Origin of the sequence: Halomonas korlensis, assembly GCF_900116705.1 — a bacterium.
Taxonomy (GTDB): Bacteria; Pseudomonadota; Gammaproteobacteria; order Pseudomonadales; family Halomonadaceae; genus Halomonas; species Halomonas korlensis.
Window position 1 is genome coordinate 227,502 of record NZ_FPBP01000001.1, and the last position, 56,641, is coordinate 284,142.

The 56,641-nt window shown below is 61.3% G+C and carries 55 protein-coding genes and 2 tRNA genes (2 of these 57 only partly in view); 19 read left to right on the forward strand and 38 right to left on the reverse strand.

Translation table 11 applies throughout. From position 1 onward, the window contains the following. Both rraA and BM341_RS01080 read left to right on the forward strand, forming a co-directional pair. On the forward strand, positions 1-153 hold the 3' portion of the coding sequence (gene rraA / locus BM341_RS01075) for a ribonuclease E activity regulator RraA (protein WP_089792050.1). The gene continues 336 nt to the left of window position 1, outside the view; the window shows 153 of its 489 coding nt (coding positions 337-489); the start codon falls outside the window, past its left edge; its stop codon occupies positions 151-153. Positions 154-258: 105 nt separating this feature from the next. Further along, on the forward strand, positions 259-2,133 hold the full coding sequence (locus BM341_RS01080) for a glycerophosphodiester phosphodiesterase family protein (RefSeq protein ID WP_089792052.1): 1,875 nt from the start codon (positions 259-261) through the stop codon (positions 2,131-2,133). Here BM341_RS01080 and ggt read toward each other — a convergent pair. Both ggt and ppsA read right to left on the reverse strand, forming a co-directional pair. Next, on the reverse strand, positions 2,130-3,959 hold the full coding sequence (gene ggt, locus BM341_RS01085; protein WP_089792054.1) for a gamma-glutamyltransferase: 1,830 nt from the start codon (positions 3,957-3,959) through the stop codon (positions 2,130-2,132). The two genes, BM341_RS01080 and ggt, sit on opposite strands and share 4 nt — an antisense overlap. Positions 3,960-4,155: 196 nt before the next feature. Further along, positions 4,156-6,540 (reverse strand): phosphoenolpyruvate synthase, encoded by a 2,385-nt coding sequence (ppsA, locus tag BM341_RS01090; RefSeq protein WP_089792056.1) that lies wholly within the window; start codon positions 6,538-6,540, stop codon positions 4,156-4,158. Positions 6,541-6,783: 243 nt separating this feature from the next. Between ppsA and ppsR the strand changes: the two genes are divergently transcribed. Continuing rightward, positions 6,784-7,617, forward strand: a complete 834-nt coding sequence (gene ppsR / locus BM341_RS01095) for a posphoenolpyruvate synthetase regulatory kinase/phosphorylase PpsR (protein WP_089792058.1) — start codon at positions 6,784-6,786, stop codon at positions 7,615-7,617. A gap of 15 nt (positions 7,618-7,632) precedes the next feature. Here ppsR and BM341_RS01100 read toward each other — a convergent pair whose 3' ends face one another. The 5 genes from BM341_RS01100 to BM341_RS01120 all read right to left on the reverse strand — a co-directional run bounded on the left by BM341_RS01100 (position 7,633) and on the right by BM341_RS01120 (position 13,466). Further along, a complete protein-coding gene (locus tag BM341_RS01100) occupies positions 7,633-8,838 on the reverse strand; it encodes a CaiB/BaiF CoA transferase family protein (RefSeq protein WP_089792060.1) in 1,206 nt (401 codons plus the stop codon). Between the two features lie 27 nt (positions 8,839-8,865). Next, complete coding sequence (locus tag BM341_RS01105) at positions 8,866-10,047, reverse strand: acyl-CoA dehydrogenase (protein ID WP_089792061.1); 1,182 nt, start codon at positions 10,045-10,047, stop codon at positions 8,866-8,868. 84 nt (positions 10,048-10,131) lie between these two features. Next, the gene (gene mmsB / locus BM341_RS01110; RefSeq protein ID WP_089792063.1) at positions 10,132-11,037 is read right to left on the reverse strand and encodes a 3-hydroxyisobutyrate dehydrogenase; all 906 of its coding nucleotides are present in this window, start codon (positions 11,035-11,037) and stop codon (positions 10,132-10,134) included. A gap of 86 nt (positions 11,038-11,123) precedes the next feature. Continuing rightward, the gene (locus tag BM341_RS01115) at positions 11,124-12,278 is read right to left on the reverse strand and encodes an enoyl-CoA hydratase/isomerase family protein (protein WP_089792064.1); all 1,155 of its coding nucleotides are present in this window, start codon (positions 12,276-12,278) and stop codon (positions 11,124-11,126) included. Between the two features lie 21 nt (positions 12,279-12,299). Then, positions 12,300-13,466: an acyl-CoA dehydrogenase family protein gene (locus BM341_RS01120; RefSeq protein ID WP_089792066.1), complete on the reverse strand. Its 1,167-nt coding sequence runs from the start codon at positions 13,464-13,466 to the stop codon at positions 12,300-12,302. Positions 13,467-13,603: 137 nt separating this feature from the next. Between BM341_RS01120 and BM341_RS01125 the strand changes: the two genes are divergently transcribed. Then, positions 13,604-14,047: a MerR family transcriptional regulator gene (locus tag BM341_RS01125; protein ID WP_089792068.1), complete on the forward strand. Its 444-nt coding sequence runs from the start codon at positions 13,604-13,606 to the stop codon at positions 14,045-14,047. A 51-nt stretch (positions 14,048-14,098) separates the two neighbouring features. After that, complete coding sequence (locus BM341_RS01130) at positions 14,099-15,790, forward strand: AMP-binding protein (RefSeq protein ID WP_089792070.1); 1,692 nt, start codon at positions 14,099-14,101, stop codon at positions 15,788-15,790. 83 nt (positions 15,791-15,873) lie between these two features. Here BM341_RS01130 and BM341_RS01135 read toward each other — a convergent pair whose 3' ends face one another. The 4 genes from BM341_RS01135 to BM341_RS01150 all read right to left on the reverse strand — a co-directional run bounded on the left by BM341_RS01135 (position 15,874) and on the right by BM341_RS01150 (position 18,851). Next, positions 15,874-16,452, reverse strand: a complete 579-nt coding sequence (locus BM341_RS01135) for a hypoxanthine-guanine phosphoribosyltransferase (RefSeq protein ID WP_089792072.1) — start codon at positions 16,450-16,452, stop codon at positions 15,874-15,876. A gap of 116 nt (positions 16,453-16,568) precedes the next feature. Then, positions 16,569-17,582: a beta-N-acetylhexosaminidase gene (gene nagZ, locus BM341_RS01140; protein ID WP_089792074.1), complete on the reverse strand. Its 1,014-nt coding sequence runs from the start codon at positions 17,580-17,582 to the stop codon at positions 16,569-16,571. 82 nt (positions 17,583-17,664) lie between these two features. Then, on the reverse strand, positions 17,665-18,186 hold the full coding sequence (locus BM341_RS01145; protein ID WP_089792076.1) for a L,D-transpeptidase: 522 nt from the start codon (positions 18,184-18,186) through the stop codon (positions 17,665-17,667). Continuing rightward, a complete protein-coding gene (locus tag BM341_RS01150; protein ID WP_089792078.1) occupies positions 18,186-18,851 on the reverse strand; it encodes a TetR/AcrR family transcriptional regulator in 666 nt (221 codons plus the stop codon). Before BM341_RS01150 ends, BM341_RS01145 begins: the two co-directional genes overlap by 1 nt. 205 nt (positions 18,852-19,056) lie before the next feature. On the opposite strand from BM341_RS01150, the gene lexA reads away from it, so the two are divergent. Beyond that, positions 19,057-19,704 (forward strand): transcriptional repressor LexA, encoded by a 648-nt coding sequence (gene lexA, locus BM341_RS01155; RefSeq protein WP_089792080.1) that lies wholly within the window; start codon positions 19,057-19,059, stop codon positions 19,702-19,704. Positions 19,705-19,728: 24 nt separating this feature from the next. Then, positions 19,729-20,778, forward strand: a complete 1,050-nt coding sequence (gene dinB / locus BM341_RS01160; protein WP_089792670.1) for a DNA polymerase IV — start codon at positions 19,729-19,731, stop codon at positions 20,776-20,778. A 95-nt stretch (positions 20,779-20,873) separates the two neighbouring features. On the opposite strand, the gene BM341_RS01165 is transcribed toward dinB, so the two are convergent. After that, complete coding sequence (locus tag BM341_RS01165; RefSeq protein WP_089792081.1) at positions 20,874-21,545, reverse strand: energy-coupling factor ABC transporter permease; 672 nt, start codon at positions 21,543-21,545, stop codon at positions 20,874-20,876. A 12-nt stretch (positions 21,546-21,557) separates the two neighbouring features. After that, positions 21,558-22,412, reverse strand: coding sequence for a formyltetrahydrofolate deformylase (purU, locus tag BM341_RS01170; RefSeq protein WP_089792083.1), 855 nt, complete (start codon positions 22,410-22,412; stop codon positions 21,558-21,560). 242 nt (positions 22,413-22,654) lie between these two features. Here purU and BM341_RS01175 point away from each other — a divergent pair, with 242 nt between their 5' ends. Further along, the gene (locus BM341_RS01175; RefSeq protein ID WP_089792085.1) at positions 22,655-24,256 is read left to right on the forward strand and encodes a ribonuclease J; all 1,602 of its coding nucleotides are present in this window, start codon (positions 22,655-22,657) and stop codon (positions 24,254-24,256) included. Positions 24,257-24,342: 86 nt separating this feature from the next. Here the strand turns inward: BM341_RS01175 and BM341_RS01180 are convergent, their stop codons facing one another. From BM341_RS01180 to mobA, 7 genes are all read right to left on the reverse strand, one after another. Next, positions 24,343-24,633, reverse strand: coding sequence for an H-NS family histone-like protein (locus BM341_RS01180; RefSeq protein WP_089792087.1), 291 nt, complete (start codon positions 24,631-24,633; stop codon positions 24,343-24,345). Positions 24,634-24,834: 201 nt separating this feature from the next. After that, positions 24,835-25,833 carry a GTP 3',8-cyclase MoaA gene (moaA, locus tag BM341_RS01185; RefSeq protein ID WP_089792089.1) on the reverse strand — a complete coding sequence of 333 codons (999 nt, stop codon included), beginning with the start codon at positions 25,831-25,833 and terminating at the stop codon, positions 24,835-24,837. Between the two features lie 2 nt (positions 25,834-25,835). Continuing rightward, positions 25,836-26,285 (reverse strand): molybdopterin synthase catalytic subunit MoaE, encoded by a 450-nt coding sequence (gene moaE / locus BM341_RS01190; RefSeq protein WP_089792091.1) that lies wholly within the window; start codon positions 26,283-26,285, stop codon positions 25,836-25,838. Positions 26,286-26,287: 2 nt separating this feature from the next. After that, a complete protein-coding gene (moaC, locus tag BM341_RS01195) occupies positions 26,288-27,091 on the reverse strand; it encodes a cyclic pyranopterin monophosphate synthase MoaC (protein WP_089792093.1) in 804 nt (267 codons plus the stop codon). A 22-nt stretch (positions 27,092-27,113) separates the two neighbouring features. Continuing rightward, positions 27,114-28,367, reverse strand: coding sequence for a molybdopterin molybdotransferase MoeA (gene moeA, locus BM341_RS01200; protein WP_089792094.1), 1,254 nt, complete (start codon positions 28,365-28,367; stop codon positions 27,114-27,116). Continuing rightward, on the reverse strand, positions 28,364-28,957 hold the full coding sequence (mobB, locus tag BM341_RS01205; RefSeq protein ID WP_089792096.1) for a molybdopterin-guanine dinucleotide biosynthesis protein B: 594 nt from the start codon (positions 28,955-28,957) through the stop codon (positions 28,364-28,366). The genes moeA and mobB overlap by 4 nt, the downstream gene beginning before the upstream one ends. Then, positions 28,954-29,559, reverse strand: a complete 606-nt coding sequence (gene mobA, locus BM341_RS01210) for a molybdenum cofactor guanylyltransferase MobA (protein ID WP_089792097.1) — start codon at positions 29,557-29,559, stop codon at positions 28,954-28,956. Before mobA ends, mobB begins: the two co-directional genes overlap by 4 nt. Positions 29,560-29,816: 257 nt before the next feature. On the opposite strand from mobA, the gene BM341_RS01215 reads away from it, so the two are divergent. Then, positions 29,817-30,410 carry a cupin domain-containing protein gene (locus BM341_RS01215; RefSeq protein WP_089792099.1) on the forward strand — a complete coding sequence of 198 codons (594 nt, stop codon included), beginning with the start codon at positions 29,817-29,819 and terminating at the stop codon, positions 30,408-30,410. 6 nt (positions 30,411-30,416) lie between these two features. Here BM341_RS01215 and BM341_RS01220 read toward each other — a convergent pair whose 3' ends face one another. From BM341_RS01220 to BM341_RS01245, 6 genes are all read right to left on the reverse strand, one after another. Further along, positions 30,417-31,661, reverse strand: coding sequence for a uracil-xanthine permease family protein (locus tag BM341_RS01220; protein WP_089792101.1), 1,245 nt, complete (start codon positions 31,659-31,661; stop codon positions 30,417-30,419). 128 nt (positions 31,662-31,789) lie between these two features. Next, positions 31,790-32,419, reverse strand: coding sequence for a uracil phosphoribosyltransferase (gene upp / locus BM341_RS01225; protein ID WP_089792104.1), 630 nt, complete (start codon positions 32,417-32,419; stop codon positions 31,790-31,792). Positions 32,420-32,525: 106 nt separating this feature from the next. After that, positions 32,526-33,224, reverse strand: coding sequence for a uracil-DNA glycosylase (ung, locus tag BM341_RS01230; RefSeq protein ID WP_175507761.1), 699 nt, complete (start codon positions 33,222-33,224; stop codon positions 32,526-32,528). A 61-nt stretch (positions 33,225-33,285) separates the two neighbouring features. Then, positions 33,286-33,831: an adenine phosphoribosyltransferase gene (locus BM341_RS01235; protein WP_089792106.1), complete on the reverse strand. Its 546-nt coding sequence runs from the start codon at positions 33,829-33,831 to the stop codon at positions 33,286-33,288. A 39-nt stretch (positions 33,832-33,870) separates the two neighbouring features. Next, positions 33,871-35,175 carry an NCS2 family permease gene (locus BM341_RS01240; protein WP_089792108.1) on the reverse strand — a complete coding sequence of 435 codons (1,305 nt, stop codon included), beginning with the start codon at positions 35,173-35,175 and terminating at the stop codon, positions 33,871-33,873. A gap of 103 nt (positions 35,176-35,278) precedes the next feature. Further along, a complete protein-coding gene (locus BM341_RS01245) occupies positions 35,279-35,914 on the reverse strand; it encodes a riboflavin synthase subunit alpha (protein WP_089792111.1) in 636 nt (211 codons plus the stop codon). Positions 35,915-36,177: 263 nt separating this feature from the next. On the opposite strand from BM341_RS01245, the gene BM341_RS01250 reads away from it, so the two are divergent. The 4 genes from BM341_RS01250 to BM341_RS01265 all read left to right on the forward strand — a co-directional run bounded on the left by BM341_RS01250 (position 36,178) and on the right by BM341_RS01265 (position 39,308). Continuing rightward, positions 36,178-37,221 (forward strand): methionine ABC transporter ATP-binding protein, encoded by a 1,044-nt coding sequence (locus BM341_RS01250; protein ID WP_089792113.1) that lies wholly within the window; start codon positions 36,178-36,180, stop codon positions 37,219-37,221. Further along, positions 37,202-37,855, forward strand: a complete 654-nt coding sequence (locus tag BM341_RS01255) for a methionine ABC transporter permease (RefSeq protein ID WP_089792115.1) — start codon at positions 37,202-37,204, stop codon at positions 37,853-37,855. Before BM341_RS01250 ends, BM341_RS01255 begins: the two co-directional genes overlap by 20 nt. A 98-nt stretch (positions 37,856-37,953) precedes the next feature. Next, on the forward strand, positions 37,954-38,748 hold the full coding sequence (locus tag BM341_RS01260; RefSeq protein WP_089792117.1) for a MetQ/NlpA family ABC transporter substrate-binding protein: 795 nt from the start codon (positions 37,954-37,956) through the stop codon (positions 38,746-38,748). Between the two features lie 86 nt (positions 38,749-38,834). Next, the gene (locus BM341_RS01265; RefSeq protein ID WP_089792119.1) at positions 38,835-39,308 is read left to right on the forward strand and encodes a GAF domain-containing protein; all 474 of its coding nucleotides are present in this window, start codon (positions 38,835-38,837) and stop codon (positions 39,306-39,308) included. A 41-nt stretch (positions 39,309-39,349) separates the two neighbouring features. Here BM341_RS01265 and BM341_RS01270 read toward each other — a convergent pair. The 3 genes from BM341_RS01270 to glpK all read right to left on the reverse strand — a co-directional run bounded on the left by BM341_RS01270 (position 39,350) and on the right by glpK (position 41,168). Continuing rightward, positions 39,350-39,426 (reverse strand) — tRNA-Val (locus BM341_RS01270). 23 nt (positions 39,427-39,449) lie between these two features. Then, positions 39,450-39,526 (reverse strand) — tRNA-Val (locus BM341_RS01275). 151 nt (positions 39,527-39,677) lie between these two features. Continuing rightward, on the reverse strand, positions 39,678-41,168 hold the full coding sequence (gene glpK, locus BM341_RS01280) for a glycerol kinase GlpK (RefSeq protein ID WP_089792121.1): 1,491 nt from the start codon (positions 41,166-41,168) through the stop codon (positions 39,678-39,680). 152 nt (positions 41,169-41,320) lie between these two features. On the opposite strand from glpK, the gene BM341_RS01285 reads away from it, so the two are divergent. Both BM341_RS01285 and BM341_RS01290 read left to right on the forward strand, forming a co-directional pair. Continuing rightward, the gene (locus BM341_RS01285; protein ID WP_089792123.1) at positions 41,321-42,079 is read left to right on the forward strand and encodes a DeoR/GlpR family transcriptional regulator; all 759 of its coding nucleotides are present in this window, start codon (positions 41,321-41,323) and stop codon (positions 42,077-42,079) included. A gap of 282 nt (positions 42,080-42,361) precedes the next feature. Next, positions 42,362-43,426 (forward strand): endonuclease/exonuclease/phosphatase family protein, encoded by a 1,065-nt coding sequence (locus tag BM341_RS01290; protein ID WP_089792125.1) that lies wholly within the window; start codon positions 42,362-42,364, stop codon positions 43,424-43,426. Between the two features lie 54 nt (positions 43,427-43,480). Here the strand turns inward: BM341_RS01290 and BM341_RS01295 are convergent, their stop codons facing one another. Then, a complete protein-coding gene (locus tag BM341_RS01295) occupies positions 43,481-44,860 on the reverse strand; it encodes a class II fumarate hydratase (RefSeq protein ID WP_089792127.1) in 1,380 nt (459 codons plus the stop codon). 211 nt (positions 44,861-45,071) lie between these two features. Between BM341_RS01295 and BM341_RS01300 the strand changes: the two genes are divergently transcribed. Beyond that, complete coding sequence (locus tag BM341_RS01300) at positions 45,072-45,629, forward strand: carboxypeptidase-like regulatory domain-containing protein (RefSeq protein WP_089792129.1); 558 nt, start codon at positions 45,072-45,074, stop codon at positions 45,627-45,629. Between the two features lie 21 nt (positions 45,630-45,650). Here BM341_RS01300 and hda read toward each other — a convergent pair whose 3' ends face one another. Further along, entirely contained in the window at positions 45,651-46,352 is a 702-nt protein-coding gene (hda, locus tag BM341_RS01305; protein ID WP_089792131.1) for a DnaA regulatory inactivator Hda, read from the reverse strand. Then, positions 46,349-47,428, reverse strand: coding sequence for an AI-2E family transporter (locus tag BM341_RS01310; protein ID WP_089792133.1), 1,080 nt, complete (start codon positions 47,426-47,428; stop codon positions 46,349-46,351). Before BM341_RS01310 ends, hda begins: the two co-directional genes overlap by 4 nt. Before the next feature lie 145 nt (positions 47,429-47,573). Between BM341_RS01310 and purM the strand changes: the two genes are divergently transcribed. Further along, positions 47,574-48,647, forward strand: coding sequence for a phosphoribosylformylglycinamidine cyclo-ligase (gene purM, locus BM341_RS01315; protein ID WP_089792135.1), 1,074 nt, complete (start codon positions 47,574-47,576; stop codon positions 48,645-48,647). Next, positions 48,644-49,384 (forward strand): phosphoribosylglycinamide formyltransferase, encoded by a 741-nt coding sequence (purN, locus tag BM341_RS01320; protein ID WP_089792137.1) that lies wholly within the window; start codon positions 48,644-48,646, stop codon positions 49,382-49,384. The genes purM and purN overlap by 4 nt, the downstream gene beginning before the upstream one ends. Positions 49,385-49,450: 66 nt before the next feature. Here purN and BM341_RS01325 read toward each other — a convergent pair whose 3' ends face one another. The 5 genes from BM341_RS01325 to BM341_RS01345 all read right to left on the reverse strand — a co-directional run bounded on the left by BM341_RS01325 (position 49,451) and on the right by BM341_RS01345 (position 55,335). Further along, complete coding sequence (locus BM341_RS01325) at positions 49,451-51,286, reverse strand: autotransporter domain-containing protein (protein ID WP_175507762.1); 1,836 nt, start codon at positions 51,284-51,286, stop codon at positions 49,451-49,453. 207 nt (positions 51,287-51,493) lie between these two features. Next, a complete protein-coding gene (gene dcd / locus BM341_RS01330; protein WP_089792141.1) occupies positions 51,494-52,060 on the reverse strand; it encodes a dCTP deaminase in 567 nt (188 codons plus the stop codon). 95 nt (positions 52,061-52,155) lie between these two features. Next, on the reverse strand, positions 52,156-52,983 hold the full coding sequence (apbC, locus tag BM341_RS01335) for an iron-sulfur cluster carrier protein ApbC (RefSeq protein WP_089792675.1): 828 nt from the start codon (positions 52,981-52,983) through the stop codon (positions 52,156-52,158). A 136-nt stretch (positions 52,984-53,119) separates the two neighbouring features. Then, complete coding sequence (locus tag BM341_RS01340) at positions 53,120-54,301, reverse strand: coiled-coil domain-containing protein (protein ID WP_139232950.1); 1,182 nt, start codon at positions 54,299-54,301, stop codon at positions 53,120-53,122. Positions 54,302-54,657: 356 nt separating this feature from the next. Beyond that, a complete protein-coding gene (locus BM341_RS01345; protein ID WP_217646153.1) occupies positions 54,658-55,335 on the reverse strand; it encodes a spermidine synthase in 678 nt (225 codons plus the stop codon). Between the two features lie 154 nt (positions 55,336-55,489). On the opposite strand from BM341_RS01345, the gene BM341_RS01350 reads away from it, so the two are divergent. Continuing rightward, complete coding sequence (locus BM341_RS01350; RefSeq protein WP_245784113.1) at positions 55,490-56,545, forward strand: serine hydrolase domain-containing protein; 1,056 nt, start codon at positions 55,490-55,492, stop codon at positions 56,543-56,545. Between the two features lie 6 nt (positions 56,546-56,551). Here the strand turns inward: BM341_RS01350 and BM341_RS19615 are convergent, their stop codons facing one another. Beyond that, on the reverse strand, positions 56,552-56,641 hold the 3' portion of the coding sequence (locus BM341_RS19615; protein ID WP_281246473.1) for a hypothetical protein. Its footprint extends 42 nt past the window's final position; the window shows 90 of its 132 coding nt (coding positions 43-132); the start codon falls outside the window, past its right edge; its stop codon occupies positions 56,552-56,554.

Sequence of the window (56,641 nt, forward strand, 5' to 3'; positions counted from 1 at the left end):
GCCGCTCATCCTCGCAGGAGCGAGAAGCGCGGTGAGGGGCAGCGAGATATCGCCGTGACCTTCGCCGGCGTAACGATAACTCCCGGACAATGGCTCTATGCCGACAACAACGGCATCCTGATCGCCGAGGCGCCCCTGACATCGGTGCAGTGAAGTGTCCATTGGCCTCGATCACGCCCGGCCAAGCGCAATCTTGTGCCAAACCACCGGCGTTGCCTACGGGGCCACGTCTATCATGAGAATATCTCCTTTACGCCCATGCTGGTTCTTTCGCAGCTAGGCGGCGATGTGCTGCGCAGCCTGCGCGAGCACTTGCGGCCGCTGATCGCCTATCACCTATTCTTTACCCTGCTCGCCTCGAGCCTGCTGCTGCCCGCTGTCGCATGGTCGCTGACGCGTCTGCTTGGCCAGTTTGGGCAACCGATCCTCACCAACACCGAACTACTCGACATTCTCCTGAGCCCGGGAGGTGTCCTGTGGCTGCTGGCCGCCATTGGCACCACCTTCCTGGTACTGTACCTGCAGCAGGCCGGCATGATTCTGGTGGCTGTGCGTCCGCGAGACAACCATTACCGCCTGGCCTTCGAAGCGCTCTGGGCCACCTTGAGGCGGTTGCCGTCGCTATCCGGCCTGGTCGTGTTGCAGGTAGGCAGCCATCTGCTGTTGTTCATACCCACCGTTATCCTCCTGGTATGGCTTTATGGCGTCTTTCTAGGTGGCCTGGACCCCTATTACGTACAACGGGTACGGCCACCGGCGTTCTGGCAGTTTGTGGCCATCGGCCTGCCAGTGATAGGGCTGTGGATCGGCCTGGCCGCGAGGCTGTATTTTCGTTGGCTGCTCGCCCTACCAATGATGATGCTGGAGAATCTCTCGCCCCGTGCAGCGCTGAAACGCAGCCATTTTCTTACCCAGGGCCGCAGGCGCCCTATCGCCCTGGCGGTCATCGCCCTGCTGGTCGTGATCATTGCCCTGCCGGTACTGGCGACCGCGCTCTTCGGCAGAGCGTTCACCCCGATGCTGTGGTGGCTGCCGGAGCACAATGCTGTCCTGATCCCGGCCATGCTCGGCTACCTTACTGCCTATGTCCTGCTGACGCTGGCCATCACCTTCCTCGGTATCGCCGCCAACGCGCTGCTTGCCGCTTGTCTCTATCTACGGCTGGAACATCAGGTACTGCGTCCGGCGGCCCCTCCGGCGGATGCCCACCCGGGCCGCCTGGCTTGGGCAGTGGAAGTCAGCGTCATCCTGTTCGCACTCTTCCAGGCCTGGCTGATCGTCAATAGCTTCGAGCTGCGTGATGAGGTCTCCATCATCGCCCACCGCGGCAGCTCCATGGCCGCGCCCGAAAACACCTTGTCGGCCCTGGAGCTGGCCCTGGATGAAAGGGCCGACCGAGTCGAGATCGATGTGCGGCTTACTCGCGACAATCAGGTCGTGCTCTATCATGACCGCAGCATGAGCCGGCTGACCGGCGACCCCAGGCAGCTAGGCGAATTGTCACGAACGGAACTGGCCGAATTCGATGTCGGCAGCTGGTTCGGTGACGCCTATGTCGGCGAACCTATCCCGGGACTGGATGATGCGCTGGAAAGGGTTCGCGGCCGGGGGCAACTGATGATCGACCTCAAGCCCGACCCGGGGCGCGAACTGGCCCTGGTCGATGCGGTGATGGACACCTTGTACCGCGAGGCCCGGATAAGGGCTGCCTGTCGAGAAGCCGGCGGCACCGTCGCCACCTGCGGAAACACCGACGTCATCGGCGAAACCCGTCTGGCCACGATGTCGCCTTCGCTCGTGAGAGAAATCAAGGCCCGAGACCCCAACGTCGCCACCACCCTGCTCGCCCAGCTGATCCTGCCCGGCACGCTGGAGCGACGAGGCTTCGATGCTCTCGGGCTGCGCCACAATCGCATCACCGATAACGAGATTCGCCTTGCCCGACGCCTCGGCTATGAGATCCATGCCTGGACGGTCAATGACCGGGCCCGCATGTCCCAGCTGATCGACCTAGGCGTCGATGCCATTATCACCGACCGACCCGCAGCGCTTGCCGAGTTGCTGGCGATCCGCCGTGAGATGAGCGACGGTGCGCTGCTGTTGGTCAAGTTGCGCAATTGGCTCAGGGGCTAATCGCCAAGGACGACCCCTTCCCGACGCGGGTCAGCACCGCCGAAGATGCTCCCGCCCTCGGTGACCTGCAAGGCCTGCAGGCCGCTGACCAACTCGCGTTCGCTGGCTTCGTGACCCAGACTCTTCAGCGCCTCGAGCGTCGCGGCAGGATAGCCTCCCGCCTCCAGAAAGACCGGCCCGCCCAGGGTGATGGCATGGGGCAGGTTGAGGGCCTCCTGGGCATCGAGCCCCCAATCGAGCATTGCGACGAGCGTCTTGGCGGTGTAATGAATAATCGCCGCACCGCCTGGAGAGCCCAGGCTCGCGACCAGTTCGCCACTGTCCGCATCGAACACCAAGGTCGGGCTCATGCTCGAGCGCGGACGCTTGCCGGGCTCCACGCGGTTGGCGATGGGGTTGCCCGCCTCGTCTTCGGGCTGGAAGGAGAAATCGGTGAGCTCGTTGTTGAGCAGGTAGCCGCCAGGCTCTCCCGTCCCACCATCGGCCATGGTCCGCGAGCCGAACGCCTGCTCGATGGACGTGGTCATGGCGATGGCGTTGCCCTCCTCGTCAATAATGCTGATATGGCTGGTGCCGGCTTCGGGCTGCTCGGGCTGAACGGCCCAGCTGGTTTCCATGGGGCCAGGATTGCCCGGTTTGGCAGCGTCGCTGCCCATACTCTGTTCACCGATCTGCTCGGCGCGCTTGGCCAGATAGTCGGGATGGAGCATGTTGCTCCAGTCGCCGCCGGGTGCGTCGACAAATTCCGGGTCGGCGATATACTTGTCGCGATCGGCAAACGCCAGTCGTGAGGCCTCAAGGAATCGATGCAACCACTCGACGCTAGGGAGATCATCGTTCAACGGTGACTCCAGCGCTGGCAATGCCTCGAGCATGCCCAGTATCTGCATGATGGTCAGATGCCCCGAGGATGGCGGCGGAAACCCACAGACGCGATAGGCCTGCCACTCGGTACAGAGCGGGTCGCGCTCCTGGGCGGCATGGCTGGCCAGGTCTTCCAGCGACATGGCGCCGGGCCGATCATGGTTCTGCACGCGAAACACCAGGTCTTCGGCAATCGACCCGGTATGCAAGGCACTGCTGCCTTCCTTGGCAATCTCGCGAAGGATCGCGGCGAGCGCCGGGTTCTTTAACGTATGTCCCTCGGCCAGCGGTTCTCCCGCCTCGTCGTAGTAAAAATCGCCGCCGATCGAATCATCACGCAGGTGTTCCACCTCGGCCAGGCTGGTATGGAGTCGCTCGCTGACCTCAAAGCCGTCCTCCGCCAGGGTAATCGCCGGCTCGAACAGCACTTCCCAGGGCAGCTGCCCATGGTCGCGGTGGGCCAGTTCCAGCATGCGCAGCGTGCCCGGGACCCCGATCGAGCGCCCGCTGGCGACGGCGGCCATGAAGTCCAGCGGCTCGCCCTCCTCATCGAGGAAAAGCTCACCGTCGACCCCGCTTGGCGCAGTCTCTCGGCCATCGTAGGCCCGGACGTCCTCGCCATCGAAATGCATGAGGAAGGCGCCGCCGCCGATGCCACTGGATTGCGGCTCTACCAGGGTCAACACCATCTGCACGGCAACAGCGGCATCGATGGCGGACCCGCCAGCCTTGATCACCTGGTACCCGGCATCGGTGGCCAGCGGATTGGCCGCGGCCACTGCGAAGTCCTCGTTTTCCCAACCCGGCTTCTCGGTGACGGTGGAACTCGACTCCGGGGCGATGGCCGGCGCCTCATAATCGAGTTCCACCTCGGCGTGAGTGGTCGACGGCAACCCGACCATCAGCATCACGGCGACCGGGCTCACCAGCCGCCGGCAAAAAGGGAGTATGGGCATGGGCATACAGCGTCTCCTGATCAACATCGACCCTTGTCGGGTTCCCTAAATAACAATCACAGCATAGGCCAGACTCGACACAAAAAGGCGATCAAACCAGCAAGATGTCAAAAACCATACCAACGTTACGGCCAGAGACGAAAAAGCCCGGCCAGTCAATAAAGGCTGCCGGGCGTCGAGCGGTTGTGTCGGGTGGCTGACTTCAGCCGATGGTTTCACCTGCCAGCATGAACCACGTCTCGAGCACCGCGTCAGGGTTCAGCGAGACCGAATCGATGCCCTGCTCCATCAACCACTTGGCGAGCTCAGGATGGTCCGACGGCCCCTGGCCGCAGATGCCCACGTACTTGCCCTTGGCCTTGCAGGCCTGGATTGCCATCGAGAGCAGCTTCTTGACGGCGGGATTACGCTCGTCGAACAGGTGAGCGACGATGCCGGAGTCGCGGTCGAGGCCCAGCGTAAGCTGCGTCAAGTCGTTGGAACCGATGGAAAAACCATCGAAGTACTCGAGGAACTCGTCAGCCAGCAAGGCGTTGGCCGGCAGCTCGCACATCATGATCACCTTGAGGCCCTGGGGGTCAGAAGAGCCGCCACGGGCCAGGCCGTTGTCGGCGAGCAGATCGACCACTTCCCGGGCCTCATCGGTGGTCCGCACGAAGGGCACCATGATCTGGATATTGTCCAGGCCCATTTCCTCACGCACATACTTGAGCGCTCGGCATTCGAGCTCGAAACAGGGACGGAAAGACTCCGAGATGTAGCGTGAGGCGCCGCGGAAACCGAGCATCGGGTTTTCCTCGCCGGGCTCGTAGAGCTTGCCGCCGATCAGGTTCTCGTACTCGTTGGACTTAAAGTCCGATAGCCGCACGATAACCGGTTGGGGATGGAAGGAAGCGGCCAGGGTGGAAATACCCTCCACCAGCTTATCGACGTAGAAGCTCACCGGGTCGGCGTAACCGGCGGTGCGCAGGTCAATCGTCTGTTGGAGATCCGCGGGCAGCGTGTCGTATTCGAGCAGCGCCTTGGGATGCACGCCAATCATGCGATTGATGATGAATTCCAGACGCGCCAGGCCGACACCGGCATTGGGCAGCCCCGCAAAGCCGAAGGCACGATCCGGGTTACCCACGTTCATCATGATCTTGAAGGGGATCTCGGGCATCGCATCCACGCTGGTGACTCGGCGGTCGAATTCCAGAAGCCCGTCGTAGACATGGCCCATATCGCCTTCGGCACAAGATACTGTGACATCGCGGCCATCCGCGAGCATCTGCGTGGCATCGCCACAACCGACCACCGCCGGAATCCCCAGCTCGCGGGCGATGATCGCGGCATGGCAGGTGCGGCCACCGCGGTTGGTGACGATCGCCGAGGCACGCTTCATGATCGGCTCCCAGTCCGGGTCGGTCATGTCGGTGACCAGCACGTCGCCCGCCTTGACCTTGTCCATGTCGTCGGGAGAAAACACGATCTTGACCGCGCCGCGGCCGATACGCTGGCCGATGGCGCGGCCGGTGACCAGGGTCCTGCCCTTTTCCTTGAGCTGGAAGCGCTCGAGTTTGCCGCCCTCTTGCTGGGAAACCACCGTCTCGGGGCGTGCCTGTACGATGTAGAGTTCGCCATCGTCTCCATCCAGCGCCCACTCAATATCCATCGGGCGACCGTAATGCTGTTCGATGGTCACCGCCTGGCGGGCCAGCGCCATGATCTGCTCGTCGTTGAGACAGAAGCGACCGCGATCGGCCAGCGGTACATCGACGGTTGCCACCGACTTGCCGGCGCTGGTGTCGTCGGTGTAGATCATCTTGATCAACTTGGAGCCGAGATTGCGGCGCAACACCGCCGGGCGCCCCGCCGCCAGCGTCGGCTTGTGCACGTAGAACTCGTCGGGATTAACCGCGCCCTGCACTACCGTTTCGCCGAGGCCCCAAGAGGCGGTCACGAAGACCGCATCGCGGTAACCAGATTCAGTATCCAGGGTGAACATCACCCCGCTGGCCCCGGTTTCGGAGCGCACCATCTTCTGAACGCCCGCCGAAAGCGCCACATTCTCGTGGGCATAGCCGCGATGTACCCGATAGGAAATCGCCCGATCATTGAACAACGAGGCAAACACCTCGTGCACCGCCCGCTTGATGTTGTCGAAACCCTCGATGTTGAGAAAGGTTTCCTGCTGGCCGGCAAAGGATGCATCGGGCAGGTCCTCGGCGGTGGCCGAGCTGCGCACTGCTGCCTTCATGTCGGGGTGTTGTGACGTCAGGGTTTCATAGGCCGAGCGCAGGTAGCGCTCGAAGGTCGGCGGCAAAGGAGTGTCGATGATCCACTGGCGGATCTGTGTCCCGGCCTTGGCCAGGGCGTTGGTATCGTCGACATCGAGCGTCGCGAGCGTCTGATTGATGCGCTCGTTGAGTCCTTCATGGGAGAGGAATTCGCGGTAGGCGTGGGCCGTGGTGGCAAAACCGCCGGGCACCGTGACACCCGCACCGGCGAGATTGGAAATCATCTCGCCGAGAGAGGCATTCTTGCCTCCTACCCGGTCAACATCGTTCATGCCCAACTGATCGAACCACAGAATGTAATTGTCCACGAAACCCCCAGGAAACCAACGACAGGATGCAGCCTGCGCGGCGGCAATCAGCCGAGCGGCAAGCGGTGCGATTGACGGCGACTCTAACAGCGGCTGTCTATATTCGCCATTAGTCTAACCGCGAAGTCACTGGAGGTTTTTTACAACACGGCGACCTTGGCGCCGATTCCTGTAGTCGGCGCCTTGTCTCGCCCCCCCGTGAGGCTCGACAATGACACCACTTTCCCAGCCCGAGCGAGCCTCATGACCCGCACCGCCTTCTTCATCTCCGACGGTACCGGCATCACCGCCGAGAGTCTTGGCCGCAGCCTGTTAGCGCAATTCGAGAACGTCGATATCCGCATGGTCACCAAGCCCTATGTCGACTCGGTAGACAAGGCCAGACAGCTGGCGGAAGTGATCGAGGCCACGGCGGTGCGCGACGGTGCAACCCCGATCATCATCGACACCATCGTCGACGAGCAGATTCGCGACGTGATTCGAGACGCCGCCGGCTTCAAGATCGATATCTTTTCGACCTTCCTGAAGCCCCTCGAAGAGGAGCTGGCCACCCACTCCTCGTATAGCGTAGGACGTACGCATGCGATCGGCAGCGATGACGTCTACATGGATCGTATCCACTCGGTGCATTTCGCCCTGGACAACGACGATGGCGCGCGCACGCATCAGTACGACAAGGCAGACGTGATCCTCATCGGGGTGTCCCGCTGCGGCAAGACGCCCACCTCGCTGTACCTGGCGTTGCAGTTCGGGATTCGTGCCGCCAATTACCCGCTGACCGAGGACGACCTCGACGAGGATGGCATTCTGAAGCTACCCAAGGCCCTCGCCCCGCACCGTCATAAGCTCTTCGGCCTGACCATCGACCCGCGGCGCCTGGCGGCCATTCGCCACGAGCGACGCCCCAACAGCCGCTACAGCTCCATGGACCAGTGCCTGCAGGAAATCAGCCAGGCCGAGGGGCTCTATCGCCAGTTGCATATCCCCTTCATCGATACCACGCGATTCTCGGTGGAGGAAATCTCCACGCGCATGATCGCCGAGCGGGGGTTGATGCGACGCTTTTCGCCGCGCTGAGCGAAGGGCCAGCATTTATCTGACCACGCCTTCCCGCTTCAACCGGGCGATGTCCTCCGGGGTCAGGCCCATTTCGGCAAGAATCGCCGCACTGTCCTGACCGAGCCCAGGGGGAGCCAAGTCGCTGGTGGCCGTTTCGCCGTCGAACCGCAGCGGATTGGCCACTTGGGGGATGTCCAGATCCCCGCGCTTGAGCGTGCAGTGCAGGCCGCGATGACGCACCTGAGGATCGTCGAAGACTTCCGCCAAGGTGTTGATCGGCCCCGCCGGGATGCCACGAGCCTCGAGCTCGGCCAGCCAGTCGTCGCGCTTGCGGGTCGCCATGATCCGCTCGATCAACGATACCAGCACCTCGCGGTTGCCGACCCGGGCGGCATTGCTGGCATAGGCCGGATCGACTGCCCAGTCGGGATGGCCGAGCAGCGAGGCCAGCCGAGAGAACTGCGCGTCATTGCCGACGGTGAGCACCAGATAGCCATCCGCACAGGCGAAGGCCTGGTAGGGCACGATATTGGGATGAGCATTGCCGTGACGCTGTGGTGACTTGCCGCTCACCAGCGTGTTGAGCGCCTGGTTGGCCAGGGTCGCCACCTGCACGTCGAGCAGCGCAAGGTCGACGTGCTGACCAACCCCGGTTCGTTCGCGCTCCTGCAACGCCGCCAGCACCCCGATCGTGGCATAGAGCCCGGTCATCACATCGGTGATCGCAACCCCGGTCTTCATCGGCATGCCGTCGGGTTCGCCGGAAAGACTCATCAACCCGCCCATGGCCTGGATCATGAAGTCATAGCCAGCCCGGTGAGCATAGGGGCCGTCCTGGCCGAAGCCAGTGATGGAACACCCAATCAAGCGTGGGTTGAGTGCTTTCAGGCTGGCATGGTCGAGACCATAGCGCGCCAGCCCGCCTACCTTGAAGTTCTCGAGCAGAATGTCCGCGCCCTTGGCCAGCTCGCGCACCAGTGCCTGGCCATCCTCGGTGGCGATGTCCACGGCGAGCGACTGCTTGCCGCGGTTGGCGCACAGGAAATAAGCCGCCATCCGCTCGGCGGTGTCATCCTCGGCAAGCCATGGCGGGCCCCAGCCACGGGTATCGTCACCGCGCTGGGGATGCTCGACCTTGACCACCTTGGCGCCAAGGTCGGCCAGTAACTGGCCTGCCCACGGGCCGGCCAGGACACGCGACAGGTCCAGCACAACCAGGCCGTCAAGCGGTCGGCTCATCGGTAAGCTCCTCGTGTTCGGCTAGCGTCAATTGGCAAAGGCCTGAATGCCCGTCTGGGATCGACCGAGAATCAGGGCGTGGACATCATGGGTGCCCTCGTAGGTATTCACGGCTTCCAGATTCATGACGTGGCGAATCACGTGGTACTCATCGGAGATGCCATTACCGCCGTGCATGTCGCGCGCCTGGCGTGCGATGTCCAGCGCCTTGCCGCAATTGTTGCGCTTGATCAGCGAGATCGCCTCGGGCACCAGTTGCCCGGCGTCGATCATCCGGCCGACTCGCAGCGCCGCCTGCAGGCCAAGCGCGATTTCAGTCTGCATATCGGCGAGTTTCTTCTGGATCAACTGATTGGCGGCCAGCGGGCGCCCGAACTGCTTGCGCTCCAGCGTATACTCGCGAGCGGCATGCCAGCAGGCTTCGGCGGCGCCCATGGTGCCCCAGGCAATACCGAAACGCGCCCGGTTAAGGCAAGAGAAAGGCCCTTTCAGACCCTGAACACCGGGAAGGCGCTGCTCATCGGAGACCTCAACATCCTGCATCGCGATCTGGCCGGTGATGGAGGCACGCAGGCTGAACTTGCCCTCGATCTTCGGCGCGCTGAGCCCTTTCATGCCCTTCTCGAGGATAAATCCGCGAACGACACCTTCTTCATCGCGAGCCCAGATCACGAAGATATCGGCAATCGGTGAATTGGTGATCCAGGTCTTGGTGCCGTTGAGGCGCCAGCCGTTGTCGGTACGTACCGCGCGGGTGCTCATCCCCGCCGGGTCGGAGCCATGATCGGGTTCGGTGAGACCGAAACATCCCACCCACTCGGCGGACGCCAGCTTCGGCAGGTATTTCTCGCGCTGGGCATCGCTGCCGAAGGCGTGAATGGGGTACATCACCAGGCTCGACTGAACGCTCATCGCGCTGCGGTAGCCCGAATCGACACGCTCCACCTCGCGGGCGATCAGGCCGTAACTGACGTAGTTCAGGCCCGCACAGCCATAACCATCGATCGTGGCGCCCAACAGACCCAGCTCGCCCATCTCGCTCATGATCTCGCGGTCGAAGTGCTCGTGGCGGTTGGCTTCCAGCACTCGCGGCAGCAGCTTTTCCTGGCAATAGTCGTGCGCGGTCTGCTGGACCATGCGCTCGTCTTCGTCGAGCTGATCGATCAGGCGGAAGGGGTCGTCCCAGGTGACGGGGGTGATCTGTCTCATGGCGGTGTCCTCAATCGGAGAATAAATTTCTACATTTTTACCAAATGTAGACTATACAGCCGTTCCTGCCAAGCCAAACGTCTATCAACCTTGCGACTCTCCTTCGCGATAGAGCGCCTGGATACTCGAGAAGTCCAGGCGTCCGCTGCCCTGGGCGCTATGCAGCGCGAAGAGATTACGCGCCTGTGATCCCATCGGAACCGTCGAGCGCGACCCCAGCGCCAACTCCCAGGCCAGCCCCAGGTCCTTGACCATCAGATCGGTGAGAAAGCCGCCCTGGTAATCCCGCGAGGCTGCTGAGCCTTCCATCACGCCGGGCCAGGGATTGTAGACATTGAGCGCCCAGTTGCCGCCGCTGCTCTGCTGCATGATCTCGGAGAGTACCGACGGGTTCATGCCATTCTTGACTCCCAGCGCCAGAGCTTCTGCCGTCCCCGACATCAGGATGCCCAGCAGCATGTTGTTGCAGATCTTCGCCACCTGCCCCGAGCCGACATCGCCCGCATGGAAGATATTCTTGCCCATGGCCTGCAGCACCGGCTGGGCCCGGGTAAAGCCCGTCTCGCTGCCACCGACGATAAACGTCAGCGTCCCGGCCTTGGCGCCCCCAACTCCCCCCGATACCGGTGCATCGAGATAGGTCAGCCCCTTATCACTGGCAGCGTGGCCCACGTGGCGAGCGTCCTCCGGGGAGATGGTCGAGGCGTCGATGATCAAGGGCGCCCCGTCCAAGGTATCGAACAGGCCCGGCGCATCATCGCTACCGAGGTAGAGCGCCCTGACATGGGCACCGGCAGGCAGCATCGAAATGATGACCTCGGCACCGGCGACAGCGGACTGGGCGTTTTCGCCGCGGTTGGCGCCCTCTGCCTCCAACGCCTGGATGGCGCTCTCCACCAAGTCGAATACCGTGACATGATGGCCGGCCTTGAGCAGATTGAGTGCCATGGGGGCGCCCATGTTACCCAGACCGATAAAGGCGATATTCATTGGCGTGGCTCCTGATTGTGATTTAGTTACTTGGCATGACCGGTTGGCATCAAGGCTCGCTGGTCAACGGCTCTGGAAAAGCCACCTCAGCCGTGGGACGTCTTGCCGCCGAGCGCCCGAAGAGGATGGGTCGCCTCGGACCAGAGCGGCGCCAGCAGGGCATCGAGATCTGCCTCCGGTACGCTGTCGGCGTCGACATGTGACCATCGCGGCGCCTTGTCCTTCTCGACCAGCAGGGCGCGTACGCCTTCGGCAAAATCGCCCAGGCGACAACACTGTACCGAGAGGTTGAGCTCATCGCGAAAGGCCTCGGCCAGGCTCGTATGGGCATGGCGTTCCAACATGCGCCACACCAGGTGAGCGCTCAGCGGGCAGCCGGCTTCGAGGCGGGCTCGGTTGGCCGCCAGCCAGCGATCCTCGCGCCGATCATCGAGAATCCGGCGCACCGCCGTCGCGGCATCGACCCACCCCACCAACATCTGAAGATGATCTAAATGGGGCCAGACCTGGCCCGTCGGCATCTCGCGTCGGTCTTCCTGATCGTCCAGCACCACCTGTACCGCGGCGCGCAGCGCTCTTTGGGTGCGATCGCCATAGTCGGCCTCTGCCAGTCCGTCGAGCAGGGCCTCGTGACGCTCACGGGGTATAAAGCGGTCGGCAAGCCCCAGGTCCAGGGCATCGCGGGCATTGAGCTGGGCCCCGGTCAGACCCAGATACGCCCCCACGCCAGATGGCATGCGACCCAGGAACCAGCTTGCGCCGATGTCGGGATAAAGACCGATGGTGATCTCCGGCATGGCGATGCGCGTGGTCTCGGTCACCAGGCGCTGAAAGCCACCGGCCAGCAGTCCCAGGCCGCCCCCCATGACGATGCCATCGCCCCACACCAGGATCGGTTTGGAAAAAGTATGGATTCGATAATCGAGCCGATACTCGTCGGTAAAATAGGTTTCGGCGAAAGCGGTGCGCCGGTCCGCGTCAGGTGTATCGCGTGTCTCGACCAATGAGCGATACAGGGCCACCACATCGCCTCCCGCACAGAAGGCCTTGTCGCCGGCGCCCTCGAGCCATATCGCCACAATGCCGGGATCGGCCTCCCAAACATCGAGCCTGGCCTCGAGTTGGCCGATCATCTCCAACGACAGCGCATTGAGCGACTTGGGCGCATTGAGCATGGCCACGCCAATGCGGCTGCCATCACGGGTGGGACGCTCGGTGAAGCGTACAGCAAGGTCCGACATCGATAGGTTCCCCTGGTCCGGTTACTGGAGCGACTCGATCACGCCGTCCGCCAGAAGGCGACGCGCAATGATCAGGCGCATGATCTCGTTGGTGCCCTCGAGAATCTGGTGCACGCGCGTGTCTCGCACCAGGCGCTCGAGGGGGTATTCGCGAATATAACCATAGCCACCATGCAACTGCAGGGCCTCGTTGCAGACCGAGAATCCCACGTCGGTGGCAAGACGCTTGGCCATGGCGCAATACGCTGTGGCCTCCGGGTCGCCGCGATCGAGCCGCCAGGCGGCATGACGCACCATCAAGCGGGCGGCCGTCAACTCACTGGCCATATCGGCGAGCTTGAATTGCAGGACCTGGAAGCCTGCGAGTTCACGGCCGAATTGCTTGCGCTCCAGCAGATAATCCCGCGACAGCGAAAGCGCTTGTTGGGCCGCACCCAGCGAGCAACTGGCGATATTCAGGCGACCGCCATCGAGCCCCTTCATGGCTAACTTGAAGCCCTCCCCTTCGGCGCCCAGGCGGTTGGTCATCGGTACCCGCACGCCATCGAAGCTGACCAGGCGGGTCGGCTGGCTCTTCCAACCCATCTTGTCTTCGTTCTTGCCGTACTCGATGCCGGCGGCATCGGCGGGTACCACGATGGCGGAGACGCCGCCGGCCCCGCTGTCGGGGGCGCCGGTGCGCGCCATCACTACCAGCACCTCGGTAGCCCCGGCGCCGGAGATGAACATCTTCGAGCCGCTGATCACATACTCGCCCCCCTCGCGCACGGCCTTGGTACGCAGGCTGGCGGCATCGGAGCCGGCTCCGGGTTCGGTGAGACAATACGAGCCGAGCCGCTCGCCAGTGACCATGGCGGGTACCCAGGTTTCGCGCAGGGCATCGTCCCCCCAGGTAGCGACCATCCAGGTCACCATGTTGTGAATGGTGAGGTATGCCGTGGTCGAGACACAGCCCTGGGCGAGCCGCTCGAATATCAGCGAGGCATCGAGACGCGAGAGGCCCATACCGCCATGCGCCTCGGGCGTATAAAGGCCGAGAAAGCCCGCCTCGCCGGCACGGCGAATCACCTCGGTGGGAAAGTGCGAGGTGGCGTCCCATTCAGCGGCATGGTCGACCAGTTCCGCCTTGGCAAAATCCTCGGCGGCGGCAACCAGCGCCTTCTGGTCTTCGTTCAGCGAAAAATCCATGGCAATCCTCGTTTCGGCTATCGGGAATGGCAAGTGGCCAGTAGCACTTTACGTTAACGTAACCCTGGGCTAGTGTTGCGAACAGATTCATGGTTTCAGCTTCGCCTGCACCGGCCCAAAGGACAAGGAAAACGCTAATGCCTCCGCGCTCATCGGCTTCGGAAACTCACCGACTGCCTCGCCAACGACGCACTTATGCCATTGGCGAACTGGCGCGCATGTTTCAGGTCACACCACGCACCATTCGTTTTTACGAACAGGAAGGCCTGCTCGCGCCCGAACGCCGAGGCCAGACCCGCATTTACCAGGACAAGGACCGCGTTCGGCTGAAGCTAACCCTGCGCGGCAAGCGTCTCGGCTTCTCGCTGGCAGAAATCCGTGAAGTGGTGATGATGTATGACGCCATGCCGGACGGCAACGCACGCCAGCTCAAGCGCCTGCTCGAAATCCTGGCCGACAAACGGGCCAATCTGGAGCGTCAGCTCGAGGATATCCGCTTGATGCACAGGGAGCTCGATGATGTGGAGAGCCAAGCCCGCGATGTCTTGGCCAGCCTGGAGCCGACATCAGTCGAACACTGAAAGCCGCTATCGTGTTTGCCCATTCATTGACATCATCAGAGACAGGACATCATGACACGCCAACACTCTCCGACCAGCTACGTCAGTGGCATCAGCGATACCCCTCTCAAGGGGCAGACCATTGGGGATTGCTTCGATGACACCGTAGCGCGCTTTGCCGATCGTGATGCCCTGATCAGCCGCCACCAGGGCCTGCGCTATAGCTGGAAGGAGTTGCAGGCGGCGGTCAACCAGACCGCTCGTGCCCTGCTCGCCCTTGGCGTCACAAAGGGCGAGCGAGTTGGCATCTGGTCACCCAACTGTGCCGAGTGGACCATCTCCCAGTTCGCCACGGCCAAGATCGGCGCGATTCTAGTCAATATCAACCCCAGCTATCGGACCCACGAACTGGAGTACGCCCTTAGGCAGTCCGAGGCGTCAACGCTGATCCTGCAAGGGAAGTTCAAGGCCTCCGATTATGTGGCGACCCTAGCAGAGCTGGCCCCGGAGCTGCGCGACGGCGGGCCCGGTACTTTCTCGAGCGCCAAGCTGCCGGAACTCAAGCGGGTAATCTGCCTTGACGGCGATCGAGCCCTCACCGGCATGTTCAGTTGGCAATCGATGCTGGCCCACGCCGACGAGATCTCCGAGGCGCATTTGGCCGAGGTGCAGGCCACCCTGCAATTCGACGACCCGATCAATATCCAGTACACCTCGGGCACCACGGGGGCACCCAAGGGCGCCACGCTCTCCCATCACAATATTCTCAACAATGGTTTCTTCGTGGCTCGCACCATGGCGCTCACCGAAAATGATCGCATGGTGATCCCGGTGCCGCTCTACCACTGCTTCGGGATGGTGATGGGAAATTTGGGCTGTGTGACTCACGGCACCACCATGATCTATCCAGGTGACGGCTTCGACCCCGAAGCCACCCTGCTCGCGGTCTCCGAGGAAAAGGCGACGACCCTTTACGGCGTACCCACCATGTTTATCGCCGAGCTAGAACATCCCGATTTCGAGAGCTTCGATCTCTCGCATCTGCGCACCGGTATCATGGCTGGCTCTATCTGCCCCATCGAAGTGATGCGCAAGGTAATCGACCGCATGAACATGCAGGATGTCACCATCTGCTATGGCATGACGGAGACCAGCCCGGTGAGTCTACAGACCCAAACCGACGCCCCGCTGGAGAAGCGTGTCACCACGGTGGGCTCCATCCACCCCCACCTGGAAGTAAAGTTGGTAAGTCCCGAGACCGGCGCTGTGGTGCCCCGGGGCGAGACTGGTGAGCTATGCACCCGCGGCTATAGCGTGATGCTCGGCTATTGGAATAATGATGAGGCCACCGCCAAGGCGATCGACAGCGCCCGCTGGATGCATACCGGCGACCTGGCGACCATGGACGAAGAGGGGTATGTCGCGATTGTCGGACGCATCAAGGACATGATCATTCGCGGCGGAGAAAACATCTATCCGCGGGAAATCGAGGACTTCCTTTATACCCACCCGGCCATCTCGGATGTGCAGGTGATCGGCGTGCCCGACGAGAAGTACGGCGAAGAAGTCATGGCATGGGTGAAGCTTGCCGACGGGCAGGAGCTCACCGCCGACGAACTCCAGGCCTTCTGCAAGGGCAAGATCGCCCATTACAAGATTCCGCGATATGTGAAGTTCGTCGACGAATTTCCGATGACCGTGACCGGCAAGATTCAGAAATTCAAGATGCGTGAGGAAGCCACTCACGAGCTGGGCCTGGCTTGAATGATTTCACCTCGCCGCCGCTAACAGCCCGGTGAGCGGCGGCGAGGTGCCTGCCTTATGGGCGACAGGAACGCGCCTGGACCCTACAGCCCTTGCGGGGCAAAGATACCTGGTGCGTTGCGCCAGTATCCCTTGATATCCATCCCGAAACCGAAGACGAAACGGTCGGCCACCTCGAGACTGCAATAATCGGCCTTGAGGCCAGGCACTGCCTTGCGTTCGTGCTGTTTGTCGACCAGCACGGCGGTGGCCATGCTCGCAGCCCCGGCTTCGCGACAATAGGCAAGAATAGCCGCCAGCGTCGCGCCCTCGTCGAGAATGTCGTCGACGATCACCACATGACGTCCTGCCATGGGAATCTCCGGCGAGACGCGCCAGAACAGCTCACCACCGCGCATGCCGCCGCGGTAGCGGGTGGCATGCAGGTAATCGACTTCCAGAGGGAAGCCGAGCCGGGTCAGCAAATGTCCGGTGGTGATCAGACCGCCATTCATCACGCAATAAAACACCGGCAGCTTGTCGCCCAGGTCCCGGGTGATTTCCTCGGCCATACGGTCAAGGGCGCGTTCGACCTGTTCATGGCTGATCAAGCAGTCCGCGTGGTCCATCAGGTGTCGCATATCGGCAAGAGACTGGTAAAAATCGGCGTCGAATCGGGACATCGGGAATCGGCTCATCAAAGGAACAGGAAACGGCGCTACGCGAGCGCCGAGAATGGCAAGTGTCGTGTCAATCATGGAACATTCGGTGGCCTGGCGCTCATTCTGCGGCCAGGGCCTCATTCAGCGGCCAGGGCCTCCAGGCGAGCATGCACGCGACGCCACCGCGAGATTGCGGTCAATGCTTGAAGCGTCGGTCGCGCGCGTGCATACCGTAATCGGGACACGCGTCGCGCGACACGCCCGCGGCAGGCCTCAATTACCTCGAGGGCCGCGTCACGATCGTTGCATACCAGCAACATGTCGCAACCGGCGGCCAAGGCCTTCATGGCACGCTCGGCGGGACTACCTGCAGAGGCGGCACCGGCCATGCTCAAGTCGTCGGAGAATACGACACCCTTGAAACCAAGACTTTCGCGCAACATGCCGAGCCAGGCCGGGGAAAAACCGGCGGGCCGCGCATCGAACGCCGGGTAGACCACGTGGGCAGGCATCACCGCGTCGAGCCTTGCCGCTAGCACGGCGAAGGGTATCAGATCATGGCGTCGCAGCTCATCCATCGAACGCTCGTCGACAGGAAGTTCGTGATGGGAGTCGGCCGCCACGCCGCCATGGCCCGGGAAGTGCTTGCCCACCGCGACCATGCCCGCTTCGTGCAGGCCATGGATGAAGGCACCGGCCATCTCCGCCGTCGCCTGCGGGTCGGCCGAGAAACTGCGATCGCCGATCACGCTCGACGTCCCGACGTCCACATCGAGTACCGGGGCGAAGCTCAGGTCGAGGCCGCAGGCGGCCATTTCCATGCCGAGCAACCAGCCGGCATCCTGGCATAATCTCAGCGTCACTTCTGGCATCGTGACCTGATCGCGACCTAACCGGCTCATGGAGGGTATTCGGGTTACGCCCTCACGAAGCCGCTGTACCCTTCCGCCTTCCTGGTCGATACCGATCAAGAGGCCAGGACGCACGCTACGCATCTCGGCACACAGCTGGCTTACCTGATCGGCCGAGACGACGTTACGACCGAACAGGATCACGCCGCCGACTTCCGGTTGCGTCAGCAGTTCACGCTCATCCTGTGTCAGGCCTTGGCCCTTGAGGTCCAGCATCACGGGACCGAGCGTTTGGGTCATGATCGCGTTCCTTGGCGTGGAAGGGAGCCGATTCTAGATCAAAGCGACAAACCGTAACAGCTAAGCGGTGTCGGGGTTGCCGTCATCCCGCATGGATCCAGACAGGCGTTCCGGGCCTGGCCACCGCGAATACCGCCAACAGAGCCTCGTCACGCAAACGAATACAGCCGTGTGAGGCCGGCTCACCGATGGGCTGGTCCGGCGGCGTGCCATGAAGATAAATGTAGCGACGCTGGCTATCGACGTCACCCCCGCGGTTATGGCCCGGCTCGAGGCCGCAGAGCCACAGGATTCGCGTCAGTATCCAATCACGCTGAGGGTAGGCGGCTGCCAGCTCGGCAGAGAAGCGCTCACCGGTCGGCCGACGGCCACGAAATACGCTGCCAACAGGTTCACCATCACCGATGGCAGCACGCACATAGTGCCAACCCAGGGGCGTCTGGCCACTCCCCTCGTGCTGGCCGGTACCGGCCAGCCCCGTCGACACAGGATAGACGGCTACCAACTCACTACCCTTCCAGACGCTCAGACGCTGGCAAGTGGCGTCGATCTCGAGCCAGGGCGCTTGTTTGGGCGGCAGGCTCTGGAGCACTGGGGTTGGCATCAGCTAGCCTCGGCGGCGGGGAAGGTAGCGTCGGGCAAGGGGGCGCTCATGGCGGCAACGACCACGGGACGCAGACGACGTACCAGGTCGCGCACCGAGACCTGCTCGCCATAATCCTTCTCGGCGATATCACGCAGTGCCTCCAGTCCCGAGAGGGTGAAGATCACCGTGCCGAGCATGAAGTGCAGACGCCAGAAACGCTCGGCGTCGGGTAAATCCGGCGTGGCGCGCCGAACGAGTTCGGTGAACCGCGAAAAGACACCACCGTACTGGCCCTGGATGTAGCGACGCAGGTGACCCTGAGCCTGACTGTAAGCGAGCCCCAGCAGCCGCATGAAGACCTTGAGGCTGTTGCGCTCGGCCGGCACCTCGAGCACCGTTCGCGCCATGGTTTCAAGTAGTTCCTCAAGCGGGATGACCCCACCGGCATAACGCGCTTCGAGCTCATCCAGAGCGGCGTGAAAACGCTCGGTGAAGGGATCCAGATAGCGGGCGAATACCGCCTGGATCAGCGATTTCTTGGAGCCGAAATGGTAGTTGACCGCCGCCAGGTTGACCTTGGCCTTGCTGGTGATATGGCGTAAGGACGTTTCGGCAAAGCCTCGCTCTGCAAACAGCACCTCTGCCGTGTCGAGGATTCGCGTAACGGTATCGGTCTGGCCCATGAGCGACGTATTCCTGATGGTAAACAGCTGTTTTAAATTTACCCCAAGTCTATGATAGCCAACGCTGGCTCTCAATGGCCGATATCGCCAGAGCGTTTAAAACACCCTAAATGGTTATCGAGTTTTTACTGGATGAACTTCCATGCTGTATACTTGAACAAGAAAACGCGCGATATCCCGTCGCCACTCGTTACCCGGAGGTCGTATGCCACGCCCCCTCACCGCCCGCCAGCAGAATGTTCATGACTTCATCGTCAAGACCATCAGTGAGATGGGCTACCCGCCTACTCGCGCCGAGATCGCCCGTGCTCTGGGTTTCCGCTCGCCCAATGCAGCGGAAGAACATCTTCGCGCCCTGGAGCGTAAGGGGGTCATCCGCATGATACCCGGCACGTCCCGGGGTATCCGCCTCCCTGCCCAAGAAGTCGATACGGCCGAAGGCCCAGAGATACCACTGGGTTTGCCTATCATCGGCGAAGTGGCCGCGGGCAATCCGGTCCTTGCTGCCGAACACATCGACCGATATTGTCCCTTGCCGCCGGAGTATTTCACCCCACGGGCCGACTACCTGCTCAAGGTGCGTGGGCTCTCGATGCAAGACATTGGCATTCTCGAGGGAGACCTATTGGCCGTACATCGCACCGACCGGGCGCGCGATGGGCAGATCGTGGTGGCACGGCTAGAGGACGAAGTCACTGTCAAACGCTTCTCTCGCCAGGGCCACCGCGTCACGCTGCTCGCCGAGAACCCGGCGTTCTCGCCCATCGAAGTGGATCTGCGGCATCAGGCCCTGGAGATCGAAGGCATCGGCGTTGGCCTGATACGTGGCGGTAACGGCCAGGCACTTAACTGAACCGCGGCGTCAATGACTCCCCCGCTGCGAAAGATCCTTCACGCCGATTGCGACTGCTTCTATGCCGCCGTGGAGATGCGTGACGACCCTGCCCTACGGGAGATTCCGCTCGCCATAGGCGCCAGTGCCGAACGGCGGGGGGTGATCGCTACCTGCAACTACCCCGCCCGCGAGTATGGCATCCATTCCGCCATGCCGACGGCCCGGGCCCTTAGGCTTTGTCCCCATCTGACCCTGCTCTCCGGTGATTTCGATCGCTATCGCGAGGTATCGGCCCAGATCCAGGCGATCTTCCATGAACTGACTCCGCTGGTAGAACCCCTTTCGCTGGACGAAGCCTTTCTCGACGTGTCCGCTGTGTCGCGTTTCTCCGGCAGCGCAACATGGATGGCTCGATGGCTGAAGGAAGAATGCTTGTCGCGTACCGGCATTACGCTGTCGGTAGGCGCTGCGCCGACGAAATTTCTCGCCAAGATCGCCAGCGACTGGGAAAAGCCCGATGGTCTGACCGTCATCTCTCCCGACCGCGTCGACGACTTCCTGCTCCGGCTGCCGGTCAATAAGCTGCATGGGGTCGGCCCGGCTACCAGTGCCCGGCTCGACGCACTGGGCATCGCCACATGCGAACAGTTACGCACCCTATCACTGGATGATCTGATCACCGAGTTCGGCAAGTTCGGGCAACGGCTGTTCGAACTGGCTCGCGGAATCGACAATCGCGATGTCAGGGTAGAGCGCGAACGAAAGTCGATCAGCGTCGAGACCACCTTTGCTCATAACCTGCCTGACATCGACAGCTGCCGCCCGGCCCTGCTTCCTCTCTGCGAACGCCTCGAGGAACGCCTGGCGCGCCATGGCTACCCGCCGGTCTCGGGTATTGTCATCAAGGTACGCTTCGATGATTTCACCCTGACCACGCTGGAAAGCCAGGGCCTGGCCCCGAGCCAGGAAAGCTACGACAGGCTGCTCGAACAGGCCTGGGCCAGGGCCAAACGTCCGGTGAGATTGATTGGCGTCGGTGCACGCTTGCTACCTGAGGCCAAGAGGCGCCAGCTTACCCTGCCCCTGCAATAACTGCTCAGATCAGTCGCATTGATCGGCCCCACCGATCAACCCTATGACTGAGCCCGTCGCTCAGTCCCTGCTTAGTGTTTCAACTACCGGCGCCATCACTTCGTGTCGATATAGCGATGGCTATTGAAGGTAGCGACCCACTCGGGGTGATAGACCATCAGGATGCTCAGCAGCATGCCCGTGATGAAAGCCTCTGAAGGCATTAACAACGGAAGAAAGCGAGCATACTCCATGGCCTGGTGCATCACCTGGGGGTCGCTGGCCCCCACCGCCATCAAGCCTATCGCCACGACGCCCGCGGAAAGCGTCGCCAGTGCCGAGCCGAAGAAGCCGCAGATAAATAGAAACACCATCAGATTATCCGGTAGGCGACGATCGACCAGACGCCAGACGCCTACTGTCACCAACACTGGCACCACTCCAGTGACAATCAGGTTCACACCGATAAGAGGCCAGCCCACCCGCCCCAGCGACACCATCGCCAGGTTGGCCAGCAAGTTGGTCAGCAACGCCAGGGGCGCCCTGAACAATAGCGTCATCAGCGATGTCAGCATCAAATGCAGGGTCAGCCAGTCCACCGCCTGGGCACGCAGTTGCCAAAGCAGAACCACTATCAGGCTGGCCCCCAGCCAACGATGCTGTAACGACGGTTCAGTAATTAATAGCCGCCAGGGACGCTGGGCCAACGCCAGGCCAATGAAGCATAACGCCAGTCCGGCGCAGACCATCAGCAGCCAGGGAGCGAGCACCGTATCGGCAAAGGACATCTGACCTCCCTGTCAGGCGAAGACGACAGTCTTGTTGCCATGAACCAGCACCCGGTCCTCCAGATGCCAGCGCAAGCCTCTTGCCAGTACCGCTTTCTCCACATCACGGCCGAACCGCACGAGGTCTGCGGGCGTATGGCAATGACTGACGCGATGGATGTCCTGTTCGATGATCGGACCGGCATCCAATGCCTCGGTGACATAGTGACAGGTCGCACCGATGAGCTTGACGCCGCGCTGATGCGCCTGATGGTAGGGCTTGGCGCCGGCGAAGGATGGCAGGAAGCTGTGGTGGATATTAATGACCCGCCCGGCATAACGCTCGCAAAGTGCCGGGGGCAGGATTTGCATGTAGCGCGCCAGCACCACGCAGTCGGCCTCGGCACTTTCCACTAATCGGTGCACCGTGGCGAAAGCGGCCGACTTATCCTCGGCCGGCACCGGAACATGGTGATAGACAATGCCATGCCATTCCACCAAGCCTCGCATGTCCTGATGGTTAGAGATCACCGCGCAGATCTCGCAGTCGAGCTCGCCGGATGACCAGCGGTAAAGAAGGTCCGCCAGACAATGCGATTCTCGCGATACCATCAACACCACGCGCCTGCGCTGGCGCGTATCGGACAGCGCCCAGGTCATGTCGAATTCCCTGGCGATCGGCGCGAAAGCATCGCGCAATGCCTCAGCCGACATATCGATCGAATCGGAGAGAATTTCATAGCGCATGAAAAACCGACCCACTTGCAGGTCGGAGTGCTGACTCGCTTCGGTAATCGATCCGCCGTGACCGGCAATGAAGCTGGAAACACGAGAGACGATGCCCACACGATCCGGGCAGGAAACCACCAGGCGATAGTAATGTGACATGTGCGGTCCATGGCGTGAAAAAAATCGGTGGCTATCACCGAAACCACTCCATTGTAGCGAATCCCGCTGCCCTGACACGACCTCCTGTCTCGCGTTGTGGCCGTCGATGGCGATCCGTATAGTGGTCGCCTACACCCTGTTTTATTTTGATCCCGATGCCACCACGCCCTCGCGTACACGTTCGCCCTCGCCGTCGCCCTCCCCTGCATCTTCTGCCGCTCGGCGGCTGCGGCAAGATAGGCATGAACCTGAGCCTGTACGGGCTTGATCAGCACTGGGTCGCCGTCGATTGCGGCATGATGATTCGTCAGGATCTCCCCGATAGCCCCTTGCAGGTGCCCAACCTGGATACCCCTGCGACACGGGGCATCACGCCCGAAGCGTTGGTCATTACTCATGGCCATGAAGATCACATAGGCGCGGCGGTCTGGTTATGGCCGAAATGGCGCTGCCCCATTCATGCCACTCCCCTGGCAGCAGGCCTTTTGCGCGCGAAATTCACCGAGCGCGGGCTCGCCACCGATGCCATCCAGGTCATCGAGCCAGGCGAGGCCATTGAGAGCGGTCCTTTCACGTTTCGCTTCCTGCCGGTGCCGCATTCGATTCCCGAAAGCTGTGCCCTGCTGATCGTTGCCGGCGGGTACCGCGTGCTGCATACCGGCGATTGGAAGCTAGATCCAGAACCGCTTGTCGGCAAGCCGATTTCCGCCACGATGTTTCAGGCAATCGCCCCTGTCGACTTGGTGGTCGGCGACTCGACCAATGCCCCCATGCCGGGTCATTCCCGCAGTGAAGGGGACGTGGCGATAGCACTCGAACGCGCCATTTCTCGCTGCCAGGGGCGTGTGATAGTGTCCTGCTTTGCCAGTAATCTGGCCAGGGTGCTGGCCATCTGCCGAGCCGCTCACCGCTGTGGCCGACGGGTCAGCCTGATGGGACGCTCCATGGAGCGCATGGTTCAGGTGGCCCGCGGGCTTGGCTATCTCGATGACTTCCCCCCCTTGGTCCCCTCGTCCGACCTTGGCTATCTGCCTCCCGAAGAGGTACTGGTCATTGCCACGGGCAGCCAGGGGGAACCAAGAGCGGCGCTGCATCGGCTCGCCCAAGGGCGGCACCCCGTCCTGGAGCTGGGTAGCGGGGATAGCGTTATCTTCTCCGCCAAGGCCATTCCGGGTAACGAGCTTCTCATCGAGCGCCTCAAGAGTGGCCTGAAACGGCTCGGGGTCTCGCTGCTCGATGAATTCAACCACCCGGAGCTGCATGCCTCGGGCCACCCCGCCCAGGAAGAACTGCGCACGCTCTATGGTTGGGTAAAGCCGCGCTGGCTGATGCCAGTGCATGGTGAGCATCGCCATCAACAAGCGCACTGCACTCTGGCCGTTGCCCTGGGTATTGACGCGCCGCTGATTCCTGTCGATGGCGACCTGATTCGCCTGGACGGCGATGGCCTTGCCCTTGAGAAGCGCCATCCCCAACCACCGTGCATCGTCACAAAAAACACCGTGGCGCCTCACCCGGGTCTCAGAGGGGAAAGCGGCTCTTCCTCGCGTCAGGGGAGCTTGTATGTGGCGTTATCCGTCATGGTGAACGAGGCAAGCGGATGGACACGCATCGGGCGCCTGATGCTCGACGCCAGTCAGGCGAGCCCCTTCGATGAGCAAGCCTTCGCCGACTGGCTCGATGAAACGCTTGAAGAAGTACAGGCCGAGTCGCTAGCCGAGCTGAGGCTGGCATTACAGCCTCGTATGTTGTCCTGGTTTACCGATCATATGCGCCGACTGCCTGACATCCATTTACAGATCCTGGCCGTGGAGGTACCGAGTCAAGTGACATCGTCTGAATGACACCCTGCATGCTTGTTGCCGTTAAGCAGTAACATCATAAGCGTGAAAAAACAGCCATACAGAGCCTGTTTTTTCGTTGGGCGCGCTCACTCCTTGTTGGCGTTCTTGGGCGGGCGTCCACGCTTGCGGCGAGGCTGCTCCGTCACCAAGTCGTTCAATGACAATCCGGCGTCATTGATCGCTTCGCGTATTTCAGCCAACTTGCGTTCCTTCTGGGCTTCTTCTTCCTGTCGGGAGAGTTCCTCATCTTTCTTTTGTGCAATGACTTCACCGATCACCTCAGCCAGCTTGTGAAGCTGTTCCATACTGAGCTGACGTGCCGCAGCGCGGGCCACGTTCTTGTTGCGGGCGATACGTTCCAAGGTTTCGCTGGACATTAGCCCTCTCCCTGCCGGTTAAAAGAAATTATTCTCCGCCTATACCTATAGAAAAAGTATATGCACAGTCGAACGCTTGGCAAGAAAAGTCGAGTGCGTTAATGACAATATTTAAAGAATTCGGCCTATCGCCTGTTATGGCCCAATATAAAAAACGGCGCCATATCGGCGCCGCTGATCGAGAAGAAATGCGCTACCGTATCAACCTCCCGTCATGTTCATGAAGCGCACCACCTGAATATCACCATCAGTGGTGAAATGGTGGCGTTCGGGCTTGAGCGGCATCGCCTGAACAATTGTCTTTTTGAGGATATCGATATCACCAGGGTGGCGGCGCAAGACTTTGCGAAGATCCACGGAATGCTCATTACCCAGGCAAAGTAACAGTCGCCCTTCCACGGTGACTCTGACCCTGTTGCAGGTCGAGCAAAAATTATGACTGTGCGGTGAGATGAAACCCACCCGGGAATCGCTGTCCGACATGCGGAAATAACGCGAAGGGCCCGGCGTCGTCTCGGTAGTGGGTATCAGCGGATAGCGCGCCTCGATCAAGGCCTGAACCTCGTCGCTCGAGCAATAGGTCTCCGCTCGATCATGATCGGAGACATCGCCCAGCGGCATTTCCTCGATAAAACTGATATCCAGGCCCTCCGAACGTGCGAACTCAACGAGGTCGACCACTTCATCGTCATTGCGGCCCTTGAGAATCACCGCATTGAGCTTGATGCGAGCAAAACCAGCCTGCTTTGCCGCGCGTATCCCCTCGATGACCTTGCCAAGGTCGCCGGTGCGCGTCAGGCGACGAAAGCGCTCGGGGTCCAGAGAGTCCAGGCTGATATTGAGACGCTTCAGCCCTCCATCGCGTAGTTGCGAGGCGTATTTTGGCAAGCTGGCGCCATTGGTCGTCATGGCGAAATCGCTCAGGCCCGGCAAGGCGCCGATTTCGTCTACCAGTTGATTGATATCGCGCCTGACCAACGGCTCACCCCCGGTCAGCCTGACTTTCTCCACGCCGAGTTCCACGAAGGCACGGGCCACCAACGCCAACTCTTCCAGGGTCAATACCTGAGCGCGGGGAAGAAATGTCATTTCTTCGCTCATGCAATAAACACAGCGAAAATCACAGCGGTCAGTGACCGATAGACGCACGTAACTCACGCGTCGTCCGAAGTCGTCGATCAGCTCTGATGAGCTTGCCATTATCAGGTCCCCCAGCGATGAGCGTCGCGGTGATCGGATTCGCGTTCGGCTACCCAGTAGTCCCCATCGCTGGCGTGTTCCTTTTTCCAGAACGGTGCGCGTGTCTTGAGATAATCCATGATGAACTCACAGGCCTCGAAAGCGGCACGACGATGGGCACTGGCAACCACTACCAACACGATAGGGTCTCCAGGGGTCAGACGTCCAATCCGATGGATCACGCTAACCCCATCGAGCGACCATCGCGACTCTGCCTGCTTGACGATGTCAGCCAGCGCCGATTCGGTCATGCCCGGGTAGTGCTCAAGGGTCAGGGCTTGCACCTCGGGCCTTTCGTTGAAGTCGCGCACCAGGCCGGTAAAGCTCACGACGGCCCCGATATCGGTCCGTCGGGCCAACATGGCCTGTTGCTCGGCACCGCTATCGAAGGGTGCTTCCTGTACACGAATCATGCTTAGCCTCCCGTCACCGGAGGAAAAAAGGCGACCTCGTCTTCATCGGTGATCGGGGTGGCGTCCGCTGCCATGACCTGATTCACCGCGCACAGCACTCTGCCTTCATCCAGCCTGGCAAACCGTGGATCCCGTTCCTTCAGCGCTCTCTTGAGCCCCGCCACATCGGAACTCGAAAGACTCGCCAGCGGGATCGAGAGCTCGCCCACGCCCAGTCGCTCACGCAATTCGGCCAGACACTTGACGCGAATGCAGGGCGACTCGGCATCGCAGCGGGTTCCAAGTGAGACTTCCCCAGCAGCGCACTCACCCGTGACAATCGGCGCCCCGGTCACCAGGCGCTGGTAATCGCCTGACTTTCCTCCCGTCTTGCTGTCGAGACGGATCTCGCCGATCTCCATGGACTTGTCCACCGCCTTGCACATGTCGTAAAGCGTCAAGCACGCAATGGAAACCGCCGTGAGCGCCTCCATCTCGACACCAGTACGACCAGTGAGGCGGCACGTCGCGGTAACCTCGACGCTCGATCTTGCCGAATCGAGGTGGAACTCGATGGTGACCTTGGATAACGCCAGCGAGTGGCACAGGGGGATCAGTTCGTGGGTCCGTTTGGCCGCCTGTATGCCCGCGATGCGGGCGGTCGCCAGTACGTCTCCCTTGGGCAAGCCGCCATCGGCGAGCAGGGCAAGGGTCGCGGGTTGCATCACGATCACACCGGACGCGCTTGCCTCGCGCTGACTTTCCGGCTTATCGCCGACGTCGACCATATGGGCCTCGCCACGAGCATTGAGATGGGTCAGAGCCATGAAATGAGCCTCATGAAAATCGTCATGGAAGTCGGTAAAGGGGATGAAGCGTGACCGCCTCGCCAGGTGTCACACTCTTGCGATCGGCACTGATCTCGATCAGACAATTGGCCATGACCATGGAAGAGAGAATACCGGATCCCTGCGCACCGGTGCTACGCACCGACAACTGCCCCTTGTCGTCGCAGCGATAAATTCCCCGCAGGTAATCGACACGCCCTACCCGGCTCTTCATGTCATGTTCAGCCAGGGCTGACAAGATAGGCAATGGGGTGATATCGCGGCCTTGCAGGCGAGACAGCAGCGGCGCCACCAGTTCGAGGAAAGTGACCATGACCGCGACGGGGTTGCCGGGCAAGCCCAGAAAGGGTACGCGTTGAGCACCAAGGGTGCCGCAGGCGAGCGGTCGTCCCGGCCGGATGGCAATGCGCCAGAAATCCAGCTCGCCGACCTCGGCCAGCGCTGTGCGCGTGAAATCGGCCTCGCCCACCGAGACGCCACCGCTGGTGATGATCAGATCGGCCTGGTCGGCGGCCTTTTCCAAGGCGTCGACCAGTACATCCTGGTCGTCCGGGAGAATACCGAGATCGATGGGCTCACCCCCGTGCTCGGCCACCAGCCCCTGAAGCGTGAATCGATTGGCATCATAGATACCGGCCGGCGGCAGCGGGGTTCCCGGCGCCGTGACTTCGTTGCCTGTCGAGAAAAGCGCTACCCTGGGCCTGCGAATCACCCGCACCCGGTCAAATCCCAGCGACGCCAGCAGACCCAGCTCAGCCGCCAATATCCGCGTTCCCGCCGCCAGCGCCAACTGGCCTCGCGCGATGTCCTCACCGGCTTGTCGAACATGCTGGCCACGCTTGACCGTTTCGGGCCGATCGATAACCACTCGGCCGTCATGCTCCTCGAGCTGCTCGATCATGATGACGGTATCGGCGCCGGGCGGCATTGGGGCCCCGGTCGTGATGCCCAGACATTCATCGGCCGCGAGGGGGCTAGGATATTGCTGACCGGCAAAAAGCTGACCAACACGACGCCAACTGCTAATGGAAGTCGCCTCTGACGACCACTGCAGCGCGATACCATCCATCGCCGCATTGGTATTGCCCGGCACATCGATGGGCGAAACGACCGACTCGGCAAGCACGCGCCCATGGGCCTCGCAGAGCGGCAGGGTCTCGTGAGCCAGCGACGACACTGCCAGCGCGAGTATCGCCTCGCGCGCCTCATCAACCGTCAGCATCCGCTCGCCGAGGTCGAAGCAGGATAGGGTCATCGGGCCTCCTCAGGGGCTACGGGGCGAGGGCCGCGCTGACCGACCCAGCGCGCCGGCCAGGCGGCGATCCAAGCGCCGAGTGAATCATGGTTGTTGAGGTCGAGCGACTCTACGCCGTCGGGCAGGGCCAGCGGTTGATCACTGGCGACCGCCTTGATCCACCGGTCCTCCCCGGCACGCAGCGGCTTGCCCAGCGAGGCGCGATGAAGCTCCAGCTTGGGCAACGGCCAGGCCTTGAAGCCCTCCACCAACACCAGGTCCGGTGATTGTTGACGCACCATCGCGATCAGCTCGACGAGATTCGCCTCATCGAACCCCGGTGTGTCCATCATCAGCGCTACCCTAGTGCGAGAAGCCACCACCATCGGCGCCGCTCCTGCCTCTCGCAGCCGGTAGCTGTCCTTGCCTGGCTGGTCGATGTCGAAGCCATGGTGGGCATGCTTGATGACGGCAACACGCAGCCCACGCTCACGCAAGCGTGGCAATAGCTGCTCGAGCAATGTCGTCTTGCCGGTGCCGCTCCAGGCGGCTATGCCCAGCAACGGCAGGTGTTCATCGAGAATCAGCCGCTCATGCAGGGTCTCGCTCATGGGCGTGGAACCTCCTCTTGCAGCGCCAGCTCCAGGCGCCGCTTCTCGTCTTCGGTATTGAGGTTGGCGAAGGCCTCGGGGCAGTCCGACACGTCCATCCGGCACCAGGCGTGGCGCGCATACCAGCGGTCGATCTTGCGTTCGCCAGCGCTCAGCGCCTCGCCCAGATCGTCCGCCAGCGCGGTACGAATCAAGGCCACCACGGGATGCAGCCGCTCACCGTCAAACGCCACCGCGATATCGGACCTGCCGATGCTGCCGATCAGCCTCGCTACCAGATCATGCGGCAGCGCCGGGCTATCGCAAGGCACTACCACCAACCAGGGCGTGGTGGCGGCACGCAGGCCGCTGTAAATGCCCATCAACGGCCCCTGAAAGCCCTCCTCGGCGTCGGCAATCACACGATCGGCGAGAGCACGGTAAGCCTCGAGGTGTCGGTTGGCATTGATCAAAACCTCAGCCACCCGGCCTTCCAGCCGTTCACGGACATGCAGCACCAGCGGTTGCCCGGCAAAGGTCTCCAGCCCCTTGTCACGCCCGCCCATTCGACGCCCTCGGCCGCCGGCCAGAATCAGCCCGGTAAGCTCGTCTTGCTTGATCATCGATGCTCCTGCTGGTGACGTTTTCCTGTTCCCCATGATGCCTGAGCCCGGCAGGGCACGCCACGCCGCCTCATCCGAATCGTGACAGGGCGAAAGCCCGGGAATGGCTTACCGCCAGCGACCTTAAACGGTATCCTGCGTGCACTATTCTTGACGGCCTTGTCTTGACGGCCCTGCTTGTCTCGATAACCCCACGTCATCAAAAACTTATACAAGCCGTACTCGACGCTCATCGAGTCGGCATGACAGGAGTAACGATGCAGACCCCACAGGGCGGTTTCGATGTCGGTACACGGTTGCGACAACTACGCAATGCGCGAGGCCTCTCGCAACGCGAGCTGGCCAAGCGTGCCGGCGTGACCAACAGCACCATCTCGCTCGTCGAGCAGAACAGCGTCAGCCCTTCGGTGAGTTCCCTGAAAAAGATTCTCGACGCACTGCCGGTATCGATCAGCGCTTTCTTTGCCGGCGAAGACACCAGCCAGCCGCGGCCCTTCTATCGTGCCGACGAACTCACCGAGATCGGCGACGGCCACCTTTCCTGGCGGCTGGTCGCAGCACGTCAGCCGGGTCGCAGCATGTCGATCATCCATGAGCGCTATCCGCCCGGCAGCGACAGCGGCGAGGAAATGTTCGAACACGAAGGTGAGGAAGGTGGCGTGGTAGTTGCCGGTGAGATTGAGATCACCGTCAGCGAAGAAGTCGCCGTGCTGGGGGAAGGAGATGCCTACTATTTCGACTCGCGCCTGCCCCATCGATTCCGCAACATCGGTGAGGCGGAGTGTGTAATCGTCAGTGCCAGTACCCCGCCGACCTTCTCGGACGGCGGACAGGAAAGGCATCACGTCTGAGGCGGCTTATTCGTCCTCTTCATCTCGTGGCAGCACCCAATTGAGCACAATGCCTACCAGCGCCGCCAGGCTGACGCCCTGAAGGGTGAATTGGCCGCCCCCGAACTGCATGCCGCCGATACCGAACACCAGCACCAGCGATACCACCACCAGATTGCGTGGCGCGGTCAACGGCTTGCCGGCACGCACCAGGGTATTCATGCCCACCACGGCGATCGACCCGAAAAGCAGCGTCATGATGCCGCCCATGACGGGGCCGGGAATAGTCTGCAGTAGCGCGCCCAGCTTGCCGACAAAGGCCAGGACGATGGCAATGACTGCTGCCACCACCACGATTCTCGGGTCAAAGGCGCGCGTCAGGGTCACCGCGCCAGTCACTTCCGAGTAGGTGGTGTTGGGTGGGCCACCGAACAGCGCCGCTGCGGTCGTGGCCAGGCCGTCGCCCAGCAGGGTGCGGTGCAGGCCGGGTTTCTCGAGGTAATTACGGCGCGTGACCGAGCCAATGGCGACCATATCACCGATGTGCTCGACGGCCGGCGCAATGGCCACGGGAATCATGAACAGGATAGCGGCCCAGTGAAAGCTCGGCGCCGTAAAGCTGGGCAGGGCCAGCCAGGCGGCCTCCTGCACGGGCGTGAAATCGACCACCCCCATCAGCAGGGCCAGCAGGTAGCCGGTGACGATCCCCCCCATGATGGGGATCAGGCGCAGCAGCCCACGACCGAACACGGCGAGGACCAGGGTTACCAGCAGGCTGACCATCGACAAGAAGACCGCCGGGCCGTAATCGATGTTATCGCTGGTCTGGCCGGTGGCCATCTCAACCGCCACCGGCGCCAGGGCCAGGCCGATCACCATGATCACCGGCCCGACAACCACCGGCGGCAGCAAACGGTGCAGCCAGCCCGTCCCCTTGAGCCGCACCACCTGGGAAATCGCCACATACACCAGGCCGGCCGCCATCAAACCGCCCAGCGTGGCGGATACCCCGAAGCTTGCCACGGAGCCCTGGATCGGCGCGATAAAGGCGAAGGACGACGCCAGGAACACCGGCACCGTGACCCGCGTCACGCCATGGAAGATCAGCGTGCCGATACCGGCGGTGAATAGCGCCACATTGGGATCAAGCCCGGTCAGCAGTGGTACCAGCACCAGCGCACCAAAGGCCACGAACAGCATCTGCGCCCCGGTCAGCAGCGTCTTGGGCCAAGAGTCGACGGGCGCCTGCGCCGTCGCTGCTGAATCTGTCATGGGAGTGTCTCCATCGTTATGTTTATCGGGGCAGAAAAACGCCCCTGATCGGTAGCCGCAGGGGCGAAAACTTAGCGTCAGAATTTTGAATAGCAACCGCAGTGAGCGCGGCCAGTTCTTGTCGAAAATCAGCGGGTGCCGAAGATCTTGTCTCCCGCATCGCCGAGACCTGGAACGATATAGCCGTTCTCGTCGAGATGGTCGTCGATCCCGGCGGTGTAGATCTCGATATCCGGGTAGGTGGCCTGCACCCGCTTGATGCCCTCCGGCGCGGCCACCAGCACGATCACCTTCATGAGCTTGCAACCCCGTTCGCGCAACATGTCCAGCGTCGCCACCATGGTGCCACCGGTTGCCAGCATCGGGTCGATGACAATCGCCATGCGCTCGTCCAGATCTCCTGCGAACTTGGCGAAATACGGCACCGGCTCCAGGGTCTGTTCGTCACGGTACAATCCCACGACACTGACACGCGCACTGGGAATAAGGTCGGTGACGCCATCGAGCATACCGAGTCCCGCCCGCAGGATCGGCACGATGGTGACCTTCTTGCCCTTCAGCAGCTGCACCGGAATCGGCACGCCGTTCCAGCCATCGATCTCCTGCTCCTGCAGCTCCAGATCCTGGGTCGCTTCGTAGGTCAGCAGTTTGGCCAGCTCGCCGGCCAGCTCACGAAAGCTCTTGGTGCTGATACCGGCTTCGCGCATTAGACCCAACTTATGCTGGACCAGGGGATGCTTGATCGCATGGACGCTCATGGTCAGACCTCTTGGAAGACACAACGGAAGGAACGGTAATTGCCTCAAGCGCCGCATGGGCCAGGCGACAAATTGCGCGCCATTCTACCCGTATCGTCGGTCCAGGTTAAGGCACGCTGGCCTCGGGATCGGCAGGCAATTGCCAATCGATAGGCGATCGGCCCTGCTGCTCGAGAAAGGCATTGGCTTGCGAGAAATGGTGATTGCCGAAGAAGCCACGATGGGCCGATAGCGGAGAAGGATGCGGCGACTCCAGCACCAGGTGGCGAGAGGTATCGACCAGGGCCTTTTTCTTGCGCGCAGGACTCCCCCACAACAGAAATACCGACGGTTTGGCATGCTCGTTGACCGCTGCGATAGCCCGGTCGGTGAAGGTTTCCCAGCCTTTGCCACGATGCGAGCCGGCATTGCCTCGCTCAACGGTCAGCGACGTATTGAGCAGCAGCACGCCCTGACGGGCCCAGTATTCGAGATTGCCGTGGTTGACGGGTTCAACGCCCAGATCGGCGGCCAATTCCTTGTAGATATTGACCAGCGATGGCGGCACCGGCACCTCGGGGCGCACCGAGAAACACAGCCCATGGGCCTGGTTGGGGCCGTGGTAAGGGTCCTGACCCAGTATCACCACCTTGACCTGATCCAGCGGAGTCAATTCAAAAGCCCGGAACCAGTCGGACGAGTGCGGGTAGATGACCTTATGGGAAGATTTCTCGGCGGACAGGAAGTCGCGCAGCACCTGCATGTAAGGTTTTTCGAACTCGGCGCCCAGCCATTCTTGCCAGCTGTCGGGGAGCGGACTGTTCATGATGTAGCGCCTCGCTTGATGGACCGGCGGTCGGCCTCTGGCATTGATCGCAGCGGTTGGATCACTCGTCTTCAGTAAAGGAGCAGACCGCAAAAACCCCGTAGCCAGCCTCACGAATCCGGCTGGAGCCTCCAAGGTCCGGCAGATCGATGATGGTGGAGGTTTCCACCACCTGGCCGCCGCTGCGGGTGATGAGCTTGGCGGCCGCCAGCATGGTGCCGCCGGTTGCGATCAGATCATCGACGATAAGAATGCGATCGCCTTCCCTGAAAGCATCGGAATGCAGTTCTACCTCCGCCTGACCGTATTCCAGCGTGTAGGTTTCGCTGATGGTCTTGAAGGGCAGCTTGCCCTTCTTGCGTACTGGCACGAAGCTACAGTTCAACTCATAGGCCAGTGGCGCACCGACAATGAAACCGCGGGCATCGATGGCGGCGATTGCGTCCAGTTCCATGTCCTGGTAACGATGCACGAAACTGTCGATCAGCTTGCGAAACGCCGAGCTGTTCTGCAGCAGCGGGGTAATGTCGCGAAAGTTGACCCCCGGCTGCGGCCAGTCAGGGACGGTACGGATCACGGTCTTGATATAGTCGCCGTAGATGCTCATCAAAACGAGTCTCGGTGAGTGAATGCAGTCGATGTGGGATCAGTCGAGGAACAGGAACTTGGCAGCAAACAGCAAGGCCAGCAACACCACCGCAGGATTAAGGTCCTGGAAGCGACCAGACAGCGCCTTGATGGCAGCATAGCTGATGAAGCCCAGCGCGATGCCTTCGGCAATGGAGAAGGTCAACGGCATGGCCAGGGCGGCAATCAGCACCGGAGCGGCGTCGGTAGGATCGTCCCAGTTGGCGTGAGCCAGGCTACCCGCCATCAGCACCGCCACGTAGAGCAGTGCCCCGGCGGTCGCATAGGCGGGAATGGAGCCCGCTAGCGGTGCGAAGAACAGGCTGATCAGAAACAGCACAGCGACCACTACGGCGGTCAGCCCGGTGCGCCCACCCGAGGCGATGCCAGCGGTGGATTCGATATAGCTCGTGGTGGTAGAGGTGCCAAGCACAGCGCCCGCCATGGATGCACTGCTGTCGGCCATCATCGCACGGCCCAGACGTGGCAGCTTGCCGTTCTCGTCGAGCAAGCCACCCTTGTGAGCCACCCCTACCAGCGTGCCGGAGGTATCGAACAGGTCGACGAACAGAAAGGCGAAAATTACGCTGAGCATCGCCACATCAAGTGCCCCGACCAGGTCCATGGCCATGAAGGTCGGCCCGATGGAAGGCGGCATGGACATGAAGCCACCGAACTCGTTGTGGCCAAACAGCATTGCCAGCAAGGTGACCCCGAGAATGCCGATCATGACCGCGCCGGTCACCTTGAGATAGGCCAGAGCCGTGATTACGAAGAAGCCCAGCAAGGCATAGAGGGCCGCCGGCTCGGAAAGATCACCCAGTGCCACATAAGTGGCCTCGTTGGCGACCACGATGCCCGCATTCTTCAAGGCGATCATTGCCAGAAACAGACCAATACCGGCGGCAATGCCAAGCCGCAGCGAGAGCGGAATCGAGTTGATGATCCACTCGCGAATCTTGAAGATACTGAGCAGAAAGAAGCAAAAACCGGAGAGAAATACCGCACCCAGAGCTGCCTCCCACGTATAACCCATGCCCAGCACGACGCCATAGGTGAAAAAGGCATTCAGGCCCATCCCAGGCGCCTGGGCAATGGGATAATTGGCCCACAGCCCCATGATCAGACAGCCCAACGCCGCCGCCAGGCAGGTGGCGACAAACACCGCCCCATAATCCATTCCGGCCTGAGACAGGATGCTGGGGTTGACGAAGATGATATAGGCCATGGTCAGGAAGGTCGTGATCCCCGCGATGACCTCGGTCTTGACGTTAGTGTGATGCTCGGTCAGCTTGAAATGATTGTCGATCAGGCGTTTCAGCATGGGAGTCGTTCCTGCGCGCATGGCCACCCAGGGCCAGTGAGAGGGCGAGAAAAGCCGTTCATGGTAACCAAAGCCCTGCAGGGATGCGAGGCAGCGAACACTCTCACGATTCGTTGCCGCGTAAGGCCAGCACACGTTCAACCGTCTCGACGATGGCCTGGGTCTGGGGGTCGATTTCGATATTGACGCGATCGCCCGGCTTGCGATCCGCCAGGACCGTTCGAGCCAGGGTTTCGGGAATCAGATTGACGCAGAAACGCGGACCATGGACGGCATCGGGCTGACGTACCTCACCGATGGTCAGGCTGATGCCATCGACACCGATATAGCCCTTGTCGAAAAGAAAGCGCCCCAGCTCATGCGATAGTTCAAACCAGAGGCGGCGGTTGTCAGGGGCTTCATCGATATCCACCAGTCCGGCCGTGGCGATCACATGGCCCGACATGGCGTGCCCGCCGATCTCGTCGCCGAAGCGTGCTGCCCGCTCGATATTGACGCGATCCCCCACCTTCAACGCACCAAGGTTGGTCACGCGCAGGGTTTCGCGCATCAAATCAAAGCGCACTCGCTCGCCTTCGATGGCGGTCACCGTGAGGCAGACCCCGTTATGGGCTACCGAAGCGCCGGGCACGAGCCCTGCCCGAAGCGCTTCAGGCATGGCGACAACATGCGTGCGAAACGCCTCTGCCTCCTCGATGGCGATGATTTCTGCCGTTCCCTGCACGATGCCGGTGAACATTGACGCTCCTCACGATGGCGGCCATGCACCGCTGGGTGAAAAGCAGTGCGCCGCGGGTTTTAGAAGAAAGAGGCCGATAGCATAAAAAATTCCGCCCGTGCCCGTCCATGCAAGAACCACGGCCATGGGACCAATCTTGACAGCCTTCTGCTTTGGTCGTAGCCTTCGCGCACTTTTAACGGCGCCGATTTGACCCCCGGATTGCGGGCGCCACCGCCACCTGCCCGCCCGACCGTAAAAGCGGCGCCACTTCGGTGGCTCATATGATCCGACTTCGCACGGTTTCCAAGACCTATGGCAGCGGCCCGTCGGCCGTTACTGCCCTCAGGAACGTTGATCTGCATGTCCCGAAAGGCCAGATCCATGGTGTGATCGGTCTCTCGGGGGCGGGCAAATCGACGCTGATCCGTTGTGTGAACCTGCTCGAGCGCCCTACCCAAGGGATTGTCAGCGTCGATGGCCAGGAGCTTACTGGACTTTCCGGGACGGCGCTGAATCAGGCGCGGCATCGCATCGGCATGATCTTCCAGCATTTCAACCTGCTGACCAACCGAACGGTTTACCGGAATGTCGCGCTGCCTCTGGAGTTGATGGGGATGGCGCGCGGCGAGATCCGCGAGCGGGTCGATCCCTTGCTCAAGATGGTGGGCCTGGATGACAAGACAGACCAATATCCAGCACAGCTATCGGGTGGTCAGAAGCAGCGGGTGGCGATCGCCAGAGCGCTCGCCAGCCGGCCCAAGGTGCTGTTGTGCGACGAGGCCACCTCGGCGCTCGACCCACAGACCACCGGCTCCATTCTGGCGCTGCTGCGTGATATCAATCGCCAGCTTGGCCTGACCATCCTGCTGATTACCCATGAAATGGAAGTCGTCAAAACGATATGCCATCGCGTCAGCCTGATTTCCGACGGCGCACTGGTCGAAGAGGCCGATGTCGGTGACTTCTTCACCGCACCGCGTACCGAACTGGGCCGCCGCTTTCTCAATGACTTTCTGGAACTCGAGCCTCCCCGAGCGCTGATCGAGCGACTCGAAGCGTCTCCCGGCGAACACAACCACCCCGTCGTGCGCCTCGCCTTTTCGGGAGATGCCGTCTCCACGCCGCTTATCTCACGACTCGCCAGAGAATGCGGCGTTGACGTCAGCATTCTCCAGGCCAAGGTGGAGTCGATACAGGATCGCACCCTCGGTCTGATGATTGCCGAGCTGATGGGCCCCGCGGAAAAGACCCGGGAAGCCATCGATTATCTGGAAGATCACAACCTGAACGTGGAGGTGCTTGGCCATGTCCAGCGCGATGCTTGAGCTGATTCTCGAAGCCACCCTGGACACACTCTACATGGTGGCACTGTCCGGTGTGATTTCGGCGTTGGTCGGCATACCGCTGGGTGTGCTGCTCTATGTCACTCGTCCGCGGCAGGTCATGGCCCACCCGTTGCTCAACCGCAGCCTGGGCATCATTACCAATATCGGGCGCTCGATCCCGTTCATCATCCTGATGGTGGCGATCATTCCCTTCACCCGCATGCTGGTGGGTACATCGATCGGTACCAACGCCGCCGCTGTACCATTGACCATCGCTGCCATTCCCTTTGTGGCACGCCTCGTCGAAGGTGCGCTCAACGAGATTCCCCCGGGGCTGGTCGAGGCCGCTCAATCCATGGGGGCGACGCCATGGCAGGTGATTACCAAGGTCCTGGTGCCGGAGGCTCGTGGCGGCATCTTCACCGCCCTCACGGTGACGGCCGTCACCCTGGTCAGCTACTCGGCCATGGCCGGTGCGGTAGGAGGAGGAGGTCTCGGGGACCTGGGCATCCGCTACGGTTATAACCGCTTCAATCCTACCGTCATGTTGATCACGGTCGTGGTCCTGATCGTGATGGTGCAGGGCTTTCAAAGCCTGGGGGATTACCTGGTGCGCAAGAGCGATCACAAGTGATTATTGGTCTTGATAACCAAAATGCATTACAGATTCACGCGTTATTTCTTTAGTATGCTTAATGGTTATTCATGATCTTCAAGAAGGAGACACTCGAGATGCGCAAGACGCTGATTGGCACCCTGACCGCTGCCGCCCTCACCGTGACCGCAGGAGCGACCATCGCCGACGAGCACACCATTAAGGTAGGCACCGTGGCGGGGCCCGAAACCGAGGTCATGCAGGTCGCCGTGGATATCGCCGAGCGCGAGTATGGTCTCGAAGTCGAAGTCATCGAATTCACCGACTACGTGACGCCCAATGCCGCGCTGGCCGACGGCAGCCTCGATGCCAACGCCTACCAGCACGAGCCCTACATGCGCTCCATGGTCGAGGATCGTGGCTATGATTTCGCGGTGGCCGGCTATACGTTCGTCTACCCGATCGGCGCTTACTCCGAAAAGTACGATAGCATCGACGCCTTGCCGGAGGGTGCCATCATCGCCCTTCCCAACGACCCCTCCAACGAGGGCCGTGCGCTGATCCTGATGCACAACGAAGGCCTGATCACGCTGGACGACCCGGAGAACCTCGAGGCGACGCCCATCGATATCGTCGAGAACCCGCGCGACTTCGACTTTCGCGAAATCGAAGCGGCGCAATTGCCTCGCGTGCTGCCCGATGTCGATATGGCATTCATCAACAATACCTTTGCCCAGCCCGCCGGCTTGAGCCTCGACGATGCGCTGATCAAGGAAGGCCCCGAATCGCCCTATGTGAACCTGATCGTGGTGCGTGAGGGTGACGAGAATCGCGAGGCCATAAAACAGCTAGTCGAGTCGTACCAGACCGAAGAAGTCGAAGCCAAGGCAGACGAACTCTTCGGACCGCAAGCGGTGCCCGGCTGGAAGTGATAATCCCTCATTGAGAGATGAGCTGAGGCCGGCCACTGTGCCGGCCCTTTTCGTTCAACCGACCCTTTTCATTCGAGGAGCCGCTTATGACACCGGACTACCCCTTGCTCGTCCGCCAACTCGAAGCCCTGCTCGACACGCTCGACTGGTTGAGCAACAGCGCGCAGACCTGCGCTTTCATCATGCAGGAAGTCGGCGAGCTGAATTGGGTCGGCTTCTATCTGCACCGCCAGCCCAACATGCTCAGCCTCGGGCCTTTCCAGGGCAAGCCGGCCTGCCACCCCATCCCTTTCGAAAAGGGCGTGTGTGGTGCCGCGGCCCGTACCAGAGAGACCCAGCGCATCGACGATGTTCACGCCGTGGCCGACCACATCGCTTGCGATAGCGCCTCGAATGCCGAGCTCGTCGTCCCGATCGTGGTGAAGGGCCAGCTATGGGGGGTACTGGATCTGGACAGCCCGACAAAGGCACGCTTCACTACAAACGACCAGGCCGGTATCGAATCGCTCGTGACGGTGTTCATCGACAAGACCGAGCTGACCACGACGGCGCTGACATAGCAAAACGCCCCCACAGCCAAGCTGCGGGGGCGTTTCAGAACTGGTAGGACCAAGCGGATTTGAACCGCTGACCTCCACGATGTCAACGTGGCGCTCTAACCAACTGAGCTATGGTCCTGCAGGAAGTAGTTGCCGGTGAGCTGGTAGGACCAGGCGGATTTGAACCGCCGACCTCCACGATGTCAACGTGGCGCTCTAACCAACTGAGCTATGGTCCTGCTTCCTGTTTTATCCTGTTCTCCCAAGGCTATCTTTCCGGGACCTTGGATATCTACCTAGAACAGGCTGGGCGCGCTATCCTGCCGGACGCGCCCTGGCAACGAGGACATATCTTACCGATATCGCTTAACTTTGCAAGCCCATAGGCACTCATAAGCGGTCGCTCTTGACCCGCTCCACCGCTTCGAGCCATCCAAGATAGAGCCGCTGACGCTCGCCTTCTTCCATGCTGGGAAAGAAACTGCGCTCGCACTGCCAAAGCGACGCGATCTCGTCGAGATCCTGATACCAGCCCAGCCGTAACCCGGCCAGATACGCCGCGCCAAGGGCAGTGGTTTCGAGCACGGTGGGCCGGTCCACCTGAACCCCCAGCATATCCGCCAGGAATTGCATGACCCAGCTGTTGCATACCATGCCCCCATCGACGCGCAAGGCACCGGGCGAGGCCGCCATATCATCAAGCATGCAGGTCTGCAGATCCCGGGTCTGATAGCACACCGCCTGCAGCCCGGCTGCCACGATCTCGGCGATGCCGGTGTCTCGGGTCAGCCCGAGTATCGCCCCTCTCGCCTTGGGATCCCAGTGGGGCGCACCGAGCCCGGTAAACGCCGGCACCAGGTAGACGCTGTGGCCATCGCGTGTCTCGCTTGCCAGGGACTCCGTTTCGGAAGCGTTGGCGAATAGCTGCAGCCCGTCCCGCAGCCACTGCACCGTGGCTCCGGCCACGAAGATACTGCCCTCCATCGCATATGTCGGCTTGCCGTTCAGACGATAGCCCACCGTAGTCAGGAGGCGATTGCGCGAGGTCTCAGCCACATCGCCAGTGTTGACGATCATGAAGCAGCCGGTGCCATAGGTGCTCTTGCCCATACCCGGTGCAAAGCAGGCCTGGCCGACCAGTGCGGCCTGCTGGTCGCCGGCCACGCCCGCAATGGGAAGCTCTCCGCCGAACCAGTTGGCCTCGACCCGACCGAAATCATCGCTGGAGTCCTTGACCTCCGGCAGCAGGCTGGCCGGAATATTGAACAGCTCGAGAAGAGCCGGGTCCCACTGTTGTTCGTGAATATTGAAAAGCGCGGTGCGTGATGCATTGGTCGCGTCAGTGGCGTGAACTTTCCCACCGGTAAGGCGCCAGATCAGGAAGCTGTCGACGGTGCCGAAGGCCAGCTCTCCCCGCTCGGCACGCTCACGAGCCCCTTCAACGTGTTCGAGCATCCAGACAAGCTTGGTCGCCGAAAAATACGGGTCGATCAAGAGCCCAGTGCTTGCCTGCAACAAGTCGGAATGTCCCTGCTCTCGCAGTGCCTGGCAGCTATCCGCAGTCCGACGATCCTGCCAGACGATCGCATTATACAACGGCTTCCCGGTTGCCCTGTCCCACAACAGGGTGGTCTCGCGCTGATTGGTAATGCCCACCCCGATAATCTGATCGATCCCCACCTGCACCTTTTCGATCACCTCACGACAAGTGGCGAGGACCGTCTCCCAGATTGCTTCCGGGTCGTGTTCTACCCACCCATCGTCTGGGAAATGCTGAGTGAATTCGCGTTGCGACATTGCCACATTACGCCCCGCGCGATCGAAGAGGATGGCGCGGGAACTGGTTGTTCCCTGATCGATGGCAAGCAGGTAGTCAGTCATGCCAGCTCCTGTCATTATATGTTCGGTTATGATCATCAAGGGTACTGCAGTGTGTTCGGAATGCTTTACTACCTTCGTCGCACACGGCCTGACCTGCACCTGCCTAAACCCGCCAGGATCCCCTACAATGGGACGATCGAAAGGAAGCCGACATGAATCAGCAACAACGACAGAATGCGATCGTCGATCTGGTCCGTCATCAGGGCTATGCCAGTATCGAGCAGCTCACCGAACATTTCGTGGTTACCCCACAGACTATTCGACGCGACCTGAACGCCCTGGCCGGCGAAGGCATGATCCGCCGTGTCCATGGCGGTGCCGGGCTCGAATCCAGCACGGTCAATACCGCTTACAGCACTCGCAAGACCCTGAATCTGGAAGCCAAGCAGCACATCGCCGAGTTACTGGCTCAGCATGTTCCCGATCATGCCTCCCTGTTCATCAACATCGGCACCAGCAACGAAGTCATCGCTGAAGCGCTGCTCGGGCATCAGGGGCTGGAAGTCATCACCAACAACCTCAAGGTAGCCGCCATCCTGCAGCCCAAGGAAGATTTCAATGTCATCATCGCGGGCGGGCAGGTCCGCTCTCGTGACGGCGGGATCATCGGTGAGGCGACCATCGATTTCATTAACCAGTTCAAGGTCGATTTCGGCATCATCGGCATCAGCGGGATCGACGAGGATGGCTCGCTACTTGAATTCGATTATCAGGAAGTACGTGTCGCCCAGGCAATCATCCAAAACTCTCGCCAAGTCTATCTGGCTGCTGATCACTCAAAGTTTCATCGCAACCCGGTAGTACGCCAAGGCAATATCGCGCAGCTGGACGCGCTGTTCACCGACCGTCAGCCCCCCGATGCCGTGCTTCGCTTACTGGAAATCCATGATGTCGCTCTGCATATCGCCTGACTCGCGCCGCTCATCCATCACCATTTGCCTCTAAGACTGTATCTTGTCGTCATCGCTGCCCCAGGCCTTTCTGTTCGTTTTTGGCCACCTCATGTTCGGTTAAAAACATTCAGGTTTACCAAGGTACTCAGCAGTTACTCGACGTCGTCAATCATCATTTCAAGCCTCCGCTGGAGCGTGGCGATGACGTGGCAACACGGCGCCCGTCTCATGCCGCCTGATTCCCTGGCCAGGTCGGGTGTGTTATGAATGATGTTCGGCCAGCTGATAAAGAATCGGATCATGCTCGACCTGCTCATCTGTATCGCGTCCACGTTATTGCTTGCCATGACGCTGTTGGGCAGGTTACCCACTCATTGGTGGTGGATACGCGCATGCGAATTTCCGCGTCTGCAGATCAGCGCCCTCGCTTTAGTCACCGCAGCGCTCTCCCCTCTCGCCGAAACTCCCTGGTTCGGATATGCGCTGGTCACCAGCCTGCTGACCTTGGCACTACAGCTTCCCCGTATCCTGCCCTGGACACGGCTCTGGCCCCTCCAGGTACAGCCAGCCGAGCCGGGCCAAGCACCTCGTTGCGTGACCTTGCTGGTGGCCAACGTGCTTACCTCAAATCGTCGTTCAGAGAAGCTCATCAGCGTGATCCATCAACACGACCCCGACCTGGTGTTGACGCTGGAATCCGATGAGTGGTGGCAGGAGCGTCTCGACGAAGCGCTGGACGAAGACTGGCCCTATAGTGTCAAGGTTCCGCTGGACAACCTTTACGGCATGCATTTGTATTCGCGACTGCCGCTGGATCGTCCTGTAGTGAAGTGGCTCATTCAGGATGACATCCCCTCGATCCATACCGGCGTCACGCTCGCCAGTGGCGACATCATCAGGCTGCACGCCCTGCACCCCCGGCCACCAGCGCCTAACGAGAGCGAGGAGTCACTTTGGCGTGACGCAGAACTGCTGCTTATAGGCAAACGCATCCACGAGAACCCGCTGCCCACCCTGGTGGCCGGGGATCTCAATGACGTGGCCTGGTCACGCTCCACACGTCTGTTCTGCCGCGTCAGTGGCATGCTTGATCCGCGTATCGGTCGCGGCATGTACAGCACCTTCCATGCGGCCTATCCCTTCTTGCGCTGGCCGTTGGATCATATTTTCGTCAGCGAGCATTTCACTCTCGACACCATGCATCGCCTGCCCAAAATCGGCTCAGATCATTTCCCGTTTCTCGCCACCTTGTGCTTTCGCCCTTCACGTGCCGATGAAGCCACCACGCCCGAGGCCGACCTTGAGGAATATCGCGAGGCCAATGAGACAATTCGTGAAGGCCGGGAGCGGGAACAGCAAGACTGACCCGTCATTGCTTCCTGCCAGCGCCATCCCGCTTGTCGTAACTCCTTACGCCGCTTATTGCGGTATTCCTCCTCGCGTCAGCGCAGCGGGGTCCAGCAGCCGTTCGAGCTCCTCGCGGGAAAGCCCCGTCTGCTCCTGAGCCACGTCGATGATCGGACGGCCAGCCTGATAGGCCTTCTTGGCGATCGCGGCCGCAGCGTTATAGCCAATCACCGAATTAAGCGCGGTTACCAGAATGGGATTGCGCGACAACGGCTCGGCCAGGTTTGCCTCACGCACCTTGAACGTGGCGATGGCACGGTCCGCCAGCAGCCAGGCAGTGTTGCTCATCAGACCAAGAGATGTATGGAGATTATGAGCGATCAGGGGAAGCATCACGTTGAGCTGGAAGTTACCGCTCTGGCCGGCCACCGTCACCGCGGCGTCGAGACCGATTACCTGGGCGGCGGCCTGGGCGGCAGACTCCGGAATCACCGGGTTGACCTTGCCAGGCATGATCGAGCTGCCCGGCTGCAGCGCCTCAAGCTCGATCTCGCCCAGACCGGCCAGGGGACCCGAGTTCATCCAGCGCAAGTCATTGGCGATCTTCATCACCACACAAGCCAACCCCTTGAGCTGGCCGGAGAGTTCGACCGCCGCGTCCTGGGAGCCGAGGCTGGCGAAAAAGCTGTCATTGGGAGTCAACGCCAGTCCGGTCTGGTCACTCAGGTCACGAGCCATGCGCTCGGCAAACTCGGGATGAGCGTTGATGCCAGTGCCGACTGCCGTGCCGCCTTGTGCCAACCGGCAGAGGCGCACCATGGCGCTGTCCAGCCGTTCGATGGCTTGCCCGATCTGACTCGACCAGCCACCAAGCTCCTGTCCGAGTCGTAACGGCATGGCGTCCATCAGGTGCGTACGCCCCGTCTTGACCACGCCATCGAGCTCCACCGCACGGGCATCGATAGTCTGTCGCAAGTGCACCAGGGCCGGGCGCAGACGGGACTGAACCGCCAGCGCCGCCGACAGATGAATCGCGGTCGGCACCACGTCATTGCTCGACTGGCCCATGTTGACGTGATCGTTGGCGCCGACATCTTGTCCTTCCCGGGTCGCCAGATGCGCAATGACCTCATTGACGTTCATGTTGGACGAAGTGCCGGACCCGGTCTGGAAGATATCGATCGGGAACTGGCTATCGTGATGACCGGCAATCACCTGCTCGGCGGCGGCAACGATCGCCTCGGCACGCGGGGGGTCGAGCAACCCCAGGTCGCGATTGACCCGGGCGGCGGCCAGCTTGATGCGCGCGATGGCATGGATGAATGCCGTGGGCATAGGTTGCCCCGAGACAGGAAAATTATTGACGGCACGCTGGGTCTGCGCCCCGTAAAGGGCCGATGCCGGCACCTCCAGCTCACCCATGCTGTCCTGCTCGATACGATAATCACTCATGCTCCCGACCTCCCTGAGACGCTGGATCTGTTCCTCTACCATGGTGGTCGTCCCGAAAGCTTGCAAGTTCAAGCGGCTCGCAAGAGTCGTCTCGCATGAATCAGGGCAGCCTGGCCGGCATGGCGCAAGTGCCCGTATTTCCAGGATCGGCGACGCTTTTGCGCTATGCTCTCTGGGCAAGCCATCCACTACCCTCGCTGGGAGAGCCAAGATGACACGCTGGATACTTCCCCTCCTGATCGCCCTGCTGCTCGCTGGATGTCAGGTCATCGAGCCCCGTTATCCTGCCGGGGAGCGTGAGCGCATCGAAGTGATCGAGAAAGGGGTCGAGTCACCCGAAGTGGATGAGCGGGAGGCATCGCCACCGCCTACCACGAGGCGCGTACCCCGCCAGGTCGCCTTTCCTGCAGAAGAATATGCCGCGCTCGACAAGACCGGCAGTGGCGTCATCACGGGACAGCTGACCCTCAGTGGGCGCCCGATTCCGGATCGCCCGGTCTCGGTAGCGCCGGTCACCACCTATTCGGCCGAAGCGGCGGAACAGGCCTTGGCGGGGCGTGCAGTGGAGCCTGCCGACCCCAGGGCGAGAGACTATACGCATACCGGCAGGACCGACGGCAACGGGCGCTTTCGCATCAACGGACTACCCGCGGGCGAATTCTATGTCTCGAGCAGTGGACGCGACCCTGCCAGCGGCGAAACGCGTGTGATCATTCACCAGATCAGTCTCGGCAGCGGCCAGCAGCGCAATGTTGATCTCAGTCGCTAGCGTTTTGCTCAGTGGCTGCGGCTACCAGCCCAGCGCCTGCTTGACGAACGGTATGGTGAGTTTGCGTTGGGCAGAGAGCGACGCCACATCGAGTCGCTCGAGTAGCGCGAACAGGTCGATGAGGCGTCGTGGGCCGCGATGCAGAATATAGCGGGCGACCTCGTCGGACAGCTCGATGCCTCGCTCCTTCGCCCGCATTTGCAGCGCCGCGAGGCGGTCACTATCATCCAGCCCTTGTACGTGGAAGGTCATGCCCCAGCTAAGGCGAGAGCGCAGGTCAGGCAGGACGGCCGGAAGCTGCCGTGGCGGTGATTCTGCCGCCACCACCAGCTGTTTGCCTGAATCCCGCAGGCGATTGAAGGCATGGAACAAGGCCTCTTCCCAGCGTTCACGACCCATCACCCGGTCGAGATCGTCGATGGCAACCAGGTCCAGGCGCTCAATCTCCTCCAGCATCAGGGGAGGGAAATGGCCCAACTCCTTCAACGGGAGATAGAGAGCGCGACAATCCCGCACCGTGGCGGCATGGCAAGCAGCCTGCAAGAGATGAGTGCGGCCGGTGCCCGGCGCGCCCCAGAGATATAGGAGCGGCTCGCCCCCCACATCGAACTGCTGCTTGAGCCAGCCGACCAGGGTGGCGTTGGGGCCTGGGTAAAAGTTGGCAAATGTCGCGTCGTCTCGCCGCCCCACCCCCAGCGGCAATTGTCGGGAGTCACCTTTCATGGCAATTCCTCGTCCTTGAGACGATGACGGTCGGCATCATAGAGCGAGCTGTTCTTGTAGTGTCCGTGCAGATAACGCAGCACCACCATGATCATCGCGGCCACCGGTAGCGCCAGCAGCACGCCCGTGAAACCGAATAGCTGCCCCCCCGCCAGCACCGCGAAGATCACGGCCACGGGATGCAGGCCGATCTTGTCGCCAAGCAGCTTGGGCTGCAGCACCACGGTCTCGACAAACTGGCCGAAACCGAACACCGCGGCAACGCCCACCAGGATCAGCCAGTCGCCGAACTGGAAGAAGGCCACAAGCCCAGCCACGCTGATGCCGACGATCACGCCCAAGTACGGCACGATACTCGCCAACCCCGCAAGCATGCCAATCAGCACCCCGAAGCTGACGCCCAGCAGCGTCAGCCCCACGGCATAAATCGCCCCCAGGCACAGCATGACAATCAACTGACCGCGCAGGAAAGCCGACAGCACCTCATCGCATTCACGCGCCAGTCGCACGAGGGAAGGCTCCCAGCTTCTCGGCAGCGAAGCGCGACACTTGGCCATGATGGCGTCCCAATCCAGCAAGAGATAGAAAGTGACCACCGGAATCAGCGCCAGATTGGCGATCCAGGCGATCAATGCCAATCCCGAACGCGAAGCTTGCGCCAGCAGGCCCGCGGCGAAGCTGCCGGTTTCCTTCCAGTTATCTACCACCGCCTGGCGGATCTCGTCGATGTCGGTGCTCAAATCCATGCCGGTGAGTGACTGGATGTGCGGCACCACCGTACTCTGCACCCAGATAAGCACCACGGGCAGAGCCTCGACCAACTGTCCAAGCTGACGACCCAGAATCGGCACCACCAGCAGCAACGTCAGCCCGATGATCAGGGTCAACAACAGGAACACCAGCGATACCGACAGGCGCCGCGACAGCCCCATCGCTTCCAGACGGTCGGCCAGGGGGTCCCCCAGATACGCGAGGATCATGCTGATAAAGAAAGGCATCAACACCGGCTCGATACTGATGAAGAACCAGAACACCACCACCGCCACCCCAGCGGCTACCCACCACTGCTTCTGCATCGCTTACTCCTTGGACATGACGGGTTACAGGCTGCCAGCCATACGTCGTGATGGTACAATTTCGGCCCCAATCTTGACCCATGCGTCCCGCATCACCCTATCTCGATACCCTATCGCGATCGCCACTTCATACTCAGGACAGGCCATGACCGACTCCACACAACGCCCAACCGGTGCCTCGCTCAGCTACAAGGATGCCGGTGTCGACATCGATGCCGGCAACGCCTTGGTGGATCGCATAAAAGGCGTCGCCAAGCGCACCACTCGCCCGGAAGTGATGGGCGGCCTGGGGGGATTTGGTGCCCTTTGTGAACTGCCTTCGGGTTACCGCGAGCCAGTGCTGGTTTCGGGCACCGACGGCGTCGGCACCAAGCTGCGGCTGGCCATGGATCTCGGTTGCCATGCCACCATCGGGATCGACCTGGTGGCCATGTGTGTCAACGATCTGGTGGTGGCCGGTGCAGAACCGCTGTTTTTCCTCGACTACTATGCCACGGGCAAGCTGGATGTGGATATCGCCGCCGACGTGGTGACCGGCATCGGTGACGGCTGCGAGCAGGCCGGTTGCGCGCTGGTAGGCGGCGAAACCGCCGAGATGCCAGGCATGTACGAAGGCAGTGATTACGACCTGGCCGGCTTTTGTGTCGGCGTGGTGGAAAAGTCCGAGATCCTCGATGGCCGCAAGGTCGCTGAAGGCGACGTCCTGCTGGGCCTGGCCTCCTCTGGCCCCCATTCCAATGGCTATTCGCTGATCCGCAAGATCCTTGCCGTCAGCGAGGCATCGCTCGATACCTCCATCGCAGGCCGACCGCTTGGCGACGCCCTGCTGGCGCCGACGCGTATCTACGTCAAGCCGTTGCTGTCGTTGATCAAGCAAAGCGGCGTGCCCGTGCATGCCCTCTCGCACATTACCGGCGGCGGACTGCTGGAAAACATTCCTCGGGCCTTGCCTCAGACACTTGCCGCGCGCATCGACACCACAAGTTGGGAGCGCCCCGCGATTTTCGACTGGCTTCAGCAACACGGCAACGTCGATGAGCAGGAGATGCTTCGCGTCCTCAACTGCGGTATCGGCATGGTCGTGGTCGTGCCGGCATCGCATGCCGATCAAGCCCGCGAGCATCTGCAGGCGCAGGGCGAAACGGTGTATCGCATCGGTGAGATCGTCACCCGCCAGGACGACGAGCCACACGTCCAGTTGGAGTCTCGGAAGGCATGAGCGACAAGAACTATTACGGCGATACCCTGGGAGAATTCGCCCCCGACCCCAGCGAAGCGCGTCGCGTCGTGGTGTTGATCTCGGGCAACGGCAGCAACCTTCAGGCACTGATCGATGCGCAGCAGCACGATCAGCTGGGGGGCGAGATCGTCGCCGTGATCTCCAACCAGCCCGACGCCTACGGTTTGAAACGTGCCCGCGATGCGGGCATCGATGCCGTCGCCCTGCCGCATCGCGAGTACGAAAGCCGCGACGCCTTCGATGGTGCCCTTATCAAGGTCATCGAGCGCCACGAACCGGACCTGGTGGTGCTCGCCGGCTTTATGCGTTTTCTTACCCCCCGCTTCGTGCAACGTTTCCTGGGCCGGATGATCAATATCCATCCCTCGCTGTTGCCCGACTATCAAGGTCTGCAGACCCACGCACGAGCGCTGGCCGATGGTGTCAGCGAGCATGGTTGCAGCGTGCATTTCGTCACCGAGGAACTCGACGGCGGCCCCGTCGCGCTGCAGGCCGTGGTAGCCGTGGCAGAAAACGACACCGAAGCAACCCTCAAGGCAAAGGTCCAGGCTAGAGAGCATCTGATCATGCCCATTGCCGTGAAATGGTGTCTTGAAGGTCGACTGCGGTTCGGTCCTAAAGGTGTCACCTTCGATGGTACACCGCTGCCGCCCCAGGGCCTGCGCATGTCCCACACCGACGCCGCCGAAGAACTCGATGAGACGCCCGACGACTGAGTCCGGATTAACCGCTAAAGGCAAACGGGAACGGCGCCAGAAGCCTTGTCCGGCGCTAGACCAGCGCTAGAAGCTCAGCCCGGCGCTCAGCTGGAAATGCGGCTCCAGACTATCCCAACCTTCGACGCCCGCACCGGCTTGGAGGCGGGCATTACCCAAGGTGAGGCGAAGGCCGGTATCGAGTCGCAGGTAGTGATCCTTATCGCGCTCTATGCCTTCTCCCGACCAGCGATTGGTTGGCAGTGAGGCCAGCCGGACCTCGGTAGCGTCGTTCTCATCATTCAGGTGTTCGCCCCAGGCAAGCTCAGCGAAGACACCAACGCCACCTTGCGGGGAACGATCCATCATCAACCCGACCTCTGCCCGATGTTCATCGCGTTCTTGATCGGAAACGAGCAAGGCATTCGCTCGCGAGCCCTCCTCGCGGTAGCCATCGATATGGGTATCGATATATCGATAGGCTACAAAGGGGGCGGTATACCAGGCCGACTCCTCTGCGGTCAGCCGATAGTCCAGACGCAGCTCGGCCGCCCAGCCGCGTGCCGTGGTGCCACTCGACAGTGTGCGCTCAGCCTTGCCCAGGGTGACCCGCCGACGCAGCTCAAGATCGAAATCACCATAACTGACAATGGCCTGACTCCCGACTCGCCCCAGATGCTGTCGCACAAAGAGACTAAAAGCTAATCCCTCGAGCTCGACATCCGCCGGCGCCTCAAGCTCGCCGTCGCGCCCGGCCACCGTGGCGCCTAGCCACCCTTGCCGCACCGGTATGACTGCCCCGATGCCTGCCCCGCGCTGCACGGCGTCGGTCTCGCCCACATAATGACTGCTACGGGACTGATCCTCGCGATAATCCCCGTGCACAAAGATGCGCCACGCGTCGTCTTGCTGACCGGGGCGCAATTCACTACCCACCAGCTGATGCTGGGCATTCAGGCTATCGGTCACCAGGCCACCGGCTAACGAAAGAATCCTCGGTGCCTTGATCAGGGCATAGGCATAGTCGGCCAGGATTTCCTGGCCAGTCGTGGTCGGGTGCACGGTATCGTTGAATAGAAGTTTCGATGGGTCCGGGGTGCCGGCTGCCAGGCCGTAGCTTGAAATATCGCAGGAAGACACACTGAAGCAGGCGTTAGATAACGGTATATTTGTGGCCAGACCAAAATCCCCGGGTGCCGCCACGACTTCATCGAACAAGGCACCAACATCGAGACGAATAATCGCTACCTCCCCGTCGTAAACCGCCAGTCGCTCATCGAGTACCTGGTTGAAGACCTGCGAGAGTGACAACAACAAGTCCCGCTGCCCGCTCTGGAAGCCAGCCGGAGTGGCGCCTATGTCGGGCAGGTTGGCGACCACGAGCGTCGTTGCGCCGGCCGAGACCAAGGCATCGACGCCTTGGGCAAGCGTCACGGCGCTGGCTGTCGCAGCGGCGGCATCAGTGACGACACCGTCGAGAAAATCGTTACCCCCGCCATTGAGGTAATAAAGCGCCTCCGGGTCGGCCTCGCCCACCGTCACCAGATAGCCATCACGACGTCGTATCGTCAGCCCCACCCCGCCGACCACCGATCCCTCCGGCCGGGTAATCGAGCCGAGGATATCATCGGTGGTGTAACCACCGGTGGCATAATTGGTGCCATCCGGCAGATCGAGCAACTCGCGCACGATGGACGTGGAGGGCAAGAGCGGCTTCAGCCCCAGTGCCCTGGCCAGACGCTGTGCGCTTACTTCGCCAAAGGGAGATGGTGCCCGATAGGTCGGCGCCAACCGGTTGGTGAATCGCAGGCTTTGTATCGTACCCGAGGCGAGACTCTCCACATCCGGAAGCTGCCCCGAATCGCTCAGGCTGTCACCGAAGACAATCATTCTTGAGTAGGCCGAGGTGGCAGCAGGCAACATCGACGCGCCCAGCAGTAACGACAACACACAGCAACGCATGAGCCGGCGACAATTGACGGCATCCATCACGCAACTAGATAAAGGAAAAGGCATGGACAAGGCCTCATGCAGAAGGAAGACCATGGTCATACCTTGCCGAGCCATGGTCTTTCCAGCTTAGAGGAGCCCCGCAATTTGGCCAGCCGATCGCTACCCAGCCAGGTACAGCTAGGTTCTGGGAAGGGTCACTCCCCGCTGGCCCATATACTTTCCTCCGCGATCCCGGTAGGACGTCTCGCACTCTTCGTCAGACTCCAGGAAAAGCATCTGCGCGACACCTTCATTGGCATAGATCTTGGCCGGGAGGTTCGTGGTATTGGAGAATTCCAGCGTGACATGGCCCTCCCACTCCGGTTCGAGTGGTGTGACATTGACGATGATACCGCAGCGGGCATAGGTGGACTTGCCCAGGCAAATAGTCAGGACGGTGCGCGGGATACGAAAATACTCAACGGTACTCGCCAGGGCGAAGGAGTTGGGAGGAATTACACAAACCTCGCCCCTGACATCCACGAAGCTCTTCTCGTCAAAACCCTTGGGGTCCACTATCGCCGAATGGATATTGGTAAAGACCTTGAAATGGTCCGTACAACGCACGTCGTAGCCATAGCTGGACGTACCGTAGGAGATCACTCGCTTGTCATTGACGTAGCGCACCTGTTCGGGTTCGAAAGGCTCGATCATTCCTTCCCGCTCGGCCATGCGGCGGATCCACTTGTCGGACTTGATGCTCATCGAAACGTCCTGCTGAAAAATCAAAGAAAACCGGGACCGTAATCATAGCGGTCCCGGCCTATCGCGTCACAGGCATGCTCGGCCAATACGGCGATTTACTTGCTGAATGAGATCTCGGGGCCTTCATTACCCCCTTGGTCGCGGATCTGTTCTGCCACCTGGCGCGCCATCGCGCGAAACGTACCGGTCACTTCGCTGTCCGGCTCGGCCACTACGGTGGGGCGCCCGCCATCCACCTGCTCACGGATCGACATGGTCAACGGCAAGCGACCCAGCACGCGGGTCTCATATTCTGCCGCGATACGCTCACCGCCTCCCTCGCCGAAGATAGGCTCGCTGTGACCGCAGTGTGAACACAAGTGCAGGCTCATGTTCTCCACCACGCCAAGCACCGGCACGTTGACCTTGCGGAACATCTCGATGCCCTTGCGCGCATCCAAGAGAGCAATATCCTGCGGCGTGGTCACGATCACCGCTCCATCCACGGGCACCTTCTGGGCCAGCGTCAGCTGAATATCACCGGTGCCTGGTGGCATGTCGATGAACAGGTAATCCACGTTATCCCAGGCGGTCTGGGTGAGCATCTGCTGAAAGGCCCCGGCGACCATCGGGCCGCGCCACACCATGGGTTCACGCGTATCGACCATGAAAGCCATGGACATGGCCTGCAGGCCATGGGCCTGAAGCGGCAGAAAGCCGTTCCCTCCCGATGACTGTGGCCGTACGCCCTCGCCGACGCCCAGCATCTGCGCCTGGCTGGGGCCATGAATGTCTGCATCCAGAATGCCGACGCGATATCCCTCGGCGGCCATGGCCAGCGCCAGGTTCACGGTGACGGTGGACTTGCCGACGCCGCCCTTGCCGGAAGCCACGGCGACAATATGCTTGACCCCTTCAATCACGACTCTCTCCTTAAAGAATATGGGGGTTGCCACGCTTGCAGCATGTGCCTTCAGTATACGCACCAAAACGCTGTCGCATGCAATGCACGGCCAAGATGCAAAACGGCGAGCCTGGAAGGCTCGCCGTCAGGGTCATGCGAAATAGCTCGGAAGCGGATCAGTTCTGCTCGGACTGCTCCTCGGTCTCCTCCTGGTTTTCAGTGTCGTCGGCGGACTGAGAGCCTTCAGCGGAACCAGAGCCCTCAGCGGAACCAGAGCCATTAGCAGACTGCTGTGAGCTCTCGGCGGATTGATCACCTTCATTGGTTTGCGAACCTTCGGCGGACTGCTGTGAGTCGTCTGCAGACTGAGAGCCTTCAGCAGACTGGGTCTCTGATTCCCCACCCTGGGCTTCGGACGCCTCGGACTCGCTCGAGGAAGCGGACTCGCTGTCGGAACCGGAAGCGGACTCACCGCCTTCTGACTCTGATCCTGACGCGCTCCCCGGCTGTGATTCGGAGCCAGTCTGTGAGGCCGACTCGTCGTCACCCTGACCGGACTGACGCAACTGCAGGTCGGAGAGCTCACGCTGCCAATCGGCGAGCTGTGATTCCAGGTTGGACAGCTGACTCTGGCGACGCTCGATCTGGGAATCGATATCGGCGACCTCGTTGCGTCCCTCCTCGATGGCGGTCTCGAGCTCCTCGAAGTTGCTTTGAGCTTGCTCGACTTGTGCCCGTGCCTCTTCTCGCTGATCGTGGATGGCTTGTAGCTCGGATTCGGCAGCGTCGCGCTGTTCGCGCAGGGTCTCGAGCTCGGCCTGCAGGTTCTCCTGAATCTCTTGCTGCTCAGTCACGGCATCGTTGACACGCGACAGGCTATCCTGAACTGCACTGACATCATCCTGAAGCGCCGCTAACTCCTCAAGGGCCGCATCGCGCTCTTCCTGTGCCGCATCGCGCTCTTGTTGCGCCTGCTCGGTGGCCGCCTCGGCCTCGTTGCGCGCGGTCTCAGCGGAATCGCGAGATTCGATGGCTTGATCGCGGGCCGACTGTGCCTCTTCAAGCGCCGTTTCGGCTTCCTGACGTTGCTGGGCAACGGCGTCGTGCTCTTCACGCAGGGAGGTCAGCTCTTCCTGCGCCTGATCACGCTCTTGCTGAAGGGTGCTGATTTCCTCCTGCAATGATGCGATGGTCTCCTCGGCTTCGGTGATCTGGTCACGTACCGACGTCAGCTCCTCTTCCGCGCTGGCCAGCTCCTGCTCAGTGGCCTCCAGTTCCTGCTGGCGCTGCGCCTGGCTTTCCTCGACCGCCGCAAGATCACCCTCGGCTTCGCGGATCTCTGTGACTTGCTGATTCAAGGACGCGTTCTCGCTTTCCAGGGCGGAAAGCTCATCCTGAAGAGCATTAACCTGATCTTGGCGATCTCCGGAATTCGATGTGGCAATGATGGCCCAGATAAGCAACACAACCGCGATGGCAGCTAGCGCCCTCACGCGATTGTCCTTAAGCAATTGGTTATTCGAGATATCCGACATTTCGCGACTTCCCCTTGCTGGTCGATGGCTCCCGACACGTCACGCGCGGAAGATAGTGGTAACACTCAGGATACACTGTTGTCGCTTGCAGGCTACCTTGGCAAGTTCGTTAACACACGGTAACTCCACGGAATACATCAGCCCCAGCAGCGTGCGCTTCGAAAGCTATCGAACGTGTGTCACCACGCGAGCCAGATCCAGTGCTTCGCCCCCTTGCCGGGACGATGAGCTCGCACCATGACCTCCTCCACCACGAAGCCAACTCGCTTGAGACGATCGGTAAAGGCCGGGTCCTGGCCTGCCGACCAGATCGCCAGGATACCGTCCGGACGTAGCGCGGCCTGAGCCGCGGCGAGACCCTTGGGGGAATAGAGCCAATCGTTCTCGCGTCGCGTCAACCCCTCCGGCCCGTTGTCCACGTCCAGCATGATGGCATCGAAACCGCCCGGTTCCTGGCGTAGCAACTCGCCCACATCGCCCAGGCGGACCTGCGTTCGCGGATCCTTCAGCGGATAGCCAGCGGCCGCGCCGAGGGGGCCTCGGTTCCACTCCACAACGCCCGGCACCAGTTCGGCGACCACCGCCGTGGCGTCTTGGGCCAGACACGCCAGGGCGTTCGCCAGGGTGAACCCCATCCCCAACCCGCCAATCAGCACGCGGGCCTCAATACGCTCAGCAACCCGTCGACAGGCCAGCTCGGCCAAAGCATCCTCGGAGCCATGCAGGCGCGTGTTCATCAACTCACCGCTCTTGCCGGCAATACGAATGGAAAATTCGTCGTTGCGCTGCAGAAGCCTGAGCTCTCCGCCTTGGCCGGGTATGCTCGCCGTCGCTATCTCTTCGAATTTGGCCATCATGCCTCGCTTGTGAAACCGTGTGTTATGTCGGCTGGCACAGGCCAGCCAGCGCGATCATGCCCCGGGGCATGACCACGACTCTCCCAACCGGCAGGGAACCTATCCGTCAAGATTCGCCTCGAACACCCCGCCCTTCCGTCAGGAGACATGCCGCATGCCCCGCTCACCAACCCAACGACACATCAGGGAAAGAACGCTGTCGCGGCTGAGGATTATGCTGGCGTTCGCCATGATTTGCCATGCATCAAACGCCATGGCTTCCGACCAGAAAGCACTACAAGCCGCTGATTTTCAGCGTATCGAGTCGGCCGCCGAGGCGCTCGACCGCCTGCATGCGCTGGTTGTGGCCGAAAACGGCGAGATCGTTTACGAACGTGCCTTTGACGGACCCGGCGTGGACCAGCCCGCCAATATCAAATCACTGTCCAAGACGGTACTGGCCGCGCTTGTCGGAGCAGCCATCGAGAAGGACATATTGCAGGGGCCCGATCAGCCTGTCGCGGAATTGCTGGGGCCATTGATGCCCGATGCTGCCGAATCGCAAGTCAACGAGATCACCGTGGGACACCTGCTGTCCCTGCAAGCCGGGCTTGAGCGAACGTCGGGAGACAATTATGGCGCCTGGGTGATGAGCCCCGACTGGGTCGAGTATGCCTTGACGCGGCCCTTCGTCGATGAGCCCGGCGGGCGCATGCTTTATTCCACCGGCAGCAGTCATCTGCTGTCGGCAGCGCTGACACAGTCAACCGGCGAGTCAACGTTGGTACTCGCTCGGCGCCTACTGGGCGAGCCCCTCGATATCGCCATTCCGCACCGGCCTCGCGACCCTCAAGGCATCTATTTTGGCGGCAACGACATGCAGCTCTCACCGCGGGCATTGGTGCAGCTCGGTGAACTCTACCGCCAGGATGGCGTCGTCAACGGTACTCGGGTGTTGCCAGAAGGCTGGACCGAGGCTTCCTGGACCGCGCGCGGCCGCTCGCCCTGGACGGGAGACGGCTATGGCTACGGCTGGTTTATCACCACCCTCGCCGGAGAGCGGGTCTACTACGGTCGCGGTTATGGCGGACAGGCACTGTTCGTGGTGCCGGAGCGCGAACTGACCGTCGCCATCACCTCGGATCCGTTGCCTCCCTCGCCCGGCGGGCAATTCCAGGGCCGACTCAACCGTCTGATCGAGATCCTGCTGGGCAACGGTGAGGCCGAATGATCGGCGTCAATTGCCCCACTGGCCACTGCGCTTCATGGCGCAGAACAAACCACGCCTGGCCGCGTGAATGCCGGCTTTCAAGACATCCGCCTTGCC

Coding starts and splice junctions, on each gene's coding strand:
- BM341_RS01145 (WP_089792076.1), bottom strand. CDS start 18,186: ATGCCAACCCCAGTGCTCCAGAGCCTGCCGCCCAAACAAGCGCCCTGG.
- mobA (WP_089792097.1), bottom strand. CDS start 29,559: ATGATCAAGCAAGACGAGCTTACCGGGCTGATTCTGGCCGGCGGCCGA.
- purN (WP_089792137.1), top strand. CDS start 48,644: ATGAGCGACAAGAACTATTACGGCGATACCCTGGGAGAATTCGCCCCC.
- BM341_RS01120 (WP_089792066.1), bottom strand. CDS start 13,466: ATGGATTTTTCGCTGAACGAAGACCAGAAGGCGCTGGTTGCCGCCGCC.
- moaC (WP_089792093.1), bottom strand. CDS start 27,091: ATGGCTCTGACCCATCTCAATGCTCGTGGCGAGGCCCATATGGTCGAC.
- BM341_RS01175 (WP_089792085.1), top strand. CDS start 22,655: ATGAACCTGAGCCTGTACGGGCTTGATCAGCACTGGGTCGCCGTCGAT.
- mmsB (WP_089792063.1), bottom strand. CDS start 11,037: ATGAATATCGCCTTTATCGGTCTGGGTAACATGGGCGCCCCCATGGCA.
- BM341_RS01265 (WP_089792119.1), top strand. CDS start 38,835: ATGACACCGGACTACCCCTTGCTCGTCCGCCAACTCGAAGCCCTGCTC.
- BM341_RS01100 (WP_089792060.1), bottom strand. CDS start 8,838: ATGAGCCGACCGCTTGACGGCCTGGTTGTGCTGGACCTGTCGCGTGTC.
- BM341_RS01285 (WP_089792123.1), top strand. CDS start 41,321: ATGAATCAGCAACAACGACAGAATGCGATCGTCGATCTGGTCCGTCAT.
- nagZ (WP_089792074.1), bottom strand. CDS start 17,582: ATGACCCAAACGCTCGGTCCCGTGATGCTGGACCTCAAGGGCCAAGGC.
- BM341_RS01255 (WP_089792115.1), top strand. CDS start 37,202: ATGTCCAGCGCGATGCTTGAGCTGATTCTCGAAGCCACCCTGGACACA.
- BM341_RS01125 (WP_089792068.1), top strand. CDS start 13,604: ATGCCTCCGCGCTCATCGGCTTCGGAAACTCACCGACTGCCTCGCCAA.
- moeA (WP_089792094.1), bottom strand. CDS start 28,367: ATGACCCTATCCTGCTTCGACCTCGGCGAGCGGATGCTGACGGTTGAT.
- BM341_RS01240 (WP_089792108.1), bottom strand. CDS start 35,175: ATGCTGAAACGCCTGATCGACAATCATTTCAAGCTGACCGAGCATCAC.
- dcd (WP_089792141.1), bottom strand. CDS start 52,060: ATGAGCATCAAGTCCGACAAGTGGATCCGCCGCATGGCCGAGCGGGAA.
- BM341_RS01150 (WP_089792078.1), bottom strand. CDS start 18,851: ATGGGCCAGACCGATACCGTTACGCGAATCCTCGACACGGCAGAGGTG.
- moaA (WP_089792089.1), bottom strand. CDS start 25,833: ATGGCAAGCTCATCAGAGCTGATCGACGACTTCGGACGACGCGTGAGT.
- BM341_RS01135 (WP_089792072.1), bottom strand. CDS start 16,452: ATGTCCCGATTCGACGCCGATTTTTACCAGTCTCTTGCCGATATGCGA.
- BM341_RS01310 (WP_089792133.1), bottom strand. CDS start 47,428: ATGCAGAAGCAGTGGTGGGTAGCCGCTGGGGTGGCGGTGGTGGTGTTC.
- BM341_RS01290 (WP_089792125.1), top strand. CDS start 42,362: ATGCTCGACCTGCTCATCTGTATCGCGTCCACGTTATTGCTTGCCATG.
- BM341_RS01215 (WP_089792099.1), top strand. CDS start 29,817: ATGCAGACCCCACAGGGCGGTTTCGATGTCGGTACACGGTTGCGACAA.
- moaE (WP_089792091.1), bottom strand. CDS start 26,285: ATGATTCGTGTACAGGAAGCACCCTTCGATAGCGGTGCCGAGCAACAG.
- purU (WP_089792083.1), bottom strand. CDS start 22,412: ATGTCACATTACTATCGCCTGGTGGTTTCCTGCCCGGATCGTGTGGGC.
- mobB (WP_089792096.1), bottom strand. CDS start 28,957: ATGAGCGAGACCCTGCATGAGCGGCTGATTCTCGATGAACACCTGCCG.
- BM341_RS01115 (WP_089792064.1), bottom strand. CDS start 12,278: ATGTCGGACCTTGCTGTACGCTTCACCGAGCGTCCCACCCGTGATGGC.
- BM341_RS01220 (WP_089792101.1), bottom strand. CDS start 31,661: ATGACAGATTCAGCAGCGACGGCGCAGGCGCCCGTCGACTCTTGGCCC.
- glpK (WP_089792121.1), bottom strand. CDS start 41,168: ATGACTGACTACCTGCTTGCCATCGATCAGGGAACAACCAGTTCCCGC.
- purM (WP_089792135.1), top strand. CDS start 47,574: ATGACCGACTCCACACAACGCCCAACCGGTGCCTCGCTCAGCTACAAG.
- lexA (WP_089792080.1), top strand. CDS start 19,057: ATGCCACGCCCCCTCACCGCCCGCCAGCAGAATGTTCATGACTTCATC.
- BM341_RS01295 (WP_089792127.1), bottom strand. CDS start 44,860: ATGAGTGATTATCGTATCGAGCAGGACAGCATGGGTGAGCTGGAGGTG.
- BM341_RS01260 (WP_089792117.1), top strand. CDS start 37,954: ATGCGCAAGACGCTGATTGGCACCCTGACCGCTGCCGCCCTCACCGTG.
- BM341_RS01080 (WP_089792052.1), top strand. CDS start 259: ATGCTGGTTCTTTCGCAGCTAGGCGGCGATGTGCTGCGCAGCCTGCGC.
- BM341_RS01130 (WP_089792070.1), top strand. CDS start 14,099: ATGACACGCCAACACTCTCCGACCAGCTACGTCAGTGGCATCAGCGAT.
- BM341_RS01250 (WP_089792113.1), top strand. CDS start 36,178: ATGATCCGACTTCGCACGGTTTCCAAGACCTATGGCAGCGGCCCGTCG.
- hda (WP_089792131.1), bottom strand. CDS start 46,352: ATGAAAGGTGACTCCCGACAATTGCCGCTGGGGGTGGGGCGGCGAGAC.
- BM341_RS01325 (WP_175507762.1), bottom strand. CDS start 51,286: ATGTTGCCTGCTGCCACCTCGGCCTACTCAAGAATGATTGTCTTCGGT.
- upp (WP_089792104.1), bottom strand. CDS start 32,419: ATGAGCGTCCATGCGATCAAGCATCCCCTGGTCCAGCATAAGTTGGGT.
- ggt (WP_089792054.1), bottom strand. CDS start 3,959: ATGCCCATGCCCATACTCCCTTTTTGCCGGCGGCTGGTGAGCCCGGTC.
- BM341_RS01300 (WP_089792129.1), top strand. CDS start 45,072: ATGACACGCTGGATACTTCCCCTCCTGATCGCCCTGCTGCTCGCTGGA.
- BM341_RS01235 (WP_089792106.1), bottom strand. CDS start 33,831: ATGAGCATCTACGGCGACTATATCAAGACCGTGATCCGTACCGTCCCT.
- BM341_RS01245 (WP_089792111.1), bottom strand. CDS start 35,914: ATGTTCACCGGCATCGTGCAGGGAACGGCAGAAATCATCGCCATCGAG.
- BM341_RS01345 (WP_217646153.1), bottom strand. CDS start 55,335: ATGATGGCCAAATTCGAAGAGATAGCGACGGCGAGCATACCCGGCCAA.
- BM341_RS01350 (WP_245784113.1), top strand. CDS start 55,490: ATGCCCCGCTCACCAACCCAACGACACATCAGGGAAAGAACGCTGTCG.
- ppsR (WP_089792058.1), top strand. CDS start 6,784: ATGACCCGCACCGCCTTCTTCATCTCCGACGGTACCGGCATCACCGCC.
- ung (WP_175507761.1), bottom strand. CDS start 33,224: ATGAACAGTCCGCTCCCCGACAGCTGGCAAGAATGGCTGGGCGCCGAG.
- BM341_RS01180 (WP_089792087.1), bottom strand. CDS start 24,633: ATGTCCAGCGAAACCTTGGAACGTATCGCCCGCAACAAGAACGTGGCC.
- BM341_RS01165 (WP_089792081.1), bottom strand. CDS start 21,545: ATGTCCTTTGCCGATACGGTGCTCGCTCCCTGGCTGCTGATGGTCTGC.
- BM341_RS01105 (WP_089792061.1), bottom strand. CDS start 10,047: ATGAGACAGATCACCCCCGTCACCTGGGACGACCCCTTCCGCCTGATC.